This window comes from Microbacterium soli (assembly GCF_039539005.1).
In the GTDB taxonomy this organism is placed as follows: Bacteria; Actinomycetota; Actinomycetes; order Actinomycetales; family Microbacteriaceae; genus Microbacterium; species Microbacterium soli.
The window spans coordinates 447,097-504,767 of sequence record NZ_BAABCP010000002.1 but is presented as its reverse complement, the minus strand read 5'-3'; the positions used below and the strand labels follow the sequence as shown (position 1 = coordinate 504,767).

Annotated in this window: 50 protein-coding genes, 1 tRNA gene and 1 pseudogene (2 of these 52 only partly in view); 31 read left to right on the top strand and 21 right to left on the bottom strand. The window is 69.4% G+C overall.

Annotated elements, in window-relative coordinates:
- From mobF to ABD770_RS14680, 3 genes are all read right to left on the bottom strand, one after another.
- Positions 1-929, bottom strand: the 5' portion of a protein-coding gene (gene mobF, locus ABD770_RS14690; RefSeq protein ID WP_344820451.1) for a MobF family relaxase. 2,566 nt of this gene lie to the left of the window's left edge; only the first 929 of its 3,495 coding nucleotides appear in the window; the start codon lies at positions 927-929; the stop codon falls past the left edge of the window.
- Positions 930-1,113: 184 nt separating this feature from the next.
- Complete coding sequence (locus tag ABD770_RS14685; protein ID WP_312677693.1) at positions 1,114-1,551, bottom strand: protein-tyrosine phosphatase family protein; 438 nt, start codon at positions 1,549-1,551, stop codon at positions 1,114-1,116.
- 7 nt (positions 1,552-1,558) lie between these two features.
- Positions 1,559-2,257 carry a hypothetical protein gene (locus ABD770_RS14680; RefSeq protein ID WP_344820429.1) on the bottom strand — a complete coding sequence of 233 codons (699 nt, stop codon included), beginning with the start codon at positions 2,255-2,257 and terminating at the stop codon, positions 1,559-1,561.
- A gap of 396 nt (positions 2,258-2,653) precedes the next feature.
- Between ABD770_RS14680 and ABD770_RS14675 the strand changes: the two are divergent.
- A pseudogene (locus ABD770_RS14675) lies at positions 2,654-3,706 on the top strand (recombinase family protein); the annotation flags it as partial.
- A gap of 604 nt (positions 3,707-4,310) precedes the next feature.
- Here ABD770_RS14675 and ABD770_RS14670 read toward each other — a convergent pair.
- The 3 genes from ABD770_RS14670 to ABD770_RS14660 all read right to left on the bottom strand — a co-directional run bounded on the left by ABD770_RS14670 (position 4,311) and on the right by ABD770_RS14660 (position 6,193).
- Positions 4,311-4,383 (bottom strand) — tRNA-Ala (locus ABD770_RS14670).
- A 119-nt stretch (positions 4,384-4,502) separates the two neighbouring features.
- On the bottom strand, positions 4,503-5,102 hold the full coding sequence (locus ABD770_RS14665; RefSeq protein WP_344820428.1) for a hypothetical protein: 600 nt from the start codon (positions 5,100-5,102) through the stop codon (positions 4,503-4,505).
- Positions 5,102-6,193: an OmpA family protein gene (locus ABD770_RS14660; RefSeq protein WP_344820427.1), complete on the bottom strand. Its 1,092-nt coding sequence runs from the start codon at positions 6,191-6,193 to the stop codon at positions 5,102-5,104. The genes ABD770_RS14665 and ABD770_RS14660 overlap by 1 nt, the downstream gene beginning before the upstream one ends.
- A 141-nt stretch (positions 6,194-6,334) precedes the next feature.
- Here ABD770_RS14660 and ABD770_RS14655 point away from each other — a divergent pair, with 141 nt between their 5' ends.
- The gene (locus ABD770_RS14655; RefSeq protein ID WP_344820426.1) at positions 6,335-6,670 is read left to right on the top strand and encodes a hypothetical protein; all 336 of its coding nucleotides are present in this window, start codon (positions 6,335-6,337) and stop codon (positions 6,668-6,670) included.
- Between the two features lie 9 nt (positions 6,671-6,679).
- Here the strand turns inward: ABD770_RS14655 and ABD770_RS14650 are convergent, their stop codons facing one another.
- A complete protein-coding gene (locus ABD770_RS14650; RefSeq protein WP_344820425.1) occupies positions 6,680-7,834 on the bottom strand; it encodes a calcium:cation antiporter in 1,155 nt (384 codons plus the stop codon).
- Positions 7,835-7,955: 121 nt separating this feature from the next.
- Between ABD770_RS14650 and ABD770_RS14645 the strand changes: the two genes are divergently transcribed.
- Both ABD770_RS14645 and ABD770_RS14640 read left to right on the top strand, forming a co-directional pair.
- A complete protein-coding gene (locus tag ABD770_RS14645) occupies positions 7,956-9,044 on the top strand; it encodes an NAD(P)-binding domain-containing protein (RefSeq protein ID WP_344820424.1) in 1,089 nt (362 codons plus the stop codon).
- A 10-nt stretch (positions 9,045-9,054) separates the two neighbouring features.
- The gene (locus tag ABD770_RS14640; RefSeq protein ID WP_344820423.1) at positions 9,055-10,233 is read left to right on the top strand and encodes a glycoside hydrolase family 3 N-terminal domain-containing protein; all 1,179 of its coding nucleotides are present in this window, start codon (positions 9,055-9,057) and stop codon (positions 10,231-10,233) included.
- Here ABD770_RS14640 and ABD770_RS14635 read toward each other — a convergent pair.
- Genes ABD770_RS14635 through ABD770_RS14625 form a run of 3 tightly spaced genes read right to left on the bottom strand, consistent with a single transcriptional unit; the run spans position 10,227 to position 12,838 of the window.
- A complete protein-coding gene (locus ABD770_RS14635; protein WP_344820422.1) occupies positions 10,227-11,117 on the bottom strand; it encodes a 3-methyladenine DNA glycosylase in 891 nt (296 codons plus the stop codon). The genes ABD770_RS14640 and ABD770_RS14635 overlap by 7 nt on opposite strands.
- 25 nt (positions 11,118-11,142) lie before the next feature.
- Positions 11,143-12,168, bottom strand: a complete 1,026-nt coding sequence (locus ABD770_RS14630; RefSeq protein ID WP_344820421.1) for an App1 family protein phosphatidate phosphatase — start codon at positions 12,166-12,168, stop codon at positions 11,143-11,145.
- A gap of 13 nt (positions 12,169-12,181) precedes the next feature.
- Positions 12,182-12,838, bottom strand: coding sequence for a DedA family protein (locus ABD770_RS14625; RefSeq protein ID WP_344820419.1), 657 nt, complete (start codon positions 12,836-12,838; stop codon positions 12,182-12,184).
- A gap of 42 nt (positions 12,839-12,880) precedes the next feature.
- On the opposite strand from ABD770_RS14625, the gene pabB reads away from it, so the two are divergent.
- The 5 genes from pabB to holA all read left to right on the top strand — a co-directional run bounded on the left by pabB (position 12,881) and on the right by holA (position 20,948).
- Positions 12,881-14,236, top strand: coding sequence for an aminodeoxychorismate synthase component I (gene pabB, locus ABD770_RS14620; RefSeq protein ID WP_344820418.1), 1,356 nt, complete (start codon positions 12,881-12,883; stop codon positions 14,234-14,236).
- Between the two features lie 99 nt (positions 14,237-14,335).
- Positions 14,336-16,828 carry a leucine--tRNA ligase gene (leuS, locus tag ABD770_RS14615; RefSeq protein ID WP_344820417.1) on the top strand — a complete coding sequence of 831 codons (2,493 nt, stop codon included), beginning with the start codon at positions 14,336-14,338 and terminating at the stop codon, positions 16,826-16,828.
- 107 nt (positions 16,829-16,935) lie between these two features.
- Positions 16,936-17,580, top strand: coding sequence for a helix-hairpin-helix domain-containing protein (locus ABD770_RS14610; RefSeq protein ID WP_344820416.1), 645 nt, complete (start codon positions 16,936-16,938; stop codon positions 17,578-17,580).
- Positions 17,577-19,856 carry a ComEC/Rec2 family competence protein gene (locus ABD770_RS14605; RefSeq protein ID WP_344820415.1) on the top strand — a complete coding sequence of 760 codons (2,280 nt, stop codon included), beginning with the start codon at positions 17,577-17,579 and terminating at the stop codon, positions 19,854-19,856. The genes ABD770_RS14610 and ABD770_RS14605 overlap by 4 nt, the downstream gene beginning before the upstream one ends.
- Before the next feature lie 45 nt (positions 19,857-19,901).
- Entirely contained in the window at positions 19,902-20,948 is a 1,047-nt protein-coding gene (gene holA, locus ABD770_RS14600) for a DNA polymerase III subunit delta (RefSeq protein WP_344820414.1), read from the top strand.
- A gap of 117 nt (positions 20,949-21,065) precedes the next feature.
- Here the strand turns inward: holA and rpsT are convergent, their stop codons facing one another.
- On the bottom strand, positions 21,066-21,326 hold the full coding sequence (gene rpsT / locus ABD770_RS14595) for a 30S ribosomal protein S20 (protein WP_344820413.1): 261 nt from the start codon (positions 21,324-21,326) through the stop codon (positions 21,066-21,068).
- Positions 21,327-21,550: 224 nt separating this feature from the next.
- Here rpsT and ABD770_RS14590 point away from each other — a divergent pair, with 224 nt between their 5' ends.
- Complete coding sequence (locus ABD770_RS14590; RefSeq protein ID WP_425562781.1) at positions 21,551-22,912, top strand: GH1 family beta-glucosidase; 1,362 nt, start codon at positions 21,551-21,553, stop codon at positions 22,910-22,912.
- Entirely contained in the window at positions 22,909-24,162 is a 1,254-nt protein-coding gene (locus ABD770_RS14585; protein WP_344820411.1) for an MFS transporter, read from the top strand. The genes ABD770_RS14590 and ABD770_RS14585 overlap by 4 nt, the downstream gene beginning before the upstream one ends.
- Positions 24,163-24,214: 52 nt before the next feature.
- On the opposite strand, the gene ABD770_RS14580 is transcribed toward ABD770_RS14585, so the two are convergent.
- The 4 genes from ABD770_RS14580 to ABD770_RS14565 all read right to left on the bottom strand — a co-directional run bounded on the left by ABD770_RS14580 (position 24,215) and on the right by ABD770_RS14565 (position 30,002).
- On the bottom strand, positions 24,215-25,930 hold the full coding sequence (locus tag ABD770_RS14580; RefSeq protein WP_344820410.1) for an ABC transporter family substrate-binding protein: 1,716 nt from the start codon (positions 25,928-25,930) through the stop codon (positions 24,215-24,217).
- A 214-nt stretch (positions 25,931-26,144) separates the two neighbouring features.
- A complete protein-coding gene (locus ABD770_RS14575; protein WP_344820409.1) occupies positions 26,145-28,088 on the bottom strand; it encodes an ABC transporter ATP-binding protein in 1,944 nt (647 codons plus the stop codon).
- Positions 28,085-29,017: an ABC transporter permease gene (locus tag ABD770_RS14570; protein WP_344820408.1), complete on the bottom strand. Its 933-nt coding sequence runs from the start codon at positions 29,015-29,017 to the stop codon at positions 28,085-28,087. Before ABD770_RS14570 ends, ABD770_RS14575 begins: the two co-directional genes overlap by 4 nt.
- Before the next feature lies 1 nt (position 29,018).
- A complete protein-coding gene (locus tag ABD770_RS14565) occupies positions 29,019-30,002 on the bottom strand; it encodes an ABC transporter permease (RefSeq protein WP_344820407.1) in 984 nt (327 codons plus the stop codon).
- Positions 30,003-30,258: 256 nt separating this feature from the next.
- On the opposite strand from ABD770_RS14565, the gene lepA reads away from it, so the two are divergent.
- The 16 genes from lepA (at position 30,259) to ABD770_RS14485 (ending at position 46,541) form a co-directional block, all read left to right on the top strand.
- Positions 30,259-32,109, top strand: a complete 1,851-nt coding sequence (gene lepA, locus ABD770_RS14560) for a translation elongation factor 4 (RefSeq protein ID WP_344820406.1) — start codon at positions 30,259-30,261, stop codon at positions 32,107-32,109.
- A 54-nt stretch (positions 32,110-32,163) separates the two neighbouring features.
- Complete coding sequence (locus ABD770_RS14555; RefSeq protein WP_344820405.1) at positions 32,164-32,814, top strand: DUF1990 domain-containing protein; 651 nt, start codon at positions 32,164-32,166, stop codon at positions 32,812-32,814.
- On the top strand, positions 32,814-34,055 hold the full coding sequence (gene hemW, locus ABD770_RS14550) for a radical SAM family heme chaperone HemW (RefSeq protein WP_344820404.1): 1,242 nt from the start codon (positions 32,814-32,816) through the stop codon (positions 34,053-34,055). The genes ABD770_RS14555 and hemW overlap by 1 nt, the downstream gene beginning before the upstream one ends.
- Before the next feature lie 81 nt (positions 34,056-34,136).
- Complete coding sequence (gene hrcA, locus ABD770_RS14545) at positions 34,137-35,180, top strand: heat-inducible transcriptional repressor HrcA (protein WP_344820403.1); 1,044 nt, start codon at positions 34,137-34,139, stop codon at positions 35,178-35,180.
- A 43-nt stretch (positions 35,181-35,223) separates the two neighbouring features.
- Complete coding sequence (gene dnaJ / locus ABD770_RS14540; RefSeq protein WP_344820402.1) at positions 35,224-36,333, top strand: molecular chaperone DnaJ; 1,110 nt, start codon at positions 35,224-35,226, stop codon at positions 36,331-36,333.
- 15 nt (positions 36,334-36,348) lie between these two features.
- Positions 36,349-37,077, top strand: coding sequence for a 16S rRNA (uracil(1498)-N(3))-methyltransferase (locus ABD770_RS14535; protein WP_344820401.1), 729 nt, complete (start codon positions 36,349-36,351; stop codon positions 37,075-37,077).
- A gap of 38 nt (positions 37,078-37,115) precedes the next feature.
- Positions 37,116-37,463 (top strand): HIT domain-containing protein, encoded by a 348-nt coding sequence (locus tag ABD770_RS14530; RefSeq protein ID WP_344820400.1) that lies wholly within the window; start codon positions 37,116-37,118, stop codon positions 37,461-37,463.
- Positions 37,464-37,530: 67 nt separating this feature from the next.
- Positions 37,531-38,556 carry a PhoH family protein gene (locus ABD770_RS14525; protein WP_344820450.1) on the top strand — a complete coding sequence of 342 codons (1,026 nt, stop codon included), beginning with the start codon at positions 37,531-37,533 and terminating at the stop codon, positions 38,554-38,556.
- On the top strand, positions 38,553-39,011 hold the full coding sequence (ybeY, locus tag ABD770_RS14520; protein WP_344820399.1) for an rRNA maturation RNase YbeY: 459 nt from the start codon (positions 38,553-38,555) through the stop codon (positions 39,009-39,011). The genes ABD770_RS14525 and ybeY overlap by 4 nt, the downstream gene beginning before the upstream one ends.
- The gene (locus ABD770_RS14515) at positions 39,008-40,300 is read left to right on the top strand and encodes a hemolysin family protein (protein WP_344820398.1); all 1,293 of its coding nucleotides are present in this window, start codon (positions 39,008-39,010) and stop codon (positions 40,298-40,300) included. The genes ybeY and ABD770_RS14515 overlap by 4 nt, the downstream gene beginning before the upstream one ends.
- Positions 40,293-41,222, top strand: coding sequence for a GTPase Era (gene era, locus ABD770_RS14510; protein ID WP_344820397.1), 930 nt, complete (start codon positions 40,293-40,295; stop codon positions 41,220-41,222). The genes ABD770_RS14515 and era overlap by 8 nt, the downstream gene beginning before the upstream one ends.
- Entirely contained in the window at positions 41,222-42,169 is a 948-nt protein-coding gene (locus ABD770_RS14505; protein ID WP_344820396.1) for a quinone oxidoreductase family protein, read from the top strand. The genes era and ABD770_RS14505 overlap by 1 nt, the downstream gene beginning before the upstream one ends.
- A 174-nt stretch (positions 42,170-42,343) precedes the next feature.
- A complete protein-coding gene (leuA, locus tag ABD770_RS14500; RefSeq protein WP_344820395.1) occupies positions 42,344-44,098 on the top strand; it encodes a 2-isopropylmalate synthase in 1,755 nt (584 codons plus the stop codon).
- A gap of 132 nt (positions 44,099-44,230) precedes the next feature.
- Positions 44,231-45,010, top strand: coding sequence for a DNA repair protein RecO (gene recO / locus ABD770_RS14495; RefSeq protein WP_344820394.1), 780 nt, complete (start codon positions 44,231-44,233; stop codon positions 45,008-45,010).
- Complete coding sequence (locus tag ABD770_RS14490) at positions 45,007-45,804, top strand: isoprenyl transferase (protein WP_344820392.1); 798 nt, start codon at positions 45,007-45,009, stop codon at positions 45,802-45,804. The genes recO and ABD770_RS14490 overlap by 4 nt, the downstream gene beginning before the upstream one ends.
- Before the next feature lie 62 nt (positions 45,805-45,866).
- Positions 45,867-46,541 carry a DsbA family oxidoreductase gene (locus tag ABD770_RS14485; RefSeq protein ID WP_344820391.1) on the top strand — a complete coding sequence of 225 codons (675 nt, stop codon included), beginning with the start codon at positions 45,867-45,869 and terminating at the stop codon, positions 46,539-46,541.
- A gap of 34 nt (positions 46,542-46,575) precedes the next feature.
- Here the strand turns inward: ABD770_RS14485 and ABD770_RS14480 are convergent, their stop codons facing one another.
- Positions 46,576-47,079 carry a glutathione peroxidase gene (locus tag ABD770_RS14480; protein WP_344820390.1) on the bottom strand — a complete coding sequence of 168 codons (504 nt, stop codon included), beginning with the start codon at positions 47,077-47,079 and terminating at the stop codon, positions 46,576-46,578.
- Between the two features lie 59 nt (positions 47,080-47,138).
- Here ABD770_RS14480 and dusB point away from each other — a divergent pair, with 59 nt between their 5' ends.
- Genes dusB through ABD770_RS14460 form a run of 4 tightly spaced genes read left to right on the top strand, consistent with a single transcriptional unit; the run spans position 47,139 to position 52,381 of the window.
- Positions 47,139-48,338 carry a tRNA dihydrouridine synthase DusB gene (gene dusB, locus ABD770_RS14475; protein WP_344820389.1) on the top strand — a complete coding sequence of 400 codons (1,200 nt, stop codon included), beginning with the start codon at positions 47,139-47,141 and terminating at the stop codon, positions 48,336-48,338.
- Positions 48,328-49,725, top strand: coding sequence for a deoxyguanosinetriphosphate triphosphohydrolase (locus ABD770_RS14470; RefSeq protein WP_344820387.1), 1,398 nt, complete (start codon positions 48,328-48,330; stop codon positions 49,723-49,725). Before dusB ends, ABD770_RS14470 begins: the two co-directional genes overlap by 11 nt.
- Positions 49,725-51,584 carry a DNA primase gene (dnaG, locus tag ABD770_RS14465; RefSeq protein WP_344820386.1) on the top strand — a complete coding sequence of 620 codons (1,860 nt, stop codon included), beginning with the start codon at positions 49,725-49,727 and terminating at the stop codon, positions 51,582-51,584. The genes ABD770_RS14470 and dnaG overlap by 1 nt, the downstream gene beginning before the upstream one ends.
- A 35-nt stretch (positions 51,585-51,619) precedes the next feature.
- The gene (locus tag ABD770_RS14460) at positions 51,620-52,381 is read left to right on the top strand and encodes an ATP-binding cassette domain-containing protein (RefSeq protein WP_344820385.1); all 762 of its coding nucleotides are present in this window, start codon (positions 51,620-51,622) and stop codon (positions 52,379-52,381) included.
- A gap of 31 nt (positions 52,382-52,412) precedes the next feature.
- On the opposite strand, the gene ABD770_RS14455 is transcribed toward ABD770_RS14460, so the two are convergent.
- The 5 genes in view from ABD770_RS14455 to ABD770_RS14435 are tightly spaced (at most 39 nt apart) and all read right to left on the bottom strand, a layout consistent with a single transcriptional unit that may run on beyond the window.
- Positions 52,413-53,852 carry an amidase family protein gene (locus ABD770_RS14455; protein WP_344820384.1) on the bottom strand — a complete coding sequence of 480 codons (1,440 nt, stop codon included), beginning with the start codon at positions 53,850-53,852 and terminating at the stop codon, positions 52,413-52,415.
- 13 nt (positions 53,853-53,865) lie between these two features.
- Complete coding sequence (locus tag ABD770_RS14450) at positions 53,866-54,993, bottom strand: ABC transporter ATP-binding protein (RefSeq protein ID WP_344820382.1); 1,128 nt, start codon at positions 54,991-54,993, stop codon at positions 53,866-53,868.
- 15 nt (positions 54,994-55,008) lie between these two features.
- Positions 55,009-55,797, bottom strand: coding sequence for an ABC transporter permease (locus ABD770_RS14445; RefSeq protein ID WP_344820381.1), 789 nt, complete (start codon positions 55,795-55,797; stop codon positions 55,009-55,011).
- A complete protein-coding gene (locus ABD770_RS14440) occupies positions 55,790-56,647 on the bottom strand; it encodes an ABC transporter permease (RefSeq protein WP_344820380.1) in 858 nt (285 codons plus the stop codon). The genes ABD770_RS14445 and ABD770_RS14440 overlap by 8 nt, the downstream gene beginning before the upstream one ends.
- Before the next feature lie 39 nt (positions 56,648-56,686).
- Positions 56,687-57,671: the 3' portion of an extracellular solute-binding protein gene (locus ABD770_RS14435; protein ID WP_344820379.1), read on the bottom strand. It continues 95 nt past the right edge of the window; the window shows 985 of its 1,080 coding nt (coding positions 96-1,080); its start codon lies off the right edge, out of view; its stop codon occupies positions 56,687-56,689.

The following is a 57,671-nucleotide window of genomic DNA, read 5'->3' as shown; positions in this document are numbered from 1 at the left end:
TATCCGGCTTCGCGCAGCTCGGTCACCCATGCGGCTTCCTCCCGCAGGGTGGTGGGCTTCTTCGCGGGTCGCTCATACGCCCACGCCTCGGCGCGCAGGCGGGAGGCGACGACCGGCCCGATCATCTCGCCGGGGTGCGCTTGATCCCATTCGGATTCGAAGCGTTCGAGATTCTTGCGCACCTGCTCGCCCCGCTTCGACATGAGCGCGTTGAACGGCTCCAACTCGGCGACTTCGCCGGTGGCGGGGTCGAGGGTCAGGCCGTGCCGGTCGAGCACGGCGGCGAGGTCGGGGTGGGCGGCGATCACGGCGGTGCCGAGGGCGCGGATCGCGCCCTGCTGCTTGAACAGCGCAGCGCCGTTCAAGCCCCGCCACTTGCCCGCCGCCCACACTCTCATGCCGATCTGCATATGAATATGCCGGTGCGGATCACCCGCCCGCGACGTGCGGTGCGTGATGCCCACGACCTGCATGCTCTCGATGGGTACGACCTCCTGCGCCCCCAACGGCCCGACACGAGTCACGGAGTGCTGGGCGAGCCAGCGCCGAATCTCGCTGAGGGCATCCTGTTGCGCCGCATCCAGCACCTCCGAGACCTCGGGGTGCAGGGCGGCGGCGATCGACAAGCTCTTGGGCGTGTTGATGACCATCTCCATGAACCGGGGCGAGCCTCGCCGATCCGACCCCGCCCGGCGCGGTTTGCCCATCGACTCGCCCGTGAGCGGGTTCTCCCAGTCCACCCACCTCGCATACCCCACAGGATCAAGCGCCAGCTCAGCGGTCACCTCGCCCGATCCGTCGAGTGCCGCGAACTGCGCGACGGTCGCTTCCGCGCCCAGGTAGTAGTCGTCAGCGCGGGAACAGTCGGCCTCGACGTAGCGCAGCGCGTCGGCTCCGGTGCCCCGGAACGGGATCACGCCGCCCTGCATCTCGACCACCACCCTTGCGTCTGCCCCACTCACCATCTAGCGTATCAGCAACTACGTCACTTAGATTACGTTCATTCACTGAGATAAGGGCGAGAACCGGGAGGGTGTGGCGAGCGGTTGGGAGCGCTGGGGGGTGTGGCGAGCGGGTGCGCTCGCGAGTGCGGCGAGGGGCGGGGGCTTGGTGTCAGGAGAGGGAGGATGCGACGGTGGCGATCCAGGCGCGTTGGCGGCGTGTCTCGACGGCTCGGGGGTGGTAGTTCGTTCGCACCCACTCCACGGCGGTGTCGGCTGGAACGCCGCTCATCACGGCGAGCACCGCGAGGGCGGTTCCGGTTCTGCCGATCCCGCCGCCGCAGGCAATCTCGACTCGCTCGGACGCGGCCCGCGTGTGAGCTTCCCTGAGCGCGTCTACGGCGTCCTCGGTGGAGGCAGGCAGGCGGAAGTCGGGCCACCTGACCCAGCGGTAGGGCCAGTCGGCCACGCGAGGGTCGCGGCCCAGGAGGTAGACGGCGAACTCAGGGGCCGGGGCCTGACCGCGAGGCCGACGCGCACCTGTGCCACGGATCAGACGACCGTCCGGCAGGCGCACCACGCCCGCGTCGTCAACCGCCCAGCTCGTCATGCGGGCCTTATCCGGCGCGGCCTCGGCGTCCGGGTGGGAGCAGTCCTTTGCGGCGGGCGCGGGCGACCCAGCCCTGCGCGGTCGAGAGCGGCACGCGGCTGAGCTCGGCCATTCTCGCGGTCGGGTTCGGTTCGCCGTCGTCTACGAGGCGGGTGTGCTGGAGGGCAACGACCTCGTAGAAGTCCGGGGTGCGCTTCGGGTTCCCCAACGGCTTCATCACATCCGCCGAGCGGAGGACGCGACCCGACGGCATGGTCATGGTGCTGCCCTCGAACCGGCTGGCTCCGGTGACGGCGAACTGGCGGCGGTTGATCGCCGCCTCGATCCGCGACGTGGGCAGGTTGCGGAGCATCGGGCTCGCCACGGGATCGCCTGCCCACTCGGGCAGGTAGACGATCCCGGTGATCCGCACCTCGCCCTTGGGTTCCTCGTCCAGCAGGTATTGGCGTTGCAGGCGCAGCAGCACACGAGTGGACGACTCGGTGTGCTGGATGAGGAACCAGCGCCCGGAGTCGGTGTTGTTGTGGCTGGAGTTCAGCCTGCGATCCAGCCCCGGCGCGGGATCGACCCACTGCTCATACCTGAGTGCCGCGTCGATCGCGGGGCTGTCGCGTTCGGGGTCGATGGGCGAGGCGTCGGGCATCTGCCAGCCCGCAGGCAAGTCCGCCGCGACCAGCAGCGGCACACTTTCCAAGTCCTCGATCATGCTCCCAATCCTACATGACCTCATGCAATGGCCGCTACGCCATGTGTGTGCTACTCTATAACTCACGTATCTGCCACGACGTGAGATAGAGATGAGCGACCGGCCCCGACGCACGAGTGATGAGTCGCCGCGACGCGCGGCGCAGAGCAGGGGTGCGCTCGGAACAGGCAAGGGCAACGATCCGCCTCAGTTGCGACTGCGGGCGGAGCGACGGGAGGAACCAGACATGCGCAAATTGGTGGAGTGGGTGCTGAACATCACCCAGGCCCGCTACGACGCGCACCGCGCCGGGGAACCCGACCCCTACGACCTCCCGGCACCTGATGGACTCGGGCCGGTGTCAGACGAACGAGGCAGAGTAGAAGCAGAGCAACCGCACCAACGAAGGAGCACCGCATGAGCACCATCACCGCTCCCGCCCTCGCCCCGGCAGGCGTCACCGACGGCTGGACAGGCGACAAGCCGGTGCTGCTGGCCGTGTCCTATCTACGTGTCTCCACGCGCGAGCAGGCCGAGCGTGGCGGCACTGACGAGGGGTTCTCGATCCCCGCCCAGCGTGAGGCCAACCAGCGCAAGGCCGACGAACTCGGGGCGCGGATCGTGCACGAGTTCGTGGACGCAGGCGAGTCGGCACGCTCGGCGGATCGTGACGGCCTGAAAGAGATGCTGGCGTTCATCGCTGCGTCTCGGGTGCAGTTCTGCATCGTGCACAAGCTCGACCGGCTCGCCCGCAACCGCGCCGACGACGTGACCATCCACCAAGCACTGCTGTCTGCGGGCGTGACATTGGTGTCGGCTACGGAGTCGATCGACCAGACGCCCTCGGGGATGCTCGTGCACGGCATCATGTCGTCCATCGCGGAGTTCTACAGCCGCAACCTCGCCACCGAAGTGTCCAAGGGCCTATCGCAGAAGATCGCCCAGGGCGGCACCCCGATGCGCGCCCCCATCGGTTACCTCAACGTCCGCAAGACGGATGAGAACGGCCGCGAAATCAGAACCGTTGAGGTCGACCCCGAGCGTGCGCCGCTGATCCGGTGGGCGTTCGAGCATTATGCCGAGGGTGAGACCTCGGTGACCGGGCTGCTGCGCGACCTCACCGCACGCGGCTTGGTCACGGTGCCGACGCCGAAGCGCCCGAGCAAGCCGCTGGGGAAGAACACGCTCTACAAGCTGCTGACGAACCCGTACTACGCCGGGCTGATCCGGTACAAGGGCGCCCTGTATCCCGGTGCGCACGAGCCCATCGTGGAAGCGGCGCTGTTCGATCAGGTGCAGTCGCTACTGAAAGCGCGGACCGCGAAGCAGACCCGGCATGTGCAGCACGCCCATCACCTCAAAGGCCTGTTGTACTGCGGCACCTGCGGGTCGCGGATGCTCCTCGACTTCGCCACCAACCCGCGCGGCACCACCTACGCCTACTTCGTCTGCTCCGGCCGCGCCGCCAAGAAGACGAGCTGCACGAGGCGGGCGGTTCCGGTCGCGGTCGCGGAACGTCTCGTCGCGGACTCCTACGCCTCCATCACGATCAGCGACGACACCTACCGCGACCTCGCCAAGCGGGTGGACGCGGCGTTCGACAAGCGCATGGCGGGCCACGACCAGGAGATCGCCGACCTCATGGCGAACCGGGCCAAGTTGGAGTCGGAGAGCGACAAGCTGCTGGCCGCGCACTTCGCCGACGCGATTGACCTGCCGACCTTGAAGCGGCATCAAGACCGCATCCGGGCGGGCCTGTCCGACGTGAACCAGCGCCTTGCCGAGCACGATGAGCACCACACCGGCGGACGCGCGTTCCTGCACGACTCGCTGCGGCTGCTCACCGACGCGCACCGTGCCTACGCTCGTTCAGGTGATGCCGACCGGCGGCTGGCGAACCAGGCGTTCTACACCCGCCTCGACATCACCGATGACGAGCAACTACGTCCGCGCCTGGCCGAGCCGTTCGCCACCATCATCCGCGAGAGCAAGACCCCCAGCGACGAGGGAGAGGAACCCTTACGGGAACACACCACATCTTTCGATGTCGCGTGTTCCCGTAAGACACTTTGGGTGGACCTGAGGGGACTCGAACCCCTGACCCCCTGCATGCCATGCAGGTGCGCTACCAGCTGCGCCACAGGCCCATCGCGTTGCGGGACCGGAGCCCCGGCAACCTGTAAAGCATACAACGACGCGCGGAGCGTTCGCCAATCGCTCGGGTGACCCGGGTGTGTCGCCGGTTCGGCGCACAGGCCGAGGCTGATCAGCGCACCGGGATCCCCGCGACCGGGGAGAATCCCGGCATGGCGACGGCGACGTCGACGACGGCATCGGTGAAGTCGGGGAAGCTCGCGTGCAGCACGATGCCGTCCGTGCCCAGCTTCCGCGGCAGCTTGGAGCACAGGCAGCGCAGGTCCTTGATGTTCGGCCAGGTCTCCGGGTCGGCCCGGTAGCGGATCGGCGCGACGTACTCGTCGCCGGAGATCAGTCGGACGGCACTGATCTCCGAGCTGAGCGTCTCATCCGAGAGCTCGTGCGAGAACAGGAAGCTGCTGATCTCCTCATCGGGGGTGAGGCGGAACGTGAGATCGAGTCCGTCGTCGTGGCGGTCGACGGCGAGGACGTCGACGGTCAGCGTCGTGTCGGCGTGCGGGAGCTCCCCCTCGGCCGATCCGAGCACCGGCATGCTCCGTGCATCCAGCTCCGCCAGTTCGTCATCGACCCAGTCGGGCATGGTGAGTGGGGCGCTCCTGTCGGCCGCGGGCGAGGTCTCCTCCACGGGCTCGGGAGCCCCGCCGGTGCAGCCCGCCAGGAGCACCGTGGCGAGGACGAGGGCGACGCCGCCCAACACGCCGGACCGCATCAGTCCTCACCCCCGACGAACACGACCGTGACGCGCCGGTTCAGCGCTCGGTTCTCGTCCGTGTCATTGGGTGCGACGGGTTCCGTCTCGCCTCGGCCCTCGACCGCGAGTGCGATGCCGGGGAGCCGGCTCTTCAGCGCCTGCTCGACCGCGTGCGCACGGCGTTCGGAGAGGTCCTGGTTGTACGCCTCGTCGCCTGTCGAATCGGTGTGTCCGATGACCGTCGCCGAGCGGGCGCCGGAGGCGCGGATCCGTGCGGCGACGTCGTCGAGCGCACGGTCGGCCGCCGCGGTGATCGTGGCCTCGTCGAAATCGAAGAGCACATCGGCGGAGATGTCGACGGTCTCCTCCTCGCCGCTGGAGGTGCTCCTCCAACTGCCGTCGGCGGCACCGCCCGGCTCGTGGAGCACCCAGATCGGGCCGCCGCTGCGGTCAGCCGCCGCCTGCTCCACGGCATCGGCGTCCGGCGCGGTCGGCCAGCCCTGGCCGACGGGCACCGTCTCGGCATCGACCTGCGGCTGCGGGAGCCCATCGCTCACCGGCACGTCGTGCACGACCGTGCCGTATCCGTCCAGATGCATCGAGACCCGCGTGACCTCGGCGGGCAGCTCGGCGAAGGCCGCATACACCGTCTGCCACTCCTGCGGCTCGTCGTCGTCGAGAACCAGCGCATTCGTACACAGGCAGATCCCCGCGCCCTCGTCGGCCAGCAGCGTCGTGTAGAGCTCGCCGCGCTCGCGGACGACGAGCGACGCCTCCGAGATCCCGAAGCCGGAGTTCTCGAAGTTCCCGCGCCGCCAGTGGAACTTCCTCGGATCCGACAGCTCGTCGGAGTCGTAGGCCGTGTCGCTGCGCACCGACCAGTAGGCGACGGTGCCGCCGTCGTAGCGGTATACGCCGTGGACGGCGAACTCGTATCGGCCGTTGGGAATCGAACTCTGCGCGGTGGATGCATCCCCGCGGGCGACGGCGACGACGGGGATCTCCGAGCCCTCCTCGGCGGCCACGGCCGGGCCGGTGAGCAGAAGCGGCGCGGACAGCACCGCGAGCATCGATGCAGCTGCTGCGTTCCTGGCGTTCCTGGCGTTCATCGGCATCCCCTCCGGGCATCCCCCTGCCCGCTGTCGTGCACTCCGACGACCACCCTATACAGAACCGACCGGCCTTGCGACGCCCGACCGGCCGAGCGGGAGGATGATGGAATCGAAGATCGGGCGGCGAAGGAGCAGGTCATGGCGGAGACGACGGAGTCGGTGCAGCAGGCGGAGCGGATCCGGGCGGCGATCGAGGGCCCGGTGTCGTTGGGTCCGGGATTCCTCCGCGGGGAGGTCACCGTGCAGGCGATGACGGATGCCATGATCGCCGCCGTCCGCGGATACCAGGCCGGCGAGCAGGCGGCCGGGCGCGATCTCGCACCTCTGGGCTCGGAGTCGGCGGAGCTGATCCCCGTGCTCAAGGAGCTCATCACCTGCGGTGGGGGATACCAGGCCGGGCGGTGCGACGCGGCGTGCGTGGCGCGGACGATGACGTATCTGGTGAGCGAGTTCGGCTCCGCCGAACAGGCATGAGCGGAGGGCTCAGGAGAACACGCTGAGCCCGTACAGCACGAACATGAACAGGTGGGTCGCACCGTGCACGGCGGTGGCCCGGCGCCCGGCGAACGTCGCGAGAGTCAGCAGCAGGGTGGCACCGAGCAGCAGCAGGTTCGTCGGCGTCTCGGCCAGCAGCACCGTCTGACCGGTGAGCAGACCGATCGTCAGCACGGCGGGGATGGTGATCCCGGCCGTGGAGACGAGGGCGCCATGGCACAGGTTGCTCACCCGCTGCATCTCCCCGGCCACCGCCGCTCGGATGGTCGTGATGGTCTCGGGGAGGAACACGATCATGGCGATGAGGACGCCCGACAGCGCGACGGGTGCGCCCAGACGCTCCAGGCCGTCATCCAGGAGTGCGGCCATCTCATGGGAGAGCAGGACGACGGGCAGCACCATGACGATCAGCATGACGGTGCGGGTGATCAGCTCCGCCCGGTGCTGCCGGAGCACAGCGGCGATGGGCGGTCGGACCTCATCGGATGTGGAGGACGGCGTGCGGGTGGATGCGATGTCAGGCAGCTCCTGGAAGTCCGTCCGCTGAACACCCATCTGGCGGGCCAGGAAGAACGCGTACAGTCCGAGTGTCAGCAGGATGAGGGGGATGGCCTGTGCGGGCGTGTAGGACCCGTCCTCGCCGATCAGGGCGGGAAGCGCGAAGACCGCCGACAGCAGGACGATCAGCATCCCCAGGTACTGGGTGAATCCCGTGCTGTTCACCCGCAGGTCGCGGCGCCTGTGCGCGGCCACCAGCAGGGCGACACCGACCACGAGGTTCAGGATGATCATCGACACGGCCATCACGGAGTCCCGCGCGATGGTCGTGTGCTCGCCGGGACCGAGCATGACCGCGGAGATGAGGATGACCTCGATTCCCGCGATCGACAGGGTGAGCACGAGCGTGCCGTAGGGGTCGCCGAGACGATGCGCGAGATGCTCGGCCTCGGTGACGACGCCGAAGGAGCTGATCGTGATGACCACGACGACACCGGCCAGCAGCAGCCACAGCACCGGGGTGGGGAGTCCGGCCGGGGACGACGGGCCGAACGCGCTCAGCAGGAGGACCGACCCCCAGCCGAGCACCAGCCGGAGGACCGCCGTGGGCGTGAGAGTCGCGCGGAGCGGGGCGGGGATGCGCATGACGAAACCGATTCCGCGGGGTCGTCCCCGCCTGTGACGTCGCCGTCGGGTCGTCCCGTCGGTCTCCTGCAGGTGAGTGTAGCAGGGGAACATCGGCGCTCCGCCGGCTGTTGAGGCCAGGGTGAGCATTCTCGAGAGCGTCGTGATCGGGGCGGGGCAGGCGGGCCTGTCGGCCTCGTATCATCTGCGCCGGCTCGGCATCGACCATGTCGTCCTGGATGCGAACGAGAAGCCGGGCGGTGCGTGGCAGCACCGCTGGGACGCCCTGACGATGGTCGACGTGCACGGTGTCGCCGGGCTGCCCGGCGACACCCCGCCCGCTCGCACGCAGGAGCGTGCCAACAGGGTCGTGCCCGCGACGTTCGCCGCCTACGAGCGGGCCCACGATCTGCCCGTCATCCGGCCCGTCACCGTGCGCGAGGTCGCCGACGAGCAGGGAATCCTCATCGCGCGGACGGATGCCGGCGTGTGGCGTACGCGCACGCTCGTGAACGCGACGGGGACCTGGACGCGGCCCTTCCTGCCCCACTATCCCGGTATGGAGACGTTCCTCGGCGAGCAGCTGCACACCGTGGACTATCCGGGACCCGAGCATTTCCGCGGCAGGCGGGTGATGGTGGTCGGCGGCGGTGCATCGGCCGTGCAGTTCCTCGGTGCGCTCGCCCCCGTCACCGACACGCTCTGGGCCACGCGCAGGCCGCCGGTGTGGCGCACGGACGAGTTCACCCCGAAGGTCGGGGCTGCCGCCGTCGCGCTGGTCGAGAAGCGCGTGGCGCAGGGACTCCCGCCCTTGAGCGTGGTCAGCGTCACCGGGCTCCTGCTGCGCCCGCAGGAGCGCGAGGCGGAACGACTGGGCGCCTACGCCGACCGCCGGCCGATGTTCGCCCGTATCGAACCCGACGGCGTGCGCTGGGCGGACGGCGGATTCGAGGCCGTCGACGTCATCCTCTGGGCCACCGGGTTCCGCCCGGCGATCACGCATCTCGCGCCGCTGCATCTGCGCAGCGAGCACGGCGGCATCCGGTTGGACCGCGACGGTCGCGGCACCACGGCCGTGGCCGACCCGCGCATCCAGCTCGTCGGCTATGGTCCCTCGGCGAGCACCATCGGGGCCAACCGTGCCGGCCGCACCGCCGCGAAGGGCGTGCAGCGCAGCCTCGCCGCCCTCGCCGAGCGGGACTTCGCCGTACCGGTCGGGACGGTGGCGTAGCGTTGCCGACATGCGCAGCGCGATCCGGGGGACTGCTGTCGCCGCCGTGGCGGTGATGCTCCTCGTCGGCTGCGCACCCGGAGCGGCACCGTCCATGCCGGAACCGGACCGGTCCGCCTCGGCACCACCACCGTCCCCGTCCGCGACGCCCACCGTGTCACCCGTCGACGCTGCCGTGGACCGCATGAGCACGGCCGAGCAGGCCGCGAGCGTCGTCATGGGCCACCTGCCCACCACGGACCCCGCCGCATTGCGGGAATTCATGGCGTCCGGCCCGGGCGGAGCTGCGCTGGGCGGCTTCATCCTGATGGGGGCGAACATCGCAGGCGACGAGGACGCCGTCCGGGCGGTGGCCGACGAGCTCACCCTCGACCCCGCGCTCCCGCCGCTCATCGCGATCGACCAGGAGGGCGGCGTCGTCTCGCGCCTGCCCTGGGATCGGCTCCCCGGCGGACGGGCCCTGCAGGCCGAGGACGCCCAGCGCACACGAACAGTGTTCACGCAGCGGGCGCGCATGGTCCAGGCGTCCGGTGCGAACGTCAATCTCGGCGTCGTCGCCGACATCCCCCGCTCGTCGTCGTCGTTCATCTCCTCCCGCGCGCTGGGCACCGACCCCGACTCCTCGGCCGCGCATGTCGCCGCGGCGGTGCAGGGGGAGCGGGGCATCGTGCTCTCCACGCTCAAGCACTTCCCCGGTCACGGCGCGGCGCCGGGAGACTCCCATCACGGCATCCCCGGCACCGACGAGTCGCTGTCGCAGTGGCGCTCCGCCGATGCCGTGCCGTTCGCGGCGGGGATCGACGCGGGCGCCGACCTGCTGATGTTCGGTCACCTCGCCTACACGGCGGTGGACTCGGCACCGGCCTCCCTGTCCGCGCGCTGGCACGAGATCGCCCGCGACGAGCTGGGCTTCCGGGGCGTGGCGATCACCGACGACCTGGGGATGCTCGCATCCTCGGGCATCGACGCCTACCGGGACCCGGTGGCGAACGCGGTGACCGCTCTCGCCGCCGGCAACGACATGGTGCTCATGGTCGCCGGATCCACGGCGCGGACCGCAGCGGAGATGGCCGCGGGGATCGCGCGGGCGGTCGACGACGGCACGCTGCCCGCGGCGCGGCTGCGGGATGCCGCCGTGCACGTCATGGCGCTGCGAATGCGCCTGGCGGACTCCGCGGCGGCTCAGTAGTCGGCGGATGCCGGTTCGCCCAGCCAGGCGTTCAGCATCCGCTTTCGCAGTGCCGTGCTGCGCGCGGCGAACGCGCGCTGACGGCGCACGTACTCGGCTTTGCCGTCCGCGGTCTCGATGCGCACCGGCCGCACGCCCCACTCCGTCAGGTCGTAGGGAGCCGCCTGCATGTCCAGCAGACGGATGTCGCGCGCCAGCTCGAAGGCGTCCAGCAGCAGTTCGCCCGGGACCAGCGGTCCGAGCTTCATCGCCCACTTGTACACGTCCATGCCCGCATGCAGGCATCCGGGCTGCTCCAGCTCCGGCTGGGAGGCACGGGTCGGAGCGAGACGGTTGCGGGGCACGGCCTCCGGGGTGAAGAAACGGAACGCGTCGACGTGCGTGCAGCGCAGCTCGTGCGTCTCCACCACGGCATCCGTCCCGGCCTGCCCCAGTCGCAGGGGAATCGGATGCCGATGCTCCTGCTCCCGATACACCATGGCCCACTCGTGCAGGCCGAAGCAGCCGAACTGGCCCGGCCGGGAGGCGGTGCGGCGCAGCATCCGCTCGACCAGCGACGCCAGCTGCGGCTTCTCGGTGCGGAAGGCCTCCGCATCCGGAACCACGGCGTCCGTCTCGACGACGCCATGGCGGGCCGCATCCGAGTACCAGCGCCAGCCCGCGCGCTCCGGCGCGTCCGCGAGTGCGACGCCCGCCCCGGGATGCCAGCGTCGGAGCAGGGAGGGCCGGTACGCGTAGTACGTGAACAGGAAGTCCCACACCGGGTGCTTCTCACCGTGCGCCGCGCGGGACCGGTGCGCGGCGGTCAGCGCGTCGGCCCGCTCCTCATGCCGGGCGGCGCGCTGGACCCACTCGTCACGGGGGAGGATGGCGGAGACGTCCACCACACGAGGATACGCGGACAGCCGGTCAGCGGGGGTCGATGAGACCCGCTTCACGGAGCCGGTCGCGCAGCCCGGCGCCGTCCTCCGCGCTCACCCACGGAACCGGGTCCGCGGTGTGCTCCACCGTGGCCCGGCCGCCGGCCAGCACCGCCTCCGCCGGCAGCAGGCGCCGGATGGCGACACCGGCGACGGAGTCCGGGTGCTCCGCGAGGAAGTCCGAGTAGATGGCCTCGTCGTGCTGCCCGTCGTCGCCGATGAGCAGCCACCGCACCTCGGGGAACTCCGCGGCGAGGCGTCGCAGGTTCTCGGACTTGTGCGCGCGGCCACTGCGGAACCAGCGGTCGTGGGTGGGGCCCCAGTCGGTGAGCAGCATGGCACCCGGAGGGAACAGATGCCGGTTCAGGAACCGGCGCAGGGTGGGGGCGACGTTCCACGCGCCCGTGGACAGATAGACGACCGGCGACCCCGGATGCTCGCGGCGCAGCTGCTCGAGAAGCACCGCCATCCCCGGTACGGGGGTGCGGGCGTGCTCGTCAAGGACGAAGGAGTTCCACGCGGCGATGAACGGGCGGGGGAGCGCCGTGACCATGATGGTGTCGTCCACATCGCACACCACCCCGAACCGGGCGTCGTCGGAGACGACGAACACGGTGGCGTCCACGGGGTCGCGCCCTTCGACCGACATCGTGAAGCGCTGCCAGCCGGGCGCGAGATCGGCGCGGATGACGGTGTCGATCACCCCGCCGCGGTCGGCGACCACGTCGTGGGTGCGACCGGCCAGGTGGACCTGGACGGCCGCGAAGCCGACCGGTATGCCGACGAACGCCCGCCAGCCGCGGACGCCCGTGCCCTCTCCCCGATCCCGTCTCGGCGGAGGCGGGACGATGAGCACCCGCCCCACCACGCGCACCCAGCCGGATCCGCCGTAGCCGGGGAACGGCACGATCGTCGCCGAACGCCCACGTCGGCGGGCGCGGCGCTCGCGCCAGACGTGGAACCGGCGCTCGAGCCGGGCGAACCAGTGGATCCTGGACGCTGAAGCGGAGGTCATCGCACCCAGTCTTTCACGCTTCGGGCCGCGGCTCCTCCTTCATGTGATGCTCCTCGCGCCGCGCGATGAGCTTCTTGACGAGGTAGATCACCAGCAGCGCCACCGCGATCACCCCGACGAAGAAGTAGCCCGCGTAGTGCACGCGGTGCGACAGCTCCGGATAGCTGCCGGCCGCTCCGGCGGCCAGGCCGACATAGATGGCCGCCCACAGCGTGCACGCCGGCAGCGTCCAGGCGATGAACCGCCGATAGGCGTAGCCGCTCATGCCGACCGTGAGCGGGACGAGCGAGTGCAGCACGGGGAAGAAGCGCGACAGCAGGATCGCGATACCGCCGCGGCGCTGCAGATAGCGCTCCGAGCGCTTCCAACTCTCCTCGCCGATGCGGCGCCCCAACCAGGACGCGCGGATGTGGGGTCCCGCCCAGTGCCCGAGCCAGAAGCCGAAGGACTCTCCGATGAGCGCCCCGCCGATGACGGCGAGGCCGAGTGCGATCCCCTCCGCCCAGGACGTGACGCCGATGGCCGCCACGAGGACGACGGTATCGCCGGGGAGGATCAGGCCGATGAGGATGCTCGTCTCCAGCATGATCGCGACTCCGGCGATGACTGTGCGAAGGACGGGGTCGACGGCCTGCACGGTCTCGATCGCCCAGAGCACGAAGTCGTTCACCCCACGAGCGTACGGCGTCCGTCCTCCCGTACGCTGAGAGTCGTGTCCGCGCCATGCCCCCTCGACGCAGCCCCCCTCGCCGTCCGCACGGACGAGCCTCTCGGCGTCGAGAGGCTGTTCCTGCGGCTGTTCGCCGATTCCGAGGCGTCGTTCTGGCTGGACGCGGGTGCGCGGGCGTCCCGGGGATGGAGCATCCTCGGCACAGGTGGGATCGAGCCCGACCCGTCGCGCGTGCGAGCCGTCGAACTCGCCGGACCGACGCCCGCGTCTCCCGCGCCGGCAGGGGACGGGATCCCGTTCCACGGCGGCTGGGTGGGCTGGTTGAGCTACGAGCAGGGCGCCGCTGCGCTCGGCGCCCCCGTGTCCGGTCCGGACCGTGGCAGTGCATGGATCGTCGTCGACCGGGCGGTCGCCGTGGATCACGCGACGGGACGGGTGTTCGCGCTCGCCGCACCCGCGCGCCTCGCGCAGTGGCGCGCCCAGGTGCAGGCGCTGCTGGAGCGTCTCGTGCCCGCCCCACCACCGCCGTCGCCGGCAGTCGTGGTGGCGACGGCGCGGCACGGCGTCGTGGAGTATCAGGCGATGATCGAGCAATGCCGTGCGGCCATCGGGCGCGGCGACGCGTACCAGCTCTGCCTGACGACTCGCTTCACCGTGCCCCGGCCTGCGGACCCCATCGCCGTCTACCGGCGACTGCGGCGCGCCACGCCCGCGCATCACGGCGGATTCCTCCGCATCGGCGATCGCCTCCTGCTCAGTGCGAGCCCCGAGCAGTTCCTCTCCGTCGCAGGCGGATCGGTCTCCACGAGCCCGATCAAGGGCACCCGGCCCCGGGGCGCCACCGCCGAGGAGGACGCACGGCTGGTGGAGGAGCTGCGCACGGATGCCAAGGAGCGCGCCGAGAACGTCATGATCGCGGATCTCATGCGCAACGACCTCTCCCGCGTGAGCGTCCCGGGCACGGTGCGTGTGCGCAGGCTGTGGGACGTGGAGTCGTACCCCGCCGTGCATCAGTTGGTCAGCACGGTCGATGCACGGCTCCAGGAGCGCATCACGGTCGGGGATCTCGTCGATGCGGTGTTCCCGGCGGGGAGCATGACCGGGGCGCCGAAGCTCTCGGCGATGACGATCCTCGCGGGACTCGAGCAGGCACCGCGCGGGGTGTACTCGGGGTGCTTCGGACACGTCGGGTTGGATGGGAGGGCGGACCTGGCGATGGTCATCCGCTCCGTCGTCGTGGAGCAGGACGAGGCCCAGGTCGGTGCGGGCGGTGGGATCACCTGGCTGTCCAGGCCCGACGCGGAGGTCGCGGAGGTGGCGATCAAGGCCCGCGCGCCGCTGGCGGCGCTGGGAGCCGTCGTGCCCGCGGAGTGGGCGGCCGTCGCGCAGTCGCGATAATCTGGATCATCCCGTTTTTCCGGGCCGCCCCCGCATCTGCAGATTGGTCGTTCCTTGTCCGAGCACGCGTCAGAAACCCCCTCCGAGTCCGCCGAGGCGATGTCCGCGCACGACATCCAGCGCAAGTGGCAGCAGTTCTGGGCGGATGACGAGACCTTCCTCGCGGGCGGCGAGGACGACGACCGGCCGCGCAAGTACATCCTGGGCATGTTCCCGTACCCCTCCGGCGACCTGCACATGGGGCACGCGATCAACTACCTGTATCCGGACATCGTCGCCCGCTACTGGCGGCACCGCGGGCACAACGTGCTCAACCCGATCGGCTGGGACTCGTTCGGCCTGCCGGCGGAGAACGCCGCCATCAAACGCGGTGCGGACCCGCGTGAGTGGACCTACCGGAACATCGATCAGCACAAGGCCGGCTTCCGCGGCTACGGCATGTCGTACGACTGGTCGCGCGTGCTGCACACCTCCGACCCGGAGTACTACCGCTGGAACCAGTGGCTGTTCCTGAAGCTGCATGAGCGGGGGCTGGCGTACCGCAAGAAGAGCGCCGTGAACTGGTGCCCGAAGGATCAGACCGTGCTCGCCAACGAGCAGGTGGTCGACGGGCGCTGCGAGCGCTGCGGCACCGAGGTCGTGAAGAAGAAGCTCACGCAGTGGTACTTCAAGATCACCGAGTACGCCGACCGGCTGCTGGACGACCTGGACGAGCTCGAGGGGCACTGGCCGCACAAGGTGCTGCAGATGCAGCGCAACTGGATCGGCCGTTCCACGGGTGCCGACGTCGACTTCCACATCGAGGGCCGCGACGAGCCGGTGACGGTGTTCTCCACGCGCCCCGACACGCTGCACGGCGCCACGTTCTTCGTCGTCGCCCCGGATGCCGATCTCGCCGCCGAGCTGGCAGCCGGCGCCTCCGCCGAGGTGCGGATGCGATTCCAGGACTACCTGGACACCGTTCAGAAGCAGACCGAGATCGAGCGGCAGTCCACCGACCGTCCGAAGACCGGCGTGTTCCTGGAGCGTTACGCGATCAACCCGGTCAACGGGGAGCGGCTGCCGATCTGGGCGGCCGACTACGTGCTGGCCGACTACGGCCACGGCGCGGTCATGGCCGTTCCCGCGCACGACCAGCGCGACCTCGACTTCGCGCGCACCTTCGATCTGCCGATCCGCGTCGTCGTGGACACCACGGTGGCCGGTGGGGCGAACGCCGGCGAGGATCTGGCGGAGATCGACCCGGCGGTCACGGGCGTCGCGCTGGTCGGCAGCGGGAGGATGACCGGGTCCGGCGAGCTGGACGGTCTGGAGAAGGATGCGGCGATCGCCGCGACCATCCAGCGCATGACGGAGGCGGGCAACGGCCGTGCGGCGAAGAATTTCCGTCTGCGCGACTGGCTGATCTCCCGTCAGCGGTTCTGGGGCACGCCCATTCCCATGCTGCACCTGCAGGACGGCTCGGTCGTTCCGGTCCCCGAGGAGCAGCTGCCGGTGACGCTGCCGAGCGTGGAGGGACTGGATCTGCGCCCCAAGGGCTCCTCACCGCTGGGCGCCGCCGAGTCGTGGGTGCGCACGGTCGACCCGGCATCCGGTGAGCCCGCGCTGCGCGACCCGGACACCATGGACACGTTCGTGGACAGCTCCTGGTACTTCCTGCGCTTCCTCTCGCCGCACAGCGACCAGTTCGCCTTCGATCCCGCCCAGGCGAAGCGCTGGGCTCCCGTGGACGGTTACTTCGGCGGTGTCGAGCACGCCATCCTGCACCTGCTGTACGCGCGCTTCATCACCAAGGTGCTCTTCGACATGGGGCTGGTGGACTTCCAGGAACCGTTCTCGAACCTCGTCAACCAGGGCATGGTCATCATGGACGGCTCCAAGATGTCCAAGAGCAAGGGCAACCTCGTCGAGCTGTCCGACCTGCTGGCGCAATACGGTGCGGACGCGCTGCGACTGGGACTGGCGTTCGCCGGCCCGGTGGAGGACGACAAGGAGTGGAACGGCGTCTCCCTGGCCGGTGCGCAGAAGTTCCTGTCCCGTGCGCTGCGCGCAGGGGACGACACGACGAGCCCGGTGGGGGCGGATGCCGCGGCGGGCGATGTCGCCCTGCGCCGGATCACGCATCGGCTGCGGGCCGAGGCACCGTCCCTGGTCGAGCAGACGAAGTTCAACGTGCTCGTCGCGCGTCTGATGGAACTGGTCAACGGCATCCGCAAGACCATCGACACAGGGGCGGGGGGAGCCGATCCCGCCGTGCGCGAGGCCGCGGAGACCGTCGCGCTGATGCTCGAGCCCATCTCGCCGCACACCGCGGAGGAGCTGTGGTCGCGGCTCGGTCATGAGCCGTCGGTGAGTCGGGTGCCGTGGCCGGATGCCGATCCCGCGCTGCTGGTGGAGGACACCGTCACCACGGCCGTGCAGGTCGGCGGCAAGGTGCGCGCGACCATCGAGGTGCCCGCGGGGATCTCCGACGCCGATCTGGAGGCGGCGGCCCGCGCCGACGAGCGCGTGCAGCGGGCACTGGAGGGCAAGCAGATCGTGCGCGTGATCGTGCGCGCCCCGAAGATCGTGAACTTCGCCGTCAAGGGCTGAGCGGCAGCGCCCGGACAACTCCTGCACATCCCGCGGGTGCGCGGGAGTTGTCCACATCCGGCGGGAATCGGGATCCGGCATCCGTCGCCGGTGCGTAGCGTGACGGCGTGCCCGCATCGGAACCGCCAGCTGAGGACGCGCATCACGAGGACGCGCGCCCGCACCGCCGGCTGAGCCTGAGCGTCGGCGCGGCCGTCACCCTGGGGCTCGTGGTGCTGTCAGCGGCCGTGGGATGGGGAATTCTGCGCGGACAGACGGCGCCGATGGATCAGATCGCCCTCGACGCGGGTTCGGAGGGTACGGCGGACGGCATCGTCCTGGATGACGCGGAGGGGCTGTACGTGCATGTGCTGGGGGAGGTCGCGCGGCCCGGTCTGTACATCCTCGAACCCGGAGCGCGCCTGGTCGATGCGCTCGCCGCCGCGGGCGGGACGCGGGACTCCGCCGACCTCGGCGCCGTCAACCTCGCGAGGCCCCTCAGCGACGGCGAGCAGCTCGTCGTTCCCGCGCTGGGCGAGGAGCCCGCGGGCACCGCTGCGGCGTCGGCCGTCGGTGCGGACGGCGTCATCGATCTGAACGCGGCGACTCAGGCCGACCTGGAGATGCTGCCGCGCATCGGACCGGCCCTCGCCCAGCGGATCCTGGAGTGGCGGGGGCAGAACGGCCGGTTCCGCGCCGTGGAGGATCTGCTGGCCGTGCCGGGCATCGGAGACAAGCTGCTGGCGGGACTGCGAGAGAAGGTGCGGGTGTGAAGGATCCGCGCACGAGCGCGCTGGCGATCGTGCTGTGGGCGGTCGCCCTGCTGTGCATCGCTCAGCCGTCGCTGGCGCTGCCGGCCGCCGGTGCCGCGGGGACCGGAGCCGTCGCCCTGGCCGCCGTCCGTCTTCGCACGCGGCGCCGTGCGAGCGGGCTGGTCGTGCTGACGCTGCTGTGCGCCGCCGCAGTGGGCGTCGTCGTCGCCGGTGCGCAGCCGGCGCGGGCGGCGCTGACGGCGTCCGACGGACGGGTGGTGGAGGCCGTCGTGCACGTGTCCTCATCGGCCTCGATGGGCTCCGACGACAGGCTGTGGTTCGACGCACGGGCCATCGCACTCGGAGCGCCCGGTGCTCCGGAGGCGGTCGACGCGGCGGTGCGCGTCGGCGCCCCGGACATCGCCGGGGCCGACATGGGCGCGCGCCTGCGCGTGGTCGGGCAGGCGAAGAGCACCTCGCCCTCCGAGAAGGCGGGGCTGGTGATCTTCGGCACGACGGCCGAGGTCGTGCGACCGGCGACCGGCGTGTTCGCGATCGCCGCCGCCACCCGCGCGGGCTTCGTCGCCAGGGCGACCCGTCTGCCCGAACCCGGGGCGGGGCTGCTGCCCGGGCTCGCCGTCGGAGACACGCGGGCCGTCTCGGAGGAGCTGAACGCCGCCATGCTGGCCTCCGGACTGAGCCATCTGACGGCGGTCAGCGGAGCGAACTGCATGGTGATCGTGGCGGCCGTGTTCTGGCTCGTCTCGCTCGCGGGCGGCGGCCGCATCCTGCGCGTCGTGCTGGCCCTCGCGGCACTGGCGGCCTTCGTGGTGCTCGTGACACCCGAGCCCAGTGTGGTGCGCGCGGCCGTCATGGCGGCGCTCGCGATGCTGAGCATTCTGCTCGGCCGTCCGAGCGCGGGGCTGGCGATGCTCTCGCTGACGGTGAGCGGGCTGCTGGTGGCGGACCCCTGGTTCGCCGCGTCACCCGGTTTCGCCCTGTCGGCGGCCGCCACCGCGGCGCTGCTGGTGCTGTCCCGGCCACTGCTGCGCGGACTGGGACGGTGGATGCCCGCACCGCTGGCCCTCGCGCTGTCGGTGCCGTTGGCCGCCCAGGTGGTGTGCGGCCCCGTCATCGCACTGTTCTCCCCGCAGCAGTCCCTGGTCAGCGTGCCCGCCAACCTCATCGCCGAACCGGCCGCACCCATCGCCACCGTCATCGGTCTGCTGGCGTGCCTCGCCGCCTTCATGCCGCCCGTCGCCGACCTGCTGGCCGCGGCGGCATGGCTGCCCGCGGCGTGGATCGACAGGACCGCGACCGTCAGCGCCGCTCTTCCCGCGGCGACGGTGACCGTCGCGCCGGGACCGATCGCCGCGCTCACCGTGGGCCTGCTGAGCGCGGCGATCGTCATCGTCGTCGTGACCCGTCGGTCGCGGCGGCTGCGGGCGGTGTCCGTGGGGATCATCGTGATCGCACTCGCGGCGGCGGGCGGGCGGATGCTTGTGAGCGGCCCGCTGGCGACGCTGACGGCGCCCGCGAAGTGGGCGATCGCCGCGTGCGACGTCGGCCAGGGCGACGCGGTCCTGCTGCATTCGGGCAGGCGCGTGGCGCTCGTCGACACCGGACCCGACCCGGACGCGCTGCGCGACTGCTTGTCGCAGACGGGCGTCGCACGCGTCGACCTGCTCGTGCTCACGCACTTCGACCTCGACCACGTCGGCGGCGCATCGGCCGTCGTGGGGAAGGTGGGGGATGTGCTGCACGGTCCGGTGACGGAGGATCGGGAGCGCCGGATGCTGCACGAATTGGCGGCAGCCGGCGCGACGCTGCACGACGCGAGCGCAGGGCTCTCGGGAGCGCTCGACGGTGCGCGGTGGCATGTACTGTGGCCGGATGCCGACCCGGTCGTCTTCCCGTCCGGCAACGATGCGAGTGTGGTGGTCGAGATCGCCGGCGGCGGGATCCCGCGCACCCTGCTGCTGGGGGACCTGGGCGCCGGCTCTCAGCGGCTGCTGCTCGCATCCGGCAGGCTGCGCGGCCGTTATGACGTCGTGAAGGTCTCGCACCATGGCAGCCGCGACCAGGAGCCGGCGCTGTACGCCGCGGTGCGGGCTGCGGTGGCGCTGATCAGCGTGGGGGAGGAGAACGACTACGGGCACCCGCGTCCGGAGACGCTGGCGCTGCTGGAGTCGGACGGCACACGGGCGCTGCGCACCGACCGGCGCGGGCTCATCCTGCTCGGCCTGGATCGCGACGAGCTGCTGGTGTGGTCGACCCGCGCGCCGCCGCCGGGCTGACGGTGCACGATGGGCGGTGTCGGCGCCCGCCGGTAGGCTGGGAGGATGGCAGCACCCCGATCAGGATCCCGTGCGCGCAGCACCGCCGCCAAGGGCGCCAAGATCCCCCAGGTGTCGTGGCGGGAGCCGAGACCGGCACCCATCGTGCTGGTCTCCGGCCCCGAGGAGGTGCTCGCCGAGCGCGCCATCGCCGGCGTGCGCGACTATCTGCGTGCGGAGGACCCGTCCCTCGAGATCAGCGACATCCGCGCCGACGACTACGCGCCGGGCACACTGCTCTCGCTCACCTCGCCCTCGCTGTTCGGCGAACCCCGACTGGTGCGCGTGGCGGGTGTGGAGAAGTGCTCGGACGCCTTCCTGCAGGAGGCGGTCGCGTATGCGGAGCACCCGCAGGAGGGCGCCACCGTCATCCTGCGGCACACCGGTGCCAGCGTGCGTGGCAAGAAGCTGCTGGACGCCGTACGGGCGGGCATGGGGGGAGGGATCGAGATCCCCTGCGCCGCCGTCAAGCGCGACGGCGACCGGGTCGACTTCGCGGCGGGGGAGTTCAAGGCCGCCCGGCGACGCATCGCCCTCTCCGCGCTGCGGGCCCTGGTGTCGGCCTTCGCCGACGACCTCACCGAGCTCGCGGCGGCCTGCCAGCAGCTCATCGGCGACGTCGAGGGAGACATCACCGACGACATCGTCACCAAGTACTACGGCGGGCGGGTCGAGGTCTCGGCCTTCGTCGTCGCCGACACCGCCATCTCCGGGCGCTACGGGGAGGCCCTCATCGCCCTGCGGCATGCGCTGGCCTCCGGAGCGGACCCCGTGCCCATGGTCGCGGCGTTCGCCATGAAGCTGCGCACCATGGCCAAGGTGGCGGGCAACCGCGAACCCAGCCGTCAGCTCGCGCAGCGGCTCGGGATGAAGGACTGGCAGGTCGATCGCGCCCGACGCGATCTGGCGGGGTGGAACGAGCGATCCCTCGGCATGGCCATCCAGGCCACGGCACGCGCGGACGCCGAGGTCAAGGGCGCCGCGCGCGACCCCCTCTTCGCCCTCGAGCGCATGGTCGCCGTGGTCGCCACGCGCGAGCCCTTCGGACGCTGACTCGCCCGCGGCGCCCCGCCCCGGACACGCGCCGCCGCGTCTCCGACGCCGCATCGATCCGCAGACGCGGAAGACCCGCCCCGGAATCGGGACGGGCCTTCCGGCGGGGTCTGCGGCTCAGAGAGCGGCGACCTGCTTGGCGATGGCCGACTTGCGGTTCTTCGCCTGGTTCTTGTGGATGACGCCCTTGCTGACGGCCTTGTCGAGCTTGACCGACGCGACCTTGAGCGCGGCCTCGGCGGTCTCCTTGTCGCCGGCGGCGACAGCCTCACGGGTCTTGCGGACGAGGGTCTTCAGCTCGCTCTTGACGGCGGTGTTGCGCTCCTGCGCCTTCAAGTTGGTCTTGTTGCGCTTGATCTGCGACTTGATGTTTGCCACGTGTGGACGCTTTCTGTCTGGATGGGTGATCGGATGCTGCAGACGAGAGAGGGCGTCGACAGCGGTCGTGAGGGGCGAACCCACACGCAAGCCAAGAACCGATATTACCAGCCGAGCCCCTCGCGTGCGAAACGACGGGGCGTGCCGAGCGGGATCCGGTCGCGCGAAGCATGGAACGACGTGCAGAATCGACGGTACCCGCACGATGACGTCGAAGGAGCATGATGGTGCATTCCCAGTCTGCGATCCCACTGCCCGCGCAGCTGCGCTGGTCGGTCGCCACATCCGCCTTCCAGATCGAGGGGTCCCGTCGCGCGGACGGCAGCGGCCGGTCCATCTGGGATGACTTCGTCGACAGACCCGGAGCCGTCGTCGACGGGAGCACGGCCGAACCGGCCTGCGACAGCTACCGTCGCACGACGGAGGACATCGAGCTCGTCGCGGGTCTGGGGGTGGACGCCTACCGCTTCTCCATCCCGTGGTCACGCGTGCAGCCAGGCGGATCCGGCCCCGTCAATCGTGCCGCCCTCGACCACTACTCGCGCTTCGTCGACGGGCTCCTCCAGCGCGGCATCACCCCGCAGCCGACGCTGTACCACTGGGAGCTGCCCAGCGAGATCGAGGCCGACGGAGGCTGGCTCAGCCGCGACACCGCCGCGCGCTTCGCCGACTACGCGGCCCTTGTGACCGACGGGATCGGCGACCGCGTGCACGACTGGTACACGATCAACGAGCCGGCGATGACCACGCTGCAGGGCTACGGCATCGGTGACCTCGCCCCCGCCCGGCGGCTGCTGTTCGACGCCCTGCCCACCGTGCACCATCAGCTGCTCGCGCACGCCTGGGCGGCCTCCGCCCTGCGCGCGGCAGGGGCGCGCAGGGTCGGGCTCACCAACAACCACACGCAGGTGCTCCCCGGTGGGGACACGGATGCCGACCTCGCCGCCGCGCACGTGTACGACACCCTCCACAACCGGCTGTTCTCCGAACCGCTGCTCGCCGGGACGTACCCCGACTTGGAGGTGTTCGGACTGCCGGCGCTGCCGGTCCTCGACGGCGACCTGGAGTCGATCGCCTCGTCGACGGACTTCTACGGCATGAACTTCTACAACCCGACCACGGTGGGTGCGGCGGATCCGGACGACCCGCTGCCGTTCGCCCTGCTGCCCACGCCGGACGTCCCGACGACGGGCTTCGGCTGGCCCATCATGCCGGAGGCGCTGCGCGACTTCCTCGTGGACCTCGCCCGTCGGCATCCGAACCTTCCTCCCATCGTGATCGCCGAGAACGGCGCCTCGTTCCCGGAGCCCTCCACTGCGGGCCGAGTGGAGGACGACGAGCGGATCGGCTTCCTGTCCGCGCACCTCGCCGCCATCGCCGAGGCCATGGCCCAGGGCGTGCAGGTCGAGGAGTACACGGTGTGGTCGCTGTTGGACAACTTCGAGTGGGCCGATGGCCACACGCAGCGCTTCGGCCTCGTTCACGTCGACTTCCAGACCGGGATCCGCACGCCGAAGGCGTCCTACGACTGGTACCGGGACCGCATCCGCGCCTCCCGCGAGAACCGGCGGGGGAGCGGACGATGACCGCCACCAGTCGTGCCGGTGCGCGTTGGATGACGATGTTCACCCTGGCGTGGCTGGCGATCTGGACCGTCCAGCTCACCCCCGTCCAGCTGCTGCTGCCCCTGCAGCTGGACACCTCGGAGGAGGACTGGGTCCGCGGCGTCGTCTCCTCCGGTCTCGTACTGGGTGTCGGCGGGCTGGCGGGCATCGTCGCCGGACCGCTGGTGGGCGCCGTCTCGGACCGCTCGCGCTCCGCACGGGGACGGCGTCGGCCATGGGCACTCGTCGGCGTCTGGGTCGCGGCGGTGTTCCTCGTGCTGACCGGTCTCGTCGAGGGTCCCTGGCTCGTGGGCGCGTGCTGGGTGGGGGTGTCGGTGGGGGTGTCGGTGGCCTCCGCGGCGTTCACGGCGCTCATCGCCGATCAGCTCCCGCCCTCCCAGCGGGGCGCCGCATCCTCCGCCGTGGGCTCCAGTCAGGCCGTGGGCATCGTGCTCGGTGTGGGGCTCGTCGTGCTCCTGGGGCTCGGCGTGCTCGCCGGCTACCTCCTGCTGGCCGGAGTCATCGCCGTCGTCGGCACGGCCACGGCGCTGCTGCTGCCCGACCCGCCCGCCGACACCGCTGATCTCCCGAGCCGATCGGAGTTCGGGCCCCGGCTGGCGTCGCTGCGCGACCGCGACTTCGCATGGATGCTCTCGGGGAGGCTCGTCACGAACATCGGCAACGCGCTGGGCACCGCGCTGTTCCTGTTCTTCCTGCTGCACGGTCTCGGGCAGCCCAGCGCGCAGGCCCAGGACAACCTGCTGCTGCTGATCGTCGTGTACACGGTGTTCGTGGTGGCCGCGTCCGTCGGCACGGGGATCCTGTCCGACCGCAGGGGCGGCAGGCGGGGCCTCACCGTCGCCGCGACCGTCGTTCAGGCCGCCTCCGGTGTGGCGATCGTCCTCGCGCCGACCTTCGGGATGACGCTCGTGGCCGCAGCCCTCATGGGTGTGGGGTACGGCGCCTTCTCCACGGTCGGGCTCGCTTTCGCGACGGACCTGCTGCCCGACGAGCGCGACCACGCCCGCGACCTGGGGATCGTCAACGTCACGGCTGCGCTCGGCCAGCTCATCGGCCCCGTGGCCGGAGCGGGCCTGGTCGCTCTCGTCGGCGGATTCTGGCTGGTGTTCCTCATGGCCGCCGTGCTGTCGCTGGTGGGCGGCGGTCTGACGGCCATGGCACGCACGGCCTCACGTGCCGACACGACTGCGCGCACTCGCACGGCCGCATGAAGAAGCGGGGCCGGTGGACGAACCACCGACCCCGCTCCGGAATCGGCCGGGCTTACTTCTCCCAGCCCACGTTCTCCACCGGCTGCACGCCGAACAGGTCCAGACCCACGTAGGGCTCTGGAGTCAGGTTGGCGAGACCCTTCTTGGCGGCGAAGATCGACGGACCGTTGTACAGCGGGATCAGGCCCCACTCCTTGAAGATCTCCGCCTCGAGGTCCATCGCCGCCGCGGTCTGCTTGACCGGGTCGGTGATCGACTCGACATCGTCGTGGATCTTCTGGTCGGTCTCGGCGTTCTGCACGCCTGAGAGGTTCAGACCCTGGTCCTGGCCGTACAGCTGGAAGAACCAGGCGGCACCGAACGGGTCGGAGGACGTGAACCTCAGGCTCGCGATGTCCCAGTTCTTGCTGTTGTAGTCCTCGGCGAACTTGTTGGACGGACGGACATCGATGTTCACCTCGATGCCGACCTCCTTCTCCGACTTCTGCAGCGACTGCGCGAGCGCGGCCTGCGTCGGGTCGTCGCTGAAGATCGGATACACGACGGAGAGTCGTTCGCCGTCCTTCTCACGGATGCCGTCGTCGCCGGCGACCCAGCCCGCGTCATCGAGCAGCTTGTTGGCGGCATCCGGGTCGTAGGCCCAGCCCGCCTTCTCGAGCGAGTTGCTGTAACCCGGCTGGAAGGAGAACAGGGTGAAGGACCCTGCGGGCTCCTCGGTGTAGTCCAGGCCGTTCCAGGCGATCTGCTTCTGCTGGTCGATGTTCACGGCCATGAAGAACGCCTGGCGGACGGCGACATCCTTGAACTGCGGCTTCTCGGCGTCGACCTCCAGCAGCGTGTTGGCCGTCTGCTGGGCGCGGTGGATGGTGATGTCGCTCATGTCGGCGACCTGTGCGAGCCGGTCCTTCGTGCCGACGCTGACCATGTCGACCTCGCCGTTCTTGAAGGCGTTGATCGAGGCCTGGGCGTCCATGCCCTTGAAGGTGACCTTGTCCAGCAGCGGCTTGTCGCCCCACCACTTGTCGTTCGGCTTGAACGAGATGAAGTCGGTGTTGGCGTCGAACTCGTCGACGGTGTACGGGCCGGCACCCCACTCGGCGTGCGGGTCGTCGATCATCGCCGTGTTGAACGTGTCCGGGTCGGCGAGCTTCGGGTGGATGACGCCGGTGAGGAACGGCATCTGCGGCCACGCGAACTCGCCCTTGAAGGTCACGATGGCGGTCTTGGGCGTATCGCCCTGCTCGACCTTCTCGATCTCCTTGTAGCCGTCGATGGCGTTGGGCACGAAGCCCTCGTCGTTGGAGCGGTTGGCCTTCCACGTGGCGTCGATGGCGGTCCAGTCCATGGGCGTGCCGTCGTTCCAGGTGGCCTCATCCGTGAACGTGAACGTGAGGACGGTCTTGCCGTCCTTGATCTCGTTGTCCCAGACGTCGAGGTAGTCGTCGTTCTTGTACGGCGTGCCGTCCGGCTCCATCAGCAGGATCTGGGGCATGTACCACGATGCGACTCGCGCGGTGTCGGCGCTGGCGTCTCCGTTGAACGCGTTCAGCTGCTCCGGGATCTCGTTGATCGGGAAGTTGACCGTGCCGCCCTCCTGGAGGTTCTCCCTCGGCTGGGGGTTGTAGTCGGCCGCCTGGGTCTCCGGGGCCTTGTCGCCCCCGTTGTCGCCGCCGTCACCGGTGTTTCCGGTGTCGGACGCGCAGCCGCTCAGAACGAGCGCGAAGGCGCCTGTGAGTGCCAGCGCCCCCATCAGCTTGTGCTGTTTCATGGTGCTCCTTTCGCCTTTCGGCGTGTCATAGAAGGGACACTAGTTCGCCCCACTCCCTCTCCGCCGGGTCTGTGAGTGAATCGTGACTAACTGTTATGGGACGGTGACCCGGGGGACAGGGCGCGGCGCCGCGGACGGCGCCGTCGGTGCATGCCGATCGGGCCCTGGCACGTGCTCCCGCAGGTGCCGGTGGCGTGGTCGCACCGCCGCGTGCTCAGACGGTCGCGGGACGCGTGCTCATCGTCTCGGGGTCGAACACCACCCGCTGCCGGGTGCGCTCCACGTCCGGATCGGGCACGGGGATCGCCGAGAGCAGCGCCTGCGTGTACGGGTGCTGCGGATCGTCGAACACGTCGTCGACGTCGCCGATCTCGACGAACTCGCCGAGGTACATCACCGCCACGCGGTCGGCGATGTGGCGGATGACCGACAGGTCGTGCGCCACGAACAGGTACGACAGGCCGAGTTTCGCCTTCAGCTCGTCCAGCAGGTTGATGACACCGGCCTGGATCGACACGTCCAGGGCCGACACGGGCTCGTCGAGGACGACGATCTTCGGGTTGGTCGACAGTGCGCGGGCGATTCCGATGCGCTGCCGCTGCCCTCCCGAGAAGGCGCCGGGGAAGCGGTCCCGGTGCGCGGGGTTCAGCCCCACCAGGTCCATGAGCTCCTGGACGCGGTCGTGGATCTCGTCCCGGCCCATGCCGATGGCGCGCATGGGCTCCGCGATGATGTCGGTCACCGTCATCCGGGGGTCCAGGGCGCCCATCGGATCCTGGAAGACGATCTGGATGTCGTGACGGAGCTCGCGCTCGCGCTTGCGGCCGTGCAGCTCGTTCACGCTGGTGCCTGCGATGACGATGTCGCCGTCGGTCTGCTTCTCGAGGTCCATGATCTGCAGGAGCGTGGTGGTCTTGCCGGAGCCGGACTCGCCGACGATGGCCATCGTCTCGCCCTCGCGGACATCGAAGCTGATGCCCTTGACGGCCTGCACCTCGCCGACCTTGCGCTTGAAGAGGGCGCCCTTGAGCAGGGGGAACGTCTTGCGGAGGTTGCGCACCTCGAGCGTGACAGGCCGCTCCTCGCGCGGTGTGCGGGTCAGCTCGCTCTCGTGCAGTTCGACGGGCGGGTACACCGGCAGTCCGCCGATGAGTCCGTCCGCACCGATCTCGTCGGCGCGGATGCACGCCGCCAGATGCCGGTCGCCGCTCTCGGAGGCCACCGGCACGAGATCCGGCTCACGGCGGTGGCAGGCGTCGATCGCGATCGGGCACCGCGCGGCGAACGGGCAGGCGTCGGGGAGGTCGATCAGCAGGGGCGGATTGCCCTTGATGGGGGTCAGGGGGACCTTCTCGACCTTGTCCACGCGGGGGATGGCCCCCAGCAGTCCGATCGAGTACGGCATCCGGGTGTTGTGGAAGAGCTCGTGCGCCGGGGCGTGCTCGACGGGCTTGCCCGCGTACATGACCATGACATCGTCGGCGGTGCGGGCGACCACGCCCATGTCGTGCGTGATCATGATCACGGCCGCGCCGGTCTCGTCCTGCGCCTTCTCGATGAGGTCGAGGATCTGCGCCTGGATGGTGACGTCCAGCGCCGTGGTCGGCTCGTCGCAGATGATCAGGCGCGGGTTGTTGGCCATCGCGATCGCGATGACCACACGCTGCCGCATACCGCCGGAGAACTCGTGCGGGAACGACTTCATCCGCCGTTCCGGGTTGCTGATGCCGACGACGCTCAGCAGCTCCATCGCCCGTGTCCAGGCCTCGCTCTTGGACATCCCGCGATGCGCCGTGAGCGCCTCGACGAGCTGGTCGCCGATCGTGAACACGGGGGTCAGGGACGTCAGAGGGTCCTGGAAGACCATGGCCATGCCGTTGCCGCGGATCATCGACATCTGCCTGTCGGTCTTGCCCAGCAGCTCCTCGTCCTCGAAGCGGATGGAGCCGGTGACCTTGGCGTTCTCGTCCAGCAGGCCCATGATGGCCAGCGAGGTGACGGACTTCCCGGAGCCGGACTCGCCGACGATGCCGAGGGTCCTGCCTGCCTCCAGGTCGAAGGAGACACCGCGGACCGCGTCGACGCGGCCCGCCTCGGAGGCGAAGCTGACGGTGAGGTCGCGGACGGACAGGACGGTGTTCGAAGGTGCAGTGCTCATGCGCGGCCTCCCGCCGCCGAAGTGGGGTCGAGGGCATCGCGCAGGCCGTCGGCGACGAGCGCCATCGACACGGTCAGCAGCGTCAGCGCCAGCGCGGGGAAGTAGAACAGCCAGGGGGCGCTGGTCACGCTCGCCGCGCCGTAGCCGATCAGCGAGCCCAGCGACACGTCGGGCAGCTTCACGCCGAACCCGATGAACGACAGGCCGGTCTCCGTCATCACGGCCGTGACGACGCCGAGTGTGAAGTTGATGACCAGCAGCGAGCCGATGTTCGGCACCAGATGACGCATCACGATGGTCATCCCGCGCACGCCCATGTACCGCGCCGCATCGACGTACTCCCGCTCGCGGAGGGACAGCGCCAGCGTCCAGATGACGCGGGCGGGGAAGAACCAGCTGACGAAGATCATCGCGAGCGAGATCACCCGCCAGTCGCCGCCGGCGTCGTTGGAGACCAGCGCGAGGATGAGGAAGGTCGGCACCACCATGAGGAAGTGGATGACGATGAGGGTCCCCTGCTCGATCCGGCCGCGGAAGTACGCGGCCGCGGTGCCCACCACGGCGGACAGCGCCGTGACGCCGACCGACACCGTGACGGCGATCATGAGGGAGCGCTGCAGGCCGACGGCCGTCTGCAGCCAGTTGTCGTTGCCCGCCGCGTTCGTCCCGAACCAGTGCTCGGGGGAGGGGCCGGTGGACAGGTTCAGGAAGTCCTGATCGTCGATCGAGTACGGCGTGAGGATCGGCACGATGATGGAGTAGAGCACCATCAGGATGAAGATCACGATGCCGGCGACGGCCGGCTTGTTGCGCAGGAAGCGCCGGGTGTACAGCGACCACTTGCTCAGCTGCTTGCCGGGGATCCGCTCGGCGGTGGTGTCGGGGCCCACGGCGGGCTGGACGGTCGGATCGATCATGTCCGCGCTCATGTCAGCTCACTCTCACTCTCGGGTCCAGAACCACGACGGCGATGTCCGCGAGCAGAGCGCCAATCGCGGTCAGCACGGCGCCGAAGGCCGCGATGGCGACCACCCCGTGGATGTCGTTCCCGTTGATGGTGGTCAGGAAGTAGCGGCCCATGCCCTGCCAGGCGAAGATCGTCTCGGTCAGGATGCCGCCGGTGAAGATCGCGGGGATCGAGAACGCGACCTGCGTGGCGACGGGGATCAGCGAGGTGCGCAGCGCGTGCCGGCGGATCGCCTGCTGCTTGGTCAGCCCCTTCGCGCGGGCGGTGCGCACGTAGTCGGCGCTGATGTTGTCCAGCAGGAGCGTGCGCTGCAGGAAGTGGATGCTCGCGTACTGGATGACGACGAGCGCGACGGTCGGCAGGATCAGATGCTGGAGCGCATCGATGAGCACGGGGAAGAACCCCGTCACTCCCTCCGTCGCCGACCCCGTCACGTAGAACACGCGGGTGCCGACCCAGTTGTTGAAGTTGATGGCGAGGATCACCACAGCCAGGCCCGCGACGATGATGTTGATGTTCATCGTGATGATCGAGATGCCCTGCCAGATGCGGTCCCCGAGCTTGTACTGGCGGGATGCCGTGTACACGCCGATCCAGATTCCCAGCAGGGTGGCGATGATCGTCGCCCCCAGCACGAGCTCGGCGCTCACCCACATCCGGAAGGCCACCTGGTCGTTGACCGATCCGCCCGTCGGGCTCACACCCCAGTCCCACCGCAGCAGGATCCCGGTGAACCAGGTCCACCACCGGTCGATCAGCGGGACGGTCGCGTCGAGATTGCGCGGGCGGAGCAGGTTCTCGATCTGCTCCGGGCTCATCGGCGGCTTGCGGCCGACGTAGTTGCTGCGCGGATCGAGGAAGGACCACGCCAGGAAGTAGGTGACGTTGGTCGCGACCACGATCATCAGCAGCCAGCCGAGTGTCCGGCGCACGAGATACTTGATCAAGGTGGTGATTCCTTCTCTTGTTCAGCGCGCGCGGGATCTGCCGACGCAGCACTGGGTCGGGATGACATTCAAGCACCATCCGCACGCCGGCGCACGCCTTATGGGACGTCGGTCGCGACGGAGTCCTGTGTTCGATGACATCCGGTCCCGGGGTGCCGGGATGACTTCGCGAGACTATCACCGGGTTGCGCGAATGGGGGATTCGACGCCCGGATCGTAGACTTGCGGGAACCCGTTCGGCCGCACCGAGGACCACATGTCACCCCGCGCACTCACTCCGCTGTCGCCCGCCGCGACGCCCGCCACCCAGATCCGCAACTTCTGCATCATCGCCCACATCGATCACGGCAAGTCCACTCTCGCCGACCGGATGCTGCAGATCACCGGCGCGGTGGCGGACAGGGACATGCGCGCGCAGTACCTGGACCGGATGGACATCGAACGCGAGCGCGGGATCACCATCAAGAGCCAGGCGGTGCGGATGCCGTGGGAGACCGCGGGGGAGACCTACGCGCTCAACATGATCGACACCCCGGGACACGTCGACTTCACGTATGAGGTGTCGCGTTCGCTGGCCGCCTGCGAGGGTGCGATCCTGCTCGTGGACGCCGCTCAGGGCATCGAGGCGCAGACGCTCGCGAACCTGTACCTCGCCCTGGAGAACGACCTCACCATCATCCCGGTGCTCAACAAGATCGACCTGCCCGCCGCCGACCCCGACAAGTTCGCCAGGGAACTGGCCGACCTCATCGGCGGCAGCCCCGACGACGTGCTGCGGGTGTCGGGCAAGACCGGCGTCGGGGTGGAGGCCCTGCTCGATCGCATCGTCACCGAGATCCCCGCGCCGGTGGGACAGGTCGACGCCCCCGCCAGAGCGATGATCTTCGACTCGGTCTACGACGCGTATCGGGGCGTGGTGACGTACGTGCGCATGGTGGACGGCAGACTCGAGCCGCGTGAGCGGCTCACCATGATGTCGACGAAGACCACCCACGATCTGCTCGAGATCGGGGTGTCCAGCCCTGAGCCCATCCCCACGCAGGGCCTCGGCGTCGGCGAGGTGGGCTACCTCATCACCGGCGTGAAGGACGTGCGTCAGTCGAAGGTGGGCGACACCGTCACGACGGCGCGCGTCCCCGCATCCGAGCCCCTGCCCGGCTACACCGACCCCAAACCGATGGTGTTCTCGGGCATCTACCCGATCGACGGCAGCGACTACGCCGAGCTGCGCGAGGCGCTCGACAAGCTCAAACTCTCCGATGCGTCGCTGCAGTATGAGCCGGAGACCTCCGTCGCGCTGGGATTCGGGTTCCGGTGCGGTTTCCTGGGGCTGCTGCACCTGGAGATCATCACCGAGCGGCTCTCGCGCGAGTTCGGGCTCGACCTGATCACCACGGCGCCCAGCGTCGTGTACGAGGTCACCACCGACACGGGGGAGACGGTCGTGGTCACCAACCCCAGCGAATACCCGGACGGCCGGGTCGCCTCCGTGTCCGAGCCCATGGTGAAGACCGCCATCCTGCTGCCCAAGGACTATGTCGGCACGGTCATGGAGCTGTGCCAGTCCCGGCGCGGCTCCCTGCTGGGCATGGAGTACCTCTCCGAGGAGCGCGTCGAGCTGCGGTACAACATGCCCCTCGGCGAGATCGTCTTCGACTTCTTCGACCAGCTCAAGTCCAAGACCCAGGGGTACGCATCCCTGGACTACGAGCCGGCGGGTTCGCAGGAGGCCGACCTCGTCAAGGTCGACATCCTCCTGCAGGGGGAGAAGGTCGACGCGTTCAGCTCGATCGTGCACCGCGACAAGGCGTACGCCTACGGCACCATGATGGCGGAGCGGCTGCGCAAGCTCATCCCGCGCCAGCAGTTCGAAGTGCCGATCCAAGCGGCCATCGGTGCGCGCATCATCGCGCGCGAGACCATCCGCGCGATCCGCAAGGACGTGCTCGCGAAGTGCTACGGCGGGGACATCAGCCGTAAGCGCAAGCTGCTGGAGAAGCAGAAGGAGGGCAAGAAGCGGATGAAGATGGTCGGCCGCGTCGAGGTGCCGCAGGAGGCGTTCATCGCCGCGCTGTCCGGCGACGTCGAGGGCAAGGCCAAGAAGTAGAAACGGCGACCTGTCTGCGCGTCGCACCCAGGCTGGTCGCCTAGGCTGGTGCTCATGCGTCGCGGGACATTCCGAGAAGGCACGGTGGACTACGCCGCGGTCGGTGCGACTCGTGCGCCCGACCTCATGCACTACCCGCCGGAGCACAGCATCCCGGCGGAGGAGTCCTGGCGCATCGGCAGCGGTGAGGAGCGGTTCCGCTCGGCGGGCGAGGCGCTGCTGTCATGGACCGCGCAGCGCGCGGCCGGGCTCCAGCTGAGCGACGTGCGCCCTGCCGCCGGGGACATGTACACCGGCGTGAGCTTCGACGCCGACGGCGTGCCGATCGCGCCCAGCCGCAGCCATGTCGAGCAGCGCTACGACGCGGAGGGCACGCCGCTGGTGGCCCCCGGGATGACGCTCAGAGTGCGCGGCCGTGTGAAGGGCATGCGGGCGGACGCCGAGCTTCGCGTCATCTCGGTCACGGAGGAGCGGCGCCGCATCGGCTTCGTGCTGGGCACCGTCGGCGGATCCGTGGTCAGCGGTGAGGAATCGTTCGACATCGACTGGCGTGACGACACGGACGAGGTGTGGTTCACCGTGCGCGCCTTCGACTCGCCCACCTCGGTGATGTACCGGCTTCCCGGCATGGTGCGTCGTCGTCGGCGAGAGCTGTTCTCCCGCTACCTGCGGGCCATCTCGCCGCTGTACGCGACACCCGTCTGATGGGCGGGCCGTTGCCGGAGGGAGATCCGGCGCCCTCCGACGGTCGTCTTCCCTCCACCGTGCGCGTCGACGCGTCGACGCCGTTCTCCGCGTACCTTCATGTGCCGTTCTGCCGCGTCCGATGCGGCTACTGCGACTTCAACACGTACACCGCGACCGAGCTGCGCGGGGCGCGGCAGGACGAGTACGCCGACACGCTGATCCGTGAGATCGATCTCGCCCGCCGCGTGCTGACGGACGTCGGCGCACTGCGACCGATGGACACCGTCTTCTTCGGAGGGGGCACGCCCACGCTGCTGCCCCCCGGCGATCTGGCGCGCATGCTGCACGCGGCCACCGGTGCGTTCGGCATCCGGGAGGGCGCGGAGGTGACCGTTGAGGCGAACCCCGACACCGTCACGCCCGAGGTCGTCGACACGCTGCGCGAGGCCGGCGTGAACCGGCTCTCCATCGGCATGCAGTCCGCCGTCCCGCACGTGCTGGCGGCGCTGGATCGCACCCATCGACCCGAGAACGTGCGCACGGCCGTGCAGGCCGCGCGCGCCGCGGGGCTCGCGGTGAGTGTCGACCTCATCTACGGCGCGCCCGGCGAGACGCTTGCGGACTGGGAGCGCTCGCTGGAGGCCGCACTGGAGCTGGAACCCGATCACATCTCCGCCTACGCCCTCATCATCGAGGACGGCACGAAGCTGGCCCGTCAGATCCGACGCGGCGAGGTGCCCGCTCCCGATGACGATCTGCAGGCCGACATGTATGAGAGCGCGGATCGGCGGCTGACCGACGCGGGGTTCTCGTGGTATGAGGTCAGCAACTGGGCCAGGTCGGACGCCGGTTCCGCGACGCCCTCCCCGCACAGATCCCGCCACAATCTGGCGTACTGGCGGGGATACGACTGGTGGGGCTTCGGGCCCGGCGCGCACAGCCACGTCGCGGGGGTGCGCTGGTGGAACGTGAAGCACCCCGCAGCATACGCACAGCGCCTCGCGCTCGAGGAGTCGCCCGCCGCAGGACGCGAGCAGCCGGACGCGCAGGCGCGCACCCTGGAGCGCGTGCTGCTGCGCAGCAGGCTCGCCGAGGGCCTGTCCATCGCCGATATCGCCGAGAGCCACCGTGGGCGCGTCGCCGAGCTGATCTCCGACGGACTGATCGATCCGGCCTCCGCGCTGCGCGACAGGCGGGTGCGCCTGACCCTGCGCGGGCGGCTGCTGGCGGATGCCGTCGTGCGCGCGCTCACGGACTGACACCCGCCGCTCCCGGGCTCCTCGGCTTCGCGAGCGGGTAGGATTGGCACTCGGAAGGTTGGAGTGCCAGCGGGAGGGATGATGGTCACAGAACGAGGACTCGAAGTCCTCCGCGCGATCGTGCAGGACTACGTCGCCACCCACGAGCCGGTGGGAAGCAGGGCGATCGTCGAGCGGCACGCCTTCGGCGTCTCCGCCGCGACCATCCGCAACGACATGGCGCAGCTGGAGGACGAGGAGCTCATCGTCGCGCCGCACACCTCGTCGGGACGGGTGCCCACCGACAAGGGGTACCGGGTCTTCGTCGACCATCTCGCGCAGGTGCGCCCGCTCTCGGCCGGCCAGCGCAACGCCATCGAGACGTTCCTGTCCGACCCCGCCGATCTCGACGACCTGATGGCGCGCACCGTGCGCGTGCTGACGCGGCTGACCGGTCAGGTGGCGCTCGCGCAGTACCCCTCCTTCGCGCAGGCGAACATCACCCACATCGAGCTGGTGGCCCTGGCATCCGACCGGATGCTGGTGGTGCTCGTGACCGACGCCGGTGGCGTCTCGCAGCGGATCGCCCCGCTGCCGGTCGATCTCGACGAGGCCGACACAGCCGTGCTGCGGGCCCGACTGGCATCACTCATCACCGGTCGTGCCGTCAGCGAGGCGGCCGAGCGGATCCAGCAGCCGGGCGGTGCGGAGCGGATCACGACGGCACCGCGTCTGCAGCCTGCGCTGCAGGCGCTGACCGGGGTCATCTCCGAGGAGCTCGCGGAGTTCCGGCACGAGCGACTGGTGATGGCGGGGGCGGCGACCCTCGCACGCCGCGAGCAGGACTTCCGCGGCAGCATCCATCCGCTCCTGGAGGCCATCGAGGAGCAGGTGACATTGCTGCGGCTGATGAGCGAGATGGTCACCGACGAGCACGGTCTGGCCACCAGCATCGGCACCGAGAACGCGCCGTTCGGGCTCGGGGAGGCCTCCATCGTCGCCAGCAACTACGCCACCCCCGGCGGGATGGCGCGCGTCGGCGTCATGGGGCCGACCCGGATGGACTACCCGAGCAACCTCGCCGCGGCCCGCGCGGTGGCGCGCTACCTGTCGCGCCTGCTCGAGGAGGACGGAGCCGCCCGCTGATGCGGACGGCCGCACACACGCACGCACACGCAGAAAGGTGATCGTGGCGGACCATTATGAAGTCCTCGGGGTGTCCCGTGACGCTTCCCAGGAGGAGATCAAGAAGGCGTACCGCAAGCTCGCGCGGCAGCTGCACCCCGACGTGAACCCGGGGGCCGAGGCCTCCGAGAGGTTCAAGCTCGTCACGCACGCCTATGACGTGCTGGGAGACGAGGAGTCCCGCCGACGCTACGACATGGGTGGGGGCGAGCATGACGGCGGCTTCGCGGGCTTCGGAGGTTTCGGGGACATCTTCGAGACGTTCTTCGGCGGGGCGGGAGGCGGTCGCTCGGGCCGTCCGCGATCGCGACGCGAGCGCGGAGAGGACGCCCTCGTGCGTGTCGACCTCGAGCTCGGCGACGTCGTGTTCGGTGCGCACCGCGATATCGAGGTCGACACGGCCGTGCTGTGCGAGACCTGTCAGGGCAGCTGCTGCCAGCCCGGCACCTCGCCGACCACGTGCGACGTGTGCGGCGGCTCCGGCCACGTGCAGCGTCAGGTGCGCAGCCTGCTCGGCAACGTCGTCACCACGCAGCCGTGCGGCTCCTGCGAGGGGTTCGGCACACGGATCGAGTCGCCGTGCGGCGCCTGCGCGGGCCAGGGGAGGGTGCGCACCCGGCGCACCGTGTCGCTCGACATCCCGGCGGGCGTCGAGACCGGCCTTCGCCTGCAGCTGCCCGGTTCGGGCGCCGTCGGCCGTGCCGGCGGCCCCAACGGCGACCTGTACGTCGAGGTGACCGTCGCCCCTCATCCGGTGTTCAGCCGCGACGGCGATGATCTGCTGGCGACCCTCGAGGTGTCGATGGCGGATGCCATCCTCGGCACCACGACCCGCATCGACGGGCTGGACGGGGAGGTCGACCTGGAGATCAGACCGGGAGTCCAGTCCGGTGATGTGCTGACCATCGGCGGCCGGGGCGTGACGCCGCTGCGCGGCAGCCAGCGCGGTGACCTGCGTGTGGGCGTGCAGGTGGTCACGCCCACGAAGCTCGATTCCGCCCAGCGCCGCCTCATCGAGGACTTCGCGAAGAAGACGAAGGCGCCGGGACCGCGGCTCGCGCAGTTCCAGCAGGGGCTGTTCTCCAAGCTGCGCGACCGCTTCCGCAGTCACTGACGGACCGAGGACGCCATGGCGCTGCACTTCATCGTCCCCGGATGCACGGATGCCGCCGTCGGCGAGCTCGTCGATCTCACCGGTGCGGAGGCCAAGCACGCCTCCGTGGTGCGGCGTGTGCGTGTGGGGGAGAGCGTCACACTCGGAGACGGCCGCGGCGTCTGGCTGTCCGGTGTCGTCGAGGACGTCTCCGCCGCGCGCGTCAGCGTCCGCATCGGGGCGCGCAGCCGGCATGACGCTCCCGAGACGCGCATCCTGCTCGCACAGGCGCTGGCCAAGGGCGACCGTGACGAGCTCGCCGTGCAGGCGGCCTGCGAGCTGGGCGCGGACGGCATCATCCCCTGGCAGGCCGCGCGCAGCATCTCCCGGTGGGCGGGACCCAAGGCCGTGAAAGGGCGGGAGCGCTGGGCGAGCATCGTCCGCGAGGCGGCCAAGCAGGCACATCGGCCGTGGGTCCCCGAGGTGGCGGAGATCGAGTCCACGGCGCGTCTGGCGCAGAGGGCCGTCGGTGCGAGGATGCTGGTCCTCGACCCATGGACGCGGAACAGGCTCTCCACCGTCCGACCCGATGGCCGCGACGTCATCCTCGTCGTCGGGCCGGAGGGCGGCATCGCTCCCGAGGAGCTGGAGCTCCTCGAGGGTGCGGGCGCGGAGCGGGTGCGACTGGGCGACACGGTGCTGCGCACCTCGACGGCCGGCCCCGCGGCGATCGCGGTGCTCTCCGGCGTCTTCGGCCGCTGGTGACGGACGTCGACGCAGCCGCGCTCACTAGACTGGGCACCATGACAGAGCCCTCGATCTTCACGCGCATCCTGAACGGGGAGATCCCCGGAGAGATCCTCGCGCGGACCGACCGGGTCTTCGCGATCCGCGACATCAATCCGCAGGCCCCCGTGCACGTGCTGGTGATCCCTGTGACCGAGCAGTACCGCGATGTGACAGAGCTCGCCGCCGGCGACCCCGGTCTGCTGGCGGAGATGGTGGCCATGGCCAAGCAGATCGCCACGGAGCACGCCGACGGCGAGTATCGTCTGATCTTCAACAACGGCGCCCGCGCCGGCCAGTCCGTCTTCCACGTGCACGCCCACGTGCTCGCGAACATCGAGGAGAGCAGACTCGTTGGCTTCTGACGATTCCGTCCCGCGGTTCCCCGCACAGCCCGAGCGCACCGAGCGCATCTTCGCCGACGGCGTCGCCATGGTGCAGCTGCTCGGACCGCAGGACCGACTGCTGCGGATGCTGGAGAAGCAGCACCCGCGCGTGCAGGTGCTGGTCCGGGGCAACGAGATCAGCCTCGGCGGTGCGGACGCCGACGTCGAGGCCGCCAAGCGGCTGGTCGAGGAGCTCCTGGAGATGACCCGCTCCGGCCAGAGCCTCGCCCCCTCGGACGTCGAGCGGTCGGCGCGCATCCTCGCGCAGGACGAGGGCATCCGGCCCAGCGAGGTGCTCAGCGAGGCGATCCTCTCCACCCGCGGGCGGGTGATCCGCCCGAAGACGCTCGGGCAGAAGGAGTACGTCGACGCGATCGAGGAGAACACCATCGTGTTCGGGATCGGGCCGGCGGGCACCGGCAAGACCTACCTCGCGATGGCCAAGGCCGTGCAGGCGCTGCAGCGCAAGGAGGTGCAGCGCATCATCCTCACGCGCCCGGCCGTCGAGGCGGGGGAGCGGCTGGGGTTCCTGCCCGGTTCGCTCACCGACAAGATCGACCCGTACCTGCGCCCGCTGTACGACGCCCTCAACGAGATGATGGATCCGGAGATCGTGCCGCGCCTCATGGCGACGGGGACCATCGAGGTCGCGCCGCTCGCCTACATGCGCGGACGCACGCTCAACGACTCCTTCGTCGTGCTCGACGAGGCGCAGAACACCACACCGGAGCAGATGAAGATGTTCCTGACCCGGCTCGGCTTCGGCACGAAGATGGTCGTCACCGGCGACATCACGCAGATCGACCTGCCGCAGGGCGCATCGGGGCTGCGGCTGGTGACGAGGGTGCTCAGCGATGTCGACGACATCCACTTCTCGCGTCTGACCAGTGAGGACGTCGTCCGGCACTCCCTGGTCGGCCGCATCATCGACGCGTACAGCGAGTATGACGAGCGGCGCACCGCCGCCCGCGTCGAGCGGGAACAGGCGCACGAGTTCGCGAACCGCGCCGAACGGCGCTCGGGGCTGCGCGGCACTCCGAGAGACCGCATGCCGAGACGAGGCCTGGAATGATCGAGATCAACAACGAGTCGGCCATCACGATCGATGAGACCGTCCTGCAGCGGCTCACGGACTTCAACCTCGCGCAGCTGCATGTCAGCGCGGACGCCGAGGTCGCCATCGTGCTCGTCGACGAGGGCGCCATGGAGGCCCTCCACGTGCAGTGGATGGACGAACCCGGCCCCACCGATGTGCTGAGCTTCCCGATGGACGAGCTGCGACCGGGAAGTCCCGACCGTCCGACGCCCGCCGGACTGCTCGGCGACATCGTGCTGTGCCCTCAGGTCGCCGAGACCCAGGCGCAGGCCGCCGGCCACAGCCTCATGGACGAGCTGATCCTGCTCACCACGCACGGCCTGCTGCACCTGCTGGGATTCGATCACGCCGAGCCCGAAGAGGAGCGTGAGATGTTCGGGCTGCAGAAGTCGCTCATCGACGACTTCGCCCGCGCCGAGCGACACCGATGACACCGGCGTTCCTGCTCGCGGCCGCTGTGCTGCTGGTGGCCTTCGGAGGACTGATGGCCGCCGTGGACGCCGCGTTCTCGGTGACGTCCCGATCCGATCTGGAGGAGCTCGCCGACCAGGGCCGCAGCGCCGATGCCCTGCGTGCCATCGCCGCGGATCCCGACCCGCACGTCAACGCCGTCGCCTTCATGCGCGTGCTCGCCGAGACCACCGCCGCGGTGCTGGTGACCGTCGCCCTGGACGCGCTGCTGCCCAGCATCTGGTGGGCCATGCTCGCTGCGGCGCTGCTGATGACGGGAATCACCTTCGTCCTCGTCGGCGCGAGCCCGCGCTCCTTCGGCCGCGCGCACGCCGAAGGACTGCTGCGCGTGTGGGCGCCCACCGCGCGGGGCGTGCGGATGCTGCTCGGTCCGCTCGCGCAGACACTGGTGCGGGCGGGTCAGAGGGTCACACCGGGAGTCGGGCGCAGCAGTTTCGCCTCCGAGGAGCAGCTGCTGAGCATGGTCGACGAGGCCGCGTCGAACGACCTCATCGAGGAGGACGACAGGGACCTCATCCACTCCGTGTTCGACTTCACCGATCAGTTCGTGCGGGCCGTGATGGTGCCGCGCACGGAGATGCTGACGGTGGACGCCGCCGCGGTGACCACCGAGGCGATGGATCTGTTCCTGCGCAGCGGCGTCTCCCGGATGCCGGTCGTGGACGACGACGCCGACGATGTCGTCGGCGTGCTGTACCTGAAGGACCTCGTGCAGTTCGCCTACCGCGACGAGAGCGCGTGGCGGGGGGCGCCCGTGCGCCCCATCGCGCGTCCGGCGGTGTTCGTTCCCGAGTCGATGCGCGCCGAGACGCTGCTGCAGCAGATGAAGCGCGACGCCGTGCACGTGTGCATCGTCGTCGACGAGCACGGCGGGATCTCGGGGCTCGTCACCCTCGAAGACCTCATCGAGGAGCTGGTGGGCGAGATCGCCGACGAGTACGACCGCGGACCGGCCGAGGTGGTCGATCTCGGCGGCGGCCGCTACCGCGTCAACTCCCGACTTCCGTTGGAGGACGTCGGCGACCTGTTCGGCCTCGAGCTCGAGGACGAGGAGGTCGACTCGATCGGCGGGCTGCTGGGCAAGGCGCTCGGGCGGATCCCGCAGCCCGGCGACACGGCATCCGTCGGCGGACTCGTGCTCACCGGGGGCGCGTCACGCGGCCGCGGCCGCGGCATCGCGACGGTGTTCGTGGAGCGGGTGCCGGAGGAGAGCGCGGACAAGGACGGCGAAGGAGACGGCGATGACTGAGCAGGACCGGGCGGACGGAGTCCCGCGCAGCGGGTTCGTGACCTTCGTGGGGCGGCCGAACGTCGGCAAGTCCACGCTCACCAACGCGCTGGTCGGCGAGAAGATCGCCATCACCAGTGAGAAGCCGCAGACCACCAGACGGGCCATCCGCGGCGTCCTGAACCGCCCCGGCGGGCAGCTCGTGATCGTCGACACCCCCGGCATCCACAAGCCGCGGACCCTCCTCGGCGAGCGGCTGAACGACCTCGTGGAGCAGGTCCTCGGAGATGTCGACGTCATCGGGTTCTGCGTGCCGGCGACGGAGAGGATCGGCCCGGGGGACCGTCGTATCGCCGCATCGCTGGACGGCTACCCCCGGGCGAAGAAGGTCGCGATCGTCACCAAGACGGATGCCGCGGAACGGGACGAGGTCGTCGAGCGCCTCGTGGAGGTCGACGCGCTGCGCGAGGACTGGGCGGCCGTCATCCCGCTGTCCGCCGTCGATGAGGGGCAGATGGGCCGCGAGCAGCTGCACGTGCTCGCCGATGAGATCCTGGGCCTGATGCCCGAAGGACCACGGCTGTACGAGGACGGCGTGGTCACCGACGAATCCCTGTCCGACCGCATCGCAGAGGTCATCCGCGAGGCGGCGCTGGAGGGCGTGCGCGACGAGCTGCCGCACTCCATCGCGGTCGTGGTCGACGACATCGAGCCGCGCGAGGACGGCGACCTCACCGACGTGTATGCGTCGATCGTCGTCGAGCGGGACAGCCAGAAGGCCATCATCATCGGCAGGAAGGGCTCACGGCTGCGAGACGTCGGATCCGAGGCCCGGCACGGGATCGAGGAGCTGGTGGGCACGCGCGTGTTCCTCAAGCTGCACGTACGGGTCGCCAAGGACTGGCAGCGCGACCCCAAGCAGCTCGGCAGACTGGGCTTCTGATGGGCCGTCGCTGGGTGGCCGGGAGCTGGGGGAGCCCCGACGACTGGCGACTGGTCGAGTACGAGGCGCCCGCACCCGGCCCGGGGGAGGTCACCATCCGCATCCGCGCGGCGGGCGTCAACCCCGCCGACGCCAAGCACCTCGCGCGCCCGCGCCCGGGGCTCGAGCTTCCCGCGCCGATCGGCTACGAGGTCTCCGGCCTGCTCGCCGCCGCCGGGCCGGGCACGGAGATCACGACGGGGCCGGCCTCCGTCGGCGACGAGGTCGTCGCCTTCCGCGTCCGCGGCGGCTACGCGACGGAGATCACCGTTCCCGCGCAGACGGTGCTGCGCAAGCCCGCCGGCCTCACGCATGCGGAGGCGGCGAATCTGCTGCTGGCGGGCACGACGGCGGCCGATATGCTGCGTGTCGTCGCCGCGCAGCCGGGGGACCTCGTGCTGCTGCACGGCGCGTCGGGTGCGGTGGGTCTCAGCCTCCTGCAGCAGGCGGCGCTGCGCGGCATCCGTGTGATCGGCACGGCGAGCCCGGGCAGGTTCGATGCGGTGCGGGCGTTCGGCGGCACTCCGGTCGCGCACGGCGATGGTCTGCACGGCCGCGTCGTACGCGCACTGGCGGATGGCGGGGCATCGCGCATCGATGCGGCGCTGGATGCTGTCGGGACGGACGAGGCCGTGGAGGTGTCGCTGGCGCTGGTCCCGGACCGCGCGCGCATCGTCACCATCGTCGCGGTCGCTGCCGCAGCCGAGCACGGATTCCGCGCCATCTCGGGCTCGCAGCCCGGCAGTGCGCGTTTCCGCGACGAGGTCCGCGAGCCGCTCGTCGCCCTCGCCGAGCAGGGTCTGCTTCAGGTGCCGGTGGCGCACGAGTATCCGCTGGATCAGGCACCGCAGGCGCTGCGGATGCTGGCATCCGGGCACCCCGGCGGCAAGGTCGCCCTGATCCCCTGAGCGCGCGGATCGACGCACAGTGAGCGAAATGCCAAGTGTGGTGTTAGCATCGAAGCATGCCTCTGGGCGGTCTGCTTCTTCTTAGCTGCCGTGACGAGTCCTGATCTTCGGGCCCTCTCGTCGCGGCGCTGGTGTTGGCCTGAGCACATTTCCTGACGAAGAGAAGCACACATCATGAAGAACACCCAGAAGTCGTCGACGATGCCGATCCACAAGTATCGGCCCTTCCACGAGCAGATCCGGGTCGATCTCCCCGACCGCACCTGGCCCTCGAAGCGGATCACCGAGGCGCCCCGCTGGTGCGCCGTCGATCTGCGCGACGGAAACCAGGCCCTCATCGATCCCATGTCGCCCGAGCGCAAGCGCGTCATGTTCGAACTGCTGGTCGGCATGGGCTACAAGGAGATCGAGGTGGGCTTCCCGTCCGCCAGCCAGACCGACTTCGATTTCGTGCGCCAGCTGATCGACGAGGACCTCATCCCCGACGACGTCACCATCCAGGTGCTCACGCAGTGCCGGGAGCACCTCATCGAGCGCACGTACGAGGCCATCAGGGGCGCGAAGCAGGCCATCGTGCACTTCTACAACTCCACGAGCGTGCTGCAGCGCGAGGTCGTGTTCCGCGCCGACCGTGAGGGCGTCAAGCAGATCGCGCTCGACGGCGCCCGGCTGTGCCGCAGGCTGGAGAAGACGATCCCCGACACCGAGGTCTACTACGAATACTCGCCTGAGAGCTACACGGGCACCGAGCTGGAGTACGCCGTCGAGGTCTGCAACGCCGTGCTGGAGGTGCTCGAGCCGACCCCGGACCGCAAGGTCATCATCAACCTGCCCGCCACCGTCGAGATGGCCACGCCCAACGTGTACGCCGACTCGATCGAGTGGATGGGGCGCCACCTGAACCACCGCGAGAACGTGATCCTGTCCCTGCATCCGCACAACGACCGCGGCACGGCGATCGCGGCCGCCGAGCTCGGCTACCTGGCCGGTGCCGACCGCATCGAGGGCTGCCTGTTCGGCAACGGCGAGCGGACCGGGAACGTCGACCTCGTGGCACTGGGCGTCAACCTGTTCACGCAGGGCATCGACCCCCAGATCGACTTCAGCGACATCGACCAGGTCAAGCACACCGTCGAATACTGCAATCAGCTGCGGGTCCCCGAACGGCACCCGTGGGTCGGGGATCTGGTCTTCACGGCGTTCAGCGGCTCGCACCAGGACGCCATCAAGAAGGGCTTCGAGTCGATGGCGGCCAAGGCCGAGGCCGAGGGCGCAGCCGTCGACGACATCGAATGGGCCGTGCCGTACCTGCCCGTCGACCCGAAGGACCTCGGCCGCTCCTACGAGGCGGTCATCCGGGTCAACTCGCAGTCCGGCAAGGGCGGCGTCGCCTACCTGCTGAAGACCGACCACGCTCTGGACCTGCCGCGGAAGCTGCAGATCGAGTTCTCCGCCGTCGTGCAGGCCAAGACCGACGCGGAGGGCGGCGAGGTCACCAGCGACGAGATCTGGTCGATCTTCACCGACGAGTACCTGCCGGCTGATGAGGCGGATGCGAAGTGGGGGCGCTTCGAACTGCTGGGCACGCAGACCCGCAGCGACATGACCGGCGAGGTGTCGCTGGAGGTCGTGCTGCGAGACGGCGAGGAGCGCGTCGAGACGGCCGGCCGTGGCAACGGCCCCATCGCCGCGTTCATCGAGATCCTTCGAGCGCGCGGCTTCGACGTGTCGCTGTACGACTACGTGGAGCACACCATGTCCAGCGGAGGCGATGCGCAGGCCGCGGCCTACGTGGAGCTGCAGGTCGACGACCACAGGCTGTGGGGAGTCGGCATCGACGGAGACATCTCGACGGCCTCGCTCAAGGCCATCGTGTCGTGCGTGAACCGCTCGATCCGCACCCGTGAGGCGCAGCTCGTCGAGGCGTGATCGACGGATCATCCCGATCTGTCCTCGATGATCGGGACGGTCCCCGTCTCCGTCGCCCCCTCCGCCGGTGCAGTCGGCGCTGCCGCCGGAAGCCGGAGGCGAACGTGGCCGCGCGCGGGGGATAATCGTTGCGTGCCCACCTATCGAGACGAAGCGGTGATCCTGCGCACCCACAAACTGGGCGAGGCTGACCGCATCGTGACTCTGCTGTCACGGCGTAACGGCAGGATCCGCGCGGTGGCGAAGGGCGTGCGACGCACCTCCTCGAAGTTCGGTGCACGGCTGGAGCCCTTCATGGTCGCCGACCTGCAGCTGTACCGGGGGCGTTCGCTGGACATCGTGCAGCAGGCCGACTCCCTGGGCGCCTACGGAGCGGACATCGTCGTGGACTACGAGCGGTTCACGGCGGCCAGTGCCATGGTCGAGACCGCCGACAGGCTCAACGAGGCGGAGGCCACCGCATCCCAGTACCTGCTGCTCGTGGGCGGCCTGCGCTCTTTGTCGCGCGGTGAGCACGAGCCCCGCAGCATCCTGGACTCCTACCTGCTGCGCGTCATGGCGCTGTCGGGATGGGCTCCGTCCCTCGATGACTGCGCGCGCTGCGGAGCCCCCGGCCCGCATGCGCATTTCGGTCCGCAGCTGGGGGGTGCGGTGTGCGACGAATGCGCGCCCGCCGGCAGTCCGCGCATCGCCGCGTCGACGCTCGCTCTGCTGAGCGCGCTCATGAGCGGTGACTGGGAGGCCGTGGACACGGCGAGCCCCGCTGACGCGGCGGCGGCGGCCGGGACCGTCGCCGCCTACGCGCAGTGGCATCTCGAACGCGGCATCCGTTCCCTGGAGCACGTGGCGGGGGCGGACCGGCCGCTCCCGCCCGGTCGTCCGGCCCCGCTTCGACGACAAGGAGCACCGTGACACCGAAGCCCTACACGCACAAGGATGCGGTGCCGTTCCGTCCGCTGGACTGGACGGGCCTCCATCCGCCGGAGTTCTCCGCCGTGCCCGAGCACGTCGCGATCGTCATGGACGGCAACGGGCGCTGGGCGAACCGACGCGGGCTCAACCGCATCGAGGGTCACAAGGCCGGCGAGGAGGTGCTGCTGGACGTCGTCGCCGGGGCCATCCAGGCGGGTGTGAAGCACCTGTCGGTGTACGCCTTCTCGACGGAGAACTGGGCGCGCTCCCCGGAGGAGGTCCGCTTCCTGATGGGGTACAACCGTGACGTGCTGCATCGCAGACGCGACCAGCTCAACGAATGGGGCGTGCGCGTGCGGTGGGCGGGCCGGCGGCCGCGGCTGTGGGGATCGGTGATCAGGGAGCTGCGGTTCGCGGAGCAGCTCACACGGGACAACGACGTGCTGACGCTGACCATGTGCGTGAACTACGGCGGGCGCGTCGAGCTCGTCGACGCGATGCGCTCCCTCGCCGAGGACGTCCGTGCCGGGCGACTGAAGCCGAGCGCGATCACGGAGAAGCAGATCCGTCGTCGACTGTACGTGCCCGACATGCCCGATGTGGACCTGTTCCTGCGCAGCTCGGGGGAGCAGCGCACCTCCAATTTCCTGCTGTGGCAGGCCGCGTACGCCGAGATGGTCTTCCTCGACACGCTGTGGCCGGACTTCTCCCGCGAGGAGCTGTGGCGGGCGATCGAGATCTACCTGTCGCGCGACCGGCGCTTCGGAGGCGCCGTGGACGCGCCGCAGACGTGACAGCGCGCAGCGCGTCTGCGCGCTGCGGAATAGTCGTCCCTCCTCTGCTGTTGGGTGAAGGTGTGAGCGAACCCATCTCCATCGACATCTGGTCCGACGTCGCGTGCCCGTGGTGCTACATCGGCAAGCGCAATCTCGAGAAGGGCCTGGCGGCCACCGCGGGTGATGACGACGCACCGCAGGTGAGCATCACCTTCCACTCCTTCCAGCTTCAGCCGGATGCCGAGGTCGACTTCGACGGTACGCACGACGAGTACCTGGCCAAGCACGTCGGGATGAGCCCCGAGCAGGCGGCGGCGTCCGCGCAGCGGCTGACGCAGCTGGGGGCGCAGGCGGGGCTGGAGTATCACTTCGACACCGTCAAGCAGACCAACACGTTCTCCGCGCACGAGCTGCTCCACTTCGCCAAGGCGAAGGGCCTCCAGCACGAGATGAAGGAGCGCCTGATGGCCGCGCACTTCACCGAGGGGCGCCACGTCGGGCACGTCGACGACCTCGTCGAGCTGGCCGTGGAGGTCGGCCTCGATGCCGATGAGGTGCGCGCGGCGCTGGAGGCGAGGGAGTACGCCGATGCGGTGCGCTCCGACATCGCTCAGGCGCGCGCCTTCGGCATCAACGGGGTGCCGTTCTTCGTGATCGACGGGAAGTACGGCGTCAGCGGTGCTCAGCCGCCGGAGGCGTTCGAGAACGTCATCCGTGACGTGTGGGCCAAGAAGGATCTCGCTGCGGCCGAGTAGAGGCCGCCGGGCCTGCGCGATCCGTCGTGCGGGCTCAGCGCCCGGCCGATTCCAGGGCTCTCTCGATCGCCGAGACGATCTCCGGCGCATCCGGACGCTGCTTGGGCCGGAATCGCTGGACCGAGCCGTCCGCACCCACCAGGAACTTCTCGAAGTTCCACTCCACTCGTCCCGCCCTGCCGTCGGCATCCTGCGCCTGCTTGAGCGCCTTGTACAGGTCATGCGCGCCTCGCCCGTTGACCTTGATCTTCTCGTTCACGGGGAAGGAGACGCCGTACGTGGTGGAGCAGAACTCGAGGATCTCCTCCATCGAACCCGGCTCCTGACCCATGAACTGGTTGCAGGGGAAGCCCAGCACCGTGAAGCCGCGATCGCCGTACTCGCGCTGGAGCTGCTCGAGCTGCTCGTACTGCGGGGTCAGGCCGCACTTGGAGGCCACGTTGACGACCAGCACGACGTCCGCGCCGTAGTCGTCGAGCGTCCTCTCCGCACCGTCGGCCGAGGAGAACGGGATCTGTCGGATCGTCGAATCGGTCATGTGCACAGCCTAGGTCAGCGGAGCCCGAACCGGGCGTGGTCTGGGAGAATGGAGAGGATATGACTCTCGCGACCGACCTCCCACCCCGCACGGCGGCGGCTTCCGCGTTGCGGATCGGGCCCATCGATCTCGACGTGCCCGTCGTTCTCGCGCCCATGGCGGGCATCACCAACGCCGCCTTCCGTCGGCTGTGTCGCGAGTACGGGGCGGGGCTCTACGTCAGTGAGATGATCACCTCGCGCGCGCTCGTCGAGCGCAATGCGATCACGATGCGGCTGATCCAGCATCACGAGAGCGAGGAGATCAGGTCCGTCCAGCTGTACGGCGTCGACCCGGCGACCATCGCGGAGGCCGTGCGCATCATCGTCGCGGAGGACCGCGCCGACCACATCGACCTGAACTTCGGATGCCCTGTGCCCAAGGTCACCCGCAAGGGCGGCGGAGCGGCGCTGCCGTGGAAGACCTCCCTGTTCGCCGACATCGTGAGCCGAGCAGTGCGCGCCGCGGGCGATCTGCCGCTGACCGTCAAGATGCGCAAGGGGATCGACCGCGACCACCTCACCTTCCTCGACGCGGCCCGCGCCGCCGAGGACGCCGGTGCCGCCGCCGTCGCCCTGCATGCCCGTACGGCATCGGAGTACTACTCGGGGCATGCCGACTGGGATGCGATCGGCGAACTCAAACAGGCCGTCACCAGCATCCCCGTGCTCGGCAACGGAGACATCTGGAGCGCCGAGGACGCGCGGCGCATGATGGCGCAGACCGGCTGCGACGGCGTCGTGGTGGGGCGCGGATGCCTGGGACGGCCGTGGCTGTTCGGAGAGCTGTCTCAGGCGCTGCGTCCCGCGGACGCATCGACGGCGGCGGGGGACGGCCACTTCGAGAAGGTCGACGCGACCCTGCAGTTCGTCGCCCGCGCGTTCCGCCGGCACGCCGAGCTGCTCGTCGAGTTCTTCGAGGATGAGGACCGCGGCTGCAAGGACGTGCGCAAGCACGTCGCCTGGTACTTCAAGGGGTACCCCGTCGGCGGCGAACTGCGCGGAGCACTGGCCAGGGCATCCACCCTGCAGGAGATCGACGACCTGCTGGGCACGCTCGGCGACGCGCCGTACCCGGGCGCCGGCGCCGAGGGGCAGCGCGGCCGGGCAGGCTCCCCGAAACGCACGGCGCTGCCCGAGGGGTGGTTGCAGTCGAGGGAGATCGACCAGGGCATCAGTGTCATGATGCGTGGAGCGGAGATCGAGAACAGTGGCGGCTGACCTCACGGGGGCGGGACCCTCCGAGCGGGGCGACGCGGGGTACGACGCGCACGACGCCGAGCGCTTCTACGCGGAGACGCATCGGTCGGAGCGCAACGACTTCTCCCGCGACAGGGCTCGGGTGCTGCACTCCGCGGCACTGCGCAGGCTCGCCGCGAAGACCCAGGTGCTCAGCCCCGCGAGCACCGCCGATTTCGCACGCAACAGACTCACACACTCCCTCGAGGTGGCCCAGGTCGGCCGCGAGCTGGCCGCCGCACTCGGCGTCTCCGCCGACGTGGTCGACACGGCGTGTCTGAGCCATGACCTCGGGCATCCGCCGTTCGGTCACAACGGCGAGCGCGCGCTCAACGACTGGGCCGCGGACATCGGAGGCTTCGAGGGCAACGCGCAGTCGCTGCGCATCCTGACCCGGTTGGAGACCAAGGTCCTCGATGACCAGGAACACTCGGTCGGGCTGAACCTCACGCGGGCCAGTCTGGACGCCTCCTGCAAGTACCCCTGGACGGTCGACAGCCCGCTGCCGGATCCCGGCGGCCGGCTCAAGTTCGGCGTGTACCCCGATGACGAGCCGGTGTTCCGCTGGATGCGCGACGGTGCGCCGGACAGGCTGCGCTGCATCGAGGCGGAGATCATGGACCTCTCCGATGACATCGGCTACTCGGTGCACGACTTCGAGGACGCCATCCTCAACGGCTACCTCGACGTCGCGCGTCTCGCCGATCCCGCCGAGCACGATGCGCTCATCGACCGCATCCGTCAGTGGGTCGGCCTCGACTACACGGGGGAGGAGCTCGAGGAGGCCCTGAGCCGTCTCACCCGGCAGCCCATGTGGCTGGACGCGTTCGACCGCTCGCGGCATGACCTCGCCCGGTTGAAGAACCTCACCAGCGACCTCATCGGGCGCTTCGCCCGGGCATCCGTCGCCGCCACCCGCGACGCGTACCCCGGCGCGAGTCTCGCGCGATACAACGGGCACGTCGTGGTGCCGCGCGAGGTCGAGACGGAGATCGCGGTCCTCAAGGGCATCATGGGGCAGGCCATCGTCACGATCGAGGCGCGCAAGGGCGTGTACAAGGAGCAGCGTCGCGTGCTCGAACGCCTGGCGGACTCGCTGTGGTCCACGGACGCGCTGTGGTCGGCCGGCGCGGACGTGCTGGAGCCGGCGTTCGCCGCCGACTTCCTCGCCGCGGAGACGGACGCCGCCCGCGCCCGTGTCGTCGTCGACCAGGTGGCCAGCCTCACCGACCAGACCGCCGTCGACTGGCACAATCGCCTCGTGGGGGAGATCGATCCCGCCGAGGTCGGCATCTGGACGCCGCGGCACGCCCGCGGCGGCGCGCATCGGCGCGCTGCCGCCCGGGCGACGGTCGGAGAGGCGTCCTGATGGCGCGTATCCTGCAGTCCGACGTCGAAGAGGTCAAGTCCCGCACCAACATCGCCGACATCGTCGGTGAACGGGTCGCGCTGAGATCCGCGGGAATCGGCTCGCTCAAGGGGCTGTGCCCGTTCCACGACGAGAAGAGCCCGAGCTTCCATGTGCGGCCGCAGGTCGGCTTCTACCACTGTTTCGGATGCGGTGCATCCGGCGACGTGTACACCTTCCTCCGTGAGATGGATCATGTCAGCTTCAGCGAGGCCGTGGAGCGGCTGGCCGGCCGCATCGGCTACTCCTTGCACTATGAGGACGGCGGAGCGGCCCCGGAGACCAGCGGACGCAGCCGGCTGTACGCCGCCAACACGGCCGCAGCCGAGTACTTCCGCAGTCAGCTGCTGAGCCCGGAGGCGGAGAGCGCCCGCCGGTTCCTCGGCGAGCGCGGCTTCGACGCAGGGGCCGCCGCGCACTTCGGCGTCGGCTATGCGCCGCGGGGCTGGGAGAACATGCTGACGGCGCTCACCGCGCAGGGCTTCACGCGCGAGGAGCTCAGCACGGCCGGCCTGGTCTCGGCCGGGCAGCGGGGCGTGTACGACAGGTTCCGCGGCAGGGTGGTGTGGCCCATCCGCGACGTCACCGGGCAGACCATCGGATTCGGCGCGCGTCGGCTGTACGACGACGACAAGGGCCCGAAGTACCTCAACACGCCCGAGACGCCGCTGTACCGCAAGACGCAGGTGCTCTACGGTCTCGATCTCGCCAAGCGCGACATCTCGCGCGGTGATCCCCGGCGCGTGGTCGTGGTGGAGGGGTACACGGACGTCATGGCCTGCCATCTCGCGGGCGTCACCACGGCCATCGCGACCTGCGGCACCGCGTTCGCCGCGGAGCACATCAAGGTGCTCAGGCGCGTGATGGGGGACGACTCCGCGGCAGGGGAGGTGGTGTTCACGTTCGACGGCGATGAGGCCGGCCAGAAGGCGGCGCTGCGCGCTTTCTCGGAGGACTCCCGCTTCACCGCGCAGACCTTCGTCGCCGTCGCGCCGGACGGGCTGGACCCCTGCGATCTGCGTCTGCAACGCGGTGATGCCGCGGTGCGCGGACTCATGGACGCCAAGGTGCCCATGTTCGAGTTCGCCATCGACAGGAAGCTCGCGGGCTACGACCTGTCCACGGTGGAGGGTCAGGTCGGAGCGCTGCGCGCCGCAGCCCCCATCGTGGCGGTGATCCGCGACGAGCTGCTGCGACCCGGGTACGAGAGGGTGCTGGCGCGCCGGCTCGGCATGGACCCCACCGACGTGCACCAGGAGGTGCGGCGTGCGGCGCGCGGGGCGTCGGCTGCGGCCCGTGAGCCGCAGCGGATCGTCCCCGCAGCACCGGAGCCGGATTCCCCCGGGCTCACGCGGGTGCGCCTCGCGGATCTCCCGCGAACCGTGGACGTCGCCATCGAGCGCGACGCACTCACGGGCATCCTCCAGTACGGTCATCTGATCGACCAGGAGCTGCTGGCCAGGGCCGTGTCGGAGCAGTTCCGGCATCCGGGGCTGGATGCCGTGCGCCAGTCCGTCGCATCCGCGCAGGACCGGACGCGTGTGGGCTGGGCGGCCGGCGCGGTGGACGCGGTGCGCGAGCCGTACCGCTCACTGGCGGGCGAGCTGCTGATGATGCCCTTCCCCGCGAAGGATGAGGAACGGGCACTGGTGTCGGCGACGGACCTGTGCCGACGTCTGATCGTGCGCAGCATCGACAGGGAGAAGAACGAGCTGCTGGGTGCCGTGCAGCGCGTGCCCGCCGATTCCGACGGCGGCCGTGCGCTGCGCGTGCGGCTGCGTGATCTGGACCAGGAGCGGATGCGGTTCGTCGAGTCGTGATCGCGGGACGCCGCCGGACAGGGCAGGATGGAGTCATGTCTGCCGACGCCGCCATCGACTGCTCGGATCTGGTCATCGACCGGATCGGCCACGGTGGAGTCACGCGCGCCGTCGACGGAGTGACCTTCACCCTGCACCCCGGCGAGCTGATGTGCGTGGGAGGGGCCACGGGCGCGGGGAAGTCGACACTCGTGTCTGCACTGGCCGGTGTCGGCGACGTCTCGGTGAAGGTCGCCGGGGGACGCGCTCAGGTGTGCGGCGTGAACATTCGCAGACCCGGACGCCGGCGTCGCATGCTCACCGCGCTCAGCGGCTACATCGCTCAGCGCGCCGGGGCGGACCTGCCGCCCCGGCTGACCGTGTCCGAGGTGATCTCCGAGCCCGTCACCTCGCGGGAGAGGAAGGTCAACAGCAGGGCGCTCGCGCTGCGGGTCGCCGCGCTGCTGGACGAGCTCCACCTGCCGTTGGGCGCGGCCGGGAAGTTCCCGTACGAGCTCAGCGCGGGCATGCGCCAGCGGGTGGCGATCGCCCGGGCGTTCATGCTCGAGCCGCGCGTGCTCATCGCCGATGAGCCGCTCGCGAACCTCGACCTGGAGGTGCGCCCGGTGGTGTTCGATGCGATCACCCGACGCCGTACCGAACGGTCGATGTCGGCACTGCTGGTCACCAATGACGCGGCGTTCATCCGCGAACTCGAGGCCGAGGCGCTGATCCTGCGCGGCGGCCACGTGGTGGCGCGCGGTGTCGGCCGGAACCTCGTGTGGTCGCCGAACTCCGAGGCGGACGCTGCGCGCTGAGCGGACTGCGGGACAGGAGCAGGCATCCTGCTCAGTTCGGCGCCCCTGACCACGTCGCCAGCGCAGGAGGAGGAGTGTAAGCGCAGATCTCGCGCTCCCAGTGCTGGGCGAATGCCAGACTCACGTGGTCCTGGTCATGGGGCGCGACGATCTGGATGCCGCACGGCATCCCGGAGCCGGTCGTCCCGGCGGGGACGATCGTGCTCGGCAGATACGCTGCGCCGGAGAACATCGCCCAGTACAGCCGCTCCTCGCGCATGACGGGGTTTCCCTCCGCATCCGTGCGTCTGGCGTCGAAACGTTCCGGACTGTGGTCGTGTCGTCCCGCCGCTGAATTCGCCGCTGGGCACAGCAGGACGTCGTAGTCATCGAAGAACGACGCCCAGCGTCGCCGGTTCTGCGTCCGGGACTCGTCCAGTTCGCGCCATGCCGCGGCCGACAGGGTCGTCCCCTTCGCAAGGAAGGCCTGCCGGTCGCGGTGGCCCTCATCGAAGCGTCGCGCCAGAGGGCGGAGGGAGGCTATGTCCTCCGGATCCATCGCGGAGCTCGTCGCAGCCCTGAGCAAGAGCAGCGAGTCCTCGTACGCCTGGTCGGCATCGAAGTCAGGGCCGGCTTCGCGGACGTGCACCCCGCGTCGTGCGAGGTCGTCGACCGCAGACTGCAGCTGGTCGACGAGTTCTGGATCCTGCTGTGCATAGGTGCTGCGGAACATGAACGCCACTCTGAACTGCGAGAGGTCGCGCTCCTCCCGCATCGGGTCGCGGCCGGTCAGCACGCTCATGCCCGCCACAAGATCATCGGCAGTCCTCGCCAACGGACCGGCGACGAGCATGTCTACCTCCGCCGGCTTGCCCGGTGGCGCGTGCCCTTGCATCGGGACGGCACCGTACGTGGGCTTGTGAGCGAAGACGCCGCAGAAGTGCGCGGGATTGCGGAGCGAACCTGCGACGTCGCTTCCCAGCTCCATCGCCGCCATACCGGTCGCGACGGCGACGGCAGAGCCTCCGGACGAGCCTCCCGGCACCCGCTCGATGTCCCAGGGGTTCGACGTCGTGCCGTAGATGTCGTTGAAAGCCTGTGAATCGGAGAGATTCTCGGGGACGTTCGTCTTGCCGTAGAGGTTCGCACCGGCCGCGAGCAGCCGGTCGACCAGGATCGCATTCCGTGCGGGATAGTTGTCCGCATACTTCACGTTCCCGAAGGTCGAGGCGGTCCCATACCAGTCGAATGACTCCTTCACGGTGATGGGCACCCCGTGGAGGGCGCCGATGTCCGCGGATTCGCGCAGGGCCCGGTCAGCGGCCTCCGCGCGCCTTCGCGCTTGCTCCCACTGAGTGACGACAACGGCGTTCACATGATGGTTGACCTGCTGATACCGCTCGCTGACGGCCTCGAGCAGTTCGACGGCTGTCAACTCGCCGCGTCGAATCATCCGGGCCTGCTCGATCGCGGGAAGGAGCGTGATGTCCATGCGAGGTGCCCTTCTACGCCAGAACGACCCGTTGATCTGCCGCAAGCCACCACGTCCAGACATCCTGTCCGGGATGGCACTTCTCGGCATCATGGGTGTCCAGACGCGCGAGTCCCGCTACGCCGTCGGGCAGGTCGAGCCGGACTCGGAAGTGGTCCCCCACGAACACCACGTCGCGGACGCGTGCGCGCACCCGGTTGGCGGCGTCAGGAACGTCGGACTCCTCGACAGCGATGTTCATCCGCTCTGGACGGACGATGAGGATCCTCTCAGCCTCGTTCGGCGTGCCCTCCGCGCTGCCCTGGCTCGCGAAACGGTGGCCGGCCCAGGTGTAGAGCCCGCGTGACCAGGTGCCCCCGGCGAAGGTGTTCACTTCGCCGAGGAACTCGGCGGCGAAGTAGGTGATCGGGTTGTCGTAGAGATCCTTCGGCGTGCCGACCTGCTCGATCCGGCCCTCACGGAAGAGCGTGATCCTGTCGGAGAGCGTGAGCGCCTCTTCCTGATCATGTGTGACGAAGACGAAGGTCGAACCGATATTGCGATGGATCTGCTGGATCTCGACCTGAAGACTCGCGCGAAGCTTCCTGTCGAGGGCACCGAGTGGTTCATCGAGCAACAGGGCGGCTGGTCTGAAGACGATGGCGCGTGCCAAGGCGACCCTCTGCTGCTGACCTCCGGAGAGCTGATCCGGCAGATCCCGGTTGCGTCCCGTGAGGTTGACCAGATCGAGGACCTCGCCGATCCGGCGCTCGATCTCCTTCTTGGCGACCCGTCGCTCACGCAACGGGTACGCGATGTTCTGCTCAACGGTCAGGTGCGGGAACAACGCGTAATGCTGGAAGACGACGCCCAGGTTACGACGATGAGGCGGCACTGAGCTCACATCCGAGTCATTCAGGAGGATCTGGCCCCTGTCCATCTCCTCGAATCCCGCGATCATGTTCAGCGTGGTCGTCTTCCCTGAACCGCTCGGTCCGAGAAGCGTCATGAACTCTCCGGGACGGATATCGAGGGAGATGTCGTCCACGGCGGCGACCCCACCGTAGAACTTGGCGAGCTGACGGAGTTCGATCGACGCGCCGTTGCTCGCGCTGTCGTCGAGGACGGCACCGGCTCGGGGCGGCTTTGCAGGATTCAACATGGAGCTCTCGTGTCCTTATTTGGTTTGCTTGCGCTGGACGAAGACCAGCTGCGCCGTCAGGATGACGGCGGTGACCAGTACGACCACGACGCTGGCCGCAGCGGAGATCGTGGGGTCGATCTGCAGGGTGACGCTGTTGAACATGCGCACCGGGAGCGTCTCTGTTCCGGGGGAGCGGATGAACAGGGATACGACGACTTCATCGAAGGAGGTCACGAAGGCGAACACCATTCCGGCGAGCACGCCGGGCAGCACGAGTGGGAAGGTGACCCTTCGGAACGTCCTCATCGGAGTGGACCCGAGGCTCGCCGCCGCATTTCCCAGGATGGGGTCCAGGCTCTTGAGGCTCGTGTTCACAGAGACGTAGACGAACGGAATGGCCAGCATCGCATGGGCGAGCACGTAACCGAGCAGCGTGCCGGTGAGGTTCCAATAGAGGAACGAGATGTACACCGACACGGCCAGCACGATGGTCGGGGCGACCATCGGCGCCAGGACGAGCGACTCGATCAGCCCGCTCCCGCGGAACTTGCCGTAGTGCAGCCCCAATGCGACCAGGGTGCCGCAGACACCGGCGACCACCATGACGATGAACCCTATCAGCAGCGACCGGCTTATCGAATCGAGCCACGCGGGGTCTGTGAGCAGTTCCTCGTACCAGCGCAATGACCATCCGCGAGGTGGGAACCGAAACGTCGTGCCGGAACTGAAACTCATCGGGATGACGATGAGGGTCGGTGCGACCAGCAGCAGCGCGACCACGCCGACGACGACTTTCAAGAAAGGTGACAGCCCGTTACGCACTGATCCCGTCCTTTCTGCTCAGCGCGGAACCCAGAGCCGATGTGGAGCCGCCGAACCGGCTGATCCCCGCGACGAGCAGGAGCGTGACGACGAGCACGAACAGACCCAGCGCGCCCGCACCACCGAAGTCGAGCTGCTCCATGGTCCGTACGCTCAGCAGTTGTGCGATCAGCGACTCCTGCGGGGATCCGATGATGGCCGGCGTCACATAGAATCCCAGGCTCACGGAGAAGACGAGCAGGAAGCCGGAGACGATTCCGCGTCGAGACAGCGGCCAGTAGACCTTCCAGAATGCTCTCGTGTGCGACGATCCGAGGCTCACAGCGGCAGAGACGAGCCTGCGGTCTATGCCTTGCATCACGCTGAAGAGGGGGAGGACCATGAACGGCAGCAGAACCTGCGACATGGCGATCACGACACCTGCTGTCGTCCCGAAGAGCACGACGTCCTCTCTGCCGACTGCGGCGAACAGGCGTTGCAGCGGCCCGCCGTTCTGCAGGAGCACCAGCCAAGCGAAGTTCCGCGCCATCATGCTGGTCCAGAACGGCACGAGCACGAGGGTGAACATGATCGCGCGCGTACGGGGGGACACCAGTGTCAACGCGTACGCGTAGGGATACCCCAGGACCAGTGTCACGAGGGTCACGAGCAGTGCGACCCAGCCCGTTCGCAGGATCACCGTGAGGCTGACGCCGTCGAACAGCAGCGTGACGTAGTTCCCCAGACCCGGTTCGGGCTCGGTGATGCTCCGCCAGGCGACACCGGCCAGGGGCAGGACGAAGGCCACCGCGAAGATGACAGCGGCGGGGAGCAGCATGATCCCCGCACTCAGGCGGCGTTCAGTTCTCACTGGATTGCTCCTGTGCATCGAATCGCGGTGGCCATCGGATCATCCTGCGAGCCAGGTGTTGAACCGGTCGGTCATCTCGGAGTAGTTCTGACTCCACCACGTCGCATCCATCGCCACGCGCGAGCCCGTGTTCGCCGGTCCGAAGACATCCAGCATCGACTGCAGTTCGGTGTACTCCGGCACAGCCTCCAGGTTCGACGGTGCCGTGGTGGACAGCTCCGCGAACTCAGCGGCGGGCTCCACGGAGGTCGCGAACTCGATGAAGCGCATCGCCTCCTCCTTGTTGGGCGAGCCCTTCGGCACGACCAGGACGGCGTAGTTGGTCACCGTCGTATCCCAGACCGGGGCGAAGTTCGCACCCTCCTCGATGGCCGCCGCCGCCCGTCCCGTCACGATGAGGGCCATGTCGACCTGACCATCGACGATCAGCTGGAGCAGGGCCCCGTTGTTGGCCGCGAAGATCGTGTCGTCGCGGACACCCTCCCAGGTCTCCAACGCTCTGTCGACATCGAGCGGGTAGAGGTCATCGGGCGCCACTCCGCTGGCGAGCAGCGCCGTCTCCAGCATGCCATCGCGCGGAGAACTCGTCAGTGCTCGCTTCCCGGGGAACTTCTCGAGGTCGAAGAAGTCGGCCGTGCGGGTGGGGGGTGCGTCTCCGTAGGTGTCGATGTTGTACAGGAACAGCAGCCCGAACCGTTCCGCCGGCATGCCGCACTCACCGATCGTCTCCTCCTCGAACTGCGACCGGTCGATGTTCAGGTCCAGTTCTTCGAGATAGACGCCGCAGAACTCGGTGGCGAAGTACGGAGATATGTCGGCCACATCCCAGGTCGGCTTGCCGGCTTCGACCATCGCTTGGATCTGGGCCGGGTCCGAGGGGGAGGTGTTGATGAAGTCGACGTTGTCGTGCAACTCCATGTACGGCTCCTCCCACGCAATGATCTGCTGGTCCTGTAGCGGACCGCCATACGAAGCGAAAGTGAGGGTTGTACGGTCGCCTTGTTCTGTGTTCTTCTCGCCGAAG

Coding starts and splice junctions, on each gene's coding strand:
- ABD770_RS14460 (WP_344820385.1), top strand. CDS start 51,620: ATGTCTGCCGACGCCGCCATCGACTGCTCGGATCTGGTCATCGACCGG.
- ABD770_RS14575 (WP_344820409.1), bottom strand. CDS start 28,088: ATGAGCACTGCACCTTCGAACACCGTCCTGTCCGTCCGCGACCTCACC.
- hrcA (WP_344820403.1), top strand. CDS start 34,137: ATGGTCACAGAACGAGGACTCGAAGTCCTCCGCGCGATCGTGCAGGAC.
- ABD770_RS14660 (WP_344820427.1), bottom strand. CDS start 6,193: ATGAACGCCAGGAACGCCAGGAACGCAGCAGCTGCATCGATGCTCGCG.
- ABD770_RS14450 (WP_344820382.1), bottom strand. CDS start 54,993: ATGTTGAATCCTGCAAAGCCGCCCCGAGCCGGTGCCGTCCTCGACGAC.
- ABD770_RS14655 (WP_344820426.1), top strand. CDS start 6,335: ATGGCGGAGACGACGGAGTCGGTGCAGCAGGCGGAGCGGATCCGGGCG.
- hemW (WP_344820404.1), top strand. CDS start 32,814: ATGGGCGGGCCGTTGCCGGAGGGAGATCCGGCGCCCTCCGACGGTCGT.
- ABD770_RS14630 (WP_344820421.1), bottom strand. CDS start 12,168: ATGACCTCCGCTTCAGCGTCCAGGATCCACTGGTTCGCCCGGCTCGAG.
- ABD770_RS14535 (WP_344820401.1), top strand. CDS start 36,349: ATGGCGCTGCACTTCATCGTCCCCGGATGCACGGATGCCGCCGTCGGC.
- dusB (WP_344820389.1), top strand. CDS start 47,139: ATGACTCTCGCGACCGACCTCCCACCCCGCACGGCGGCGGCTTCCGCG.
- ABD770_RS14570 (WP_344820408.1), bottom strand. CDS start 29,017: ATGAGCGCGGACATGATCGATCCGACCGTCCAGCCCGCCGTGGGCCCC.
- ABD770_RS14640 (WP_344820423.1), top strand. CDS start 9,055: ATGCGCAGCGCGATCCGGGGGACTGCTGTCGCCGCCGTGGCGGTGATG.
- ABD770_RS14685 (WP_312677693.1), bottom strand. CDS start 1,551: ATGACGAGCTGGGCGGTTGACGACGCGGGCGTGGTGCGCCTGCCGGAC.
- ABD770_RS14455 (WP_344820384.1), bottom strand. CDS start 53,852: ATGGACATCACGCTCCTTCCCGCGATCGAGCAGGCCCGGATGATTCGA.
- ybeY (WP_344820399.1), top strand. CDS start 38,553: ATGATCGAGATCAACAACGAGTCGGCCATCACGATCGATGAGACCGTC.
- era (WP_344820397.1), top strand. CDS start 40,293: ATGACTGAGCAGGACCGGGCGGACGGAGTCCCGCGCAGCGGGTTCGTG.
- ABD770_RS14650 (WP_344820425.1), bottom strand. CDS start 7,834: ATGCGCATCCCCGCCCCGCTCCGCGCGACTCTCACGCCCACGGCGGTC.
- dnaG (WP_344820386.1), top strand. CDS start 49,725: ATGGCGCGTATCCTGCAGTCCGACGTCGAAGAGGTCAAGTCCCGCACC.
- ABD770_RS14515 (WP_344820398.1), top strand. CDS start 39,008: ATGACACCGGCGTTCCTGCTCGCGGCCGCTGTGCTGCTGGTGGCCTTC.
- holA (WP_344820414.1), top strand. CDS start 19,902: ATGGCAGCACCCCGATCAGGATCCCGTGCGCGCAGCACCGCCGCCAAG.
- ABD770_RS14580 (WP_344820410.1), bottom strand. CDS start 25,930: ATGAAACAGCACAAGCTGATGGGGGCGCTGGCACTCACAGGCGCCTTC.
- ABD770_RS14665 (WP_344820428.1), bottom strand. CDS start 5,102: ATGCGGTCCGGCGTGTTGGGCGGCGTCGCCCTCGTCCTCGCCACGGTG.
- ABD770_RS14530 (WP_344820400.1), top strand. CDS start 37,116: ATGACAGAGCCCTCGATCTTCACGCGCATCCTGAACGGGGAGATCCCC.
- leuA (WP_344820395.1), top strand. CDS start 42,344: ATGAAGAACACCCAGAAGTCGTCGACGATGCCGATCCACAAGTATCGG.
- leuS (WP_344820417.1), top strand. CDS start 14,336: ATGTCCGCGCACGACATCCAGCGCAAGTGGCAGCAGTTCTGGGCGGAT.
- ABD770_RS14505 (WP_344820396.1), top strand. CDS start 41,222: ATGGGCCGTCGCTGGGTGGCCGGGAGCTGGGGGAGCCCCGACGACTGG.
- ABD770_RS14480 (WP_344820390.1), bottom strand. CDS start 47,079: ATGACCGATTCGACGATCCGACAGATCCCGTTCTCCTCGGCCGACGGT.
- ABD770_RS14525 (WP_344820450.1), top strand. CDS start 37,531: ATGGTGCAGCTGCTCGGACCGCAGGACCGACTGCTGCGGATGCTGGAG.
- ABD770_RS14680 (WP_344820429.1), bottom strand. CDS start 2,257: ATGATCGAGGACTTGGAAAGTGTGCCGCTGCTGGTCGCGGCGGACTTG.
- lepA (WP_344820406.1), top strand. CDS start 30,259: ATGTCACCCCGCGCACTCACTCCGCTGTCGCCCGCCGCGACGCCCGCC.
- ABD770_RS14590 (WP_425562781.1), top strand. CDS start 21,551: ATGGTGCATTCCCAGTCTGCGATCCCACTGCCCGCGCAGCTGCGCTGG.
- ABD770_RS14585 (WP_344820411.1), top strand. CDS start 22,909: ATGACCGCCACCAGTCGTGCCGGTGCGCGTTGGATGACGATGTTCACC.
- ABD770_RS14555 (WP_344820405.1), top strand. CDS start 32,164: ATGCGTCGCGGGACATTCCGAGAAGGCACGGTGGACTACGCCGCGGTC.